Source organism: Burkholderia sp. AW49-1 (assembly GCF_053427845.1).
Map to the genome: position 1 here is coordinate 344,513 of NZ_JBSAXF010000001.1, position 57,550 is coordinate 402,062.

A 57,550-nucleotide genomic window follows, 5' to 3' on the forward strand; every position below is an offset into this window, starting at 1 on the left:
GGCGCGCTGCTCGCCCGCCGGCTCGACGGCGAACTGTACTGGCGCGTGCGACACGGTACGCACGACGCGCGCGGCGCGGCGTCGATGCCGGGCTTTGCCGCGACGCTCGGCCCGGCCGACACGTGGGCCGTGCTCGCTTACCTGAAGGCGCTGTCGGCCGGCAGCGGCGCACGGGCGGAAGGTGCGTGGCCCGTGCCCGTTCCGCTGCCCGCGCTCGACGTGCGTTGCGGCAGCGCCGCGCCGCAACCGCTCGAGCGCTGGCGCGAGGGCCAGCGCGTGCGCATCGTTGCGCTCGCGCCGGGCAGCGCGCCGCCGACGGAGGATCCGCGCTGGCAGACGCTGCTCGTCACCGTCGACGACACGCCCGCGCCACCGGCCCCCGGCCCGCGCGCGAACTGTGTCGCGTCGACGCCGGGTGCATGGCAAGCGTTCGCGACGATCGCCGGCGTGCCGCCCGAGACGTTCGGCGGCACGCAATTGCTTGCCGACCGGCGCGGCTGGCTGCGGGCGCGCGCGTTGCCGGGCAGCGCGGGCTGGTCGGCCGACGATTTGTTGTGCCGCTCGGATGCGACCGCCCGGCCGTCCGCCGCCCCCGCGAACGTCGATCCGCTGACCGCGCTGCTGCTGCGTGTGGACGCTGAACCCGTGCGCGACGTGCAGGCCGGGCTCCCGCATTGAATCCCTGAACCGTTTCCTCCGATCGACCGAACTTCACGATGAATCCGACCCGACGCCACTTTCTCGCGCAAGCGAGCGCCCTCGCCGCCGCCATCCTCGCCGTCGCGCCGACCGCATTGCACGCGCAATCGGGCACGCGAGCGCTGCTGCGTGCCGGCGACCAGAAAGGCGGGCTGCGCGCGCTGCTCGAAGCGGCCGGCGAACTGAACGGCCTCGCATACGACATCGCATGGACCGAATTCCCGGCCGCCGCGCCGCTGGCCGAAGCGCTGAACGCGGCGGCCGTCGACTGCGGACCGATCGGCGACGCACCGGTGATCTTCGCGCTCGCATCGGGCGCGCGCATCAAGGTGATCGGCGCGAACCGCTCCGACCCGTACGGCACCGCCGTGCTCGTGCGGCCCGACGCGACGCTGAAGGACGCCGCCGGCCTGAAAGGCAAGCGCATCGGCACCACGCGCGGCTCGATCGGCCATTTCGTCACGCTGAAGGCGCTCGACGCCGCAGGCCTGCCGCCCGACGCCGTATCGTTCCGCTTCCTGCCGCCGGCCGACACGATGCTTGCGCTCGCAACCGGTTCGATCGACGCGTGGGCGACGTGGGAACCCTATACCGCGCTCGCCGAAACGAGCGGCCGCGCGCGCGTGCTCGTCAACGGCCGCGGCCTGTGGTCGGGCCTCAGCTACGTCGCGGCGACCGACGCGGCGATCGCATCGAAGCGCGACGTGCTGCGCGACTTCCTCCAACGCGTCGTGCGCGCGCAGGCCTGGTCGTACCGGCACGTCGACGCGTATTCGGCGGCGCTCGCGCGCATCGTCGGCATCCCACCGGCGGCCGCGAAGCTGCAGTTCGAGCGCCGCAACACGCGCTGGCAGCCGATCGACGCGACGGTGATCGCCGGCCAGCAACGCACGGCCGACTTCTACCTGAAGGCCGGGCTGCTGCGCCAGCCGCTCGACGTGCGCACGACCTTCGACCTCGGCTTTCCGCTGGCGTGACCGGCCGTACGGCTCGGCGCGACGGCCTGCAACCGCCCAAACGGCTTTCGCATGATCTGGCACAATCGCGATTCGATCATCCCGCCTTCAGCCAGCGTCATGCCAGCCATTTCCGAACTCTTCGTCTATCCGATCAAATCCTGCGCCGGCATCGCGCTGTCGCGCGCGCAACTGCTCGAAACGGGCCTCGCGTACGACCGCCACTGGCTGATCACCACCCCGGACGGAATGATGATCACGCAGCGCACGCACCCGCGCCTCGCGCTGATCCGCACCGCGCTCGAGCACGATGCGCTCGTGCTGAACGCGCCGGGCATGCCCGAGATCCGCACGCCGCTCGACGGCGATGCGACACCCGCCACACCGAAGATGGCCGCGACCGTCTGGCGCGACACCGTCGACGCGATCGACACGGGCGCCGAGACGGCCGCGTGGCTCACCGAATTTCTCGGCGTGCCGTTGAAGCTTGCGCGCTTCGGGGCCGAGTCGCGCCGCGGCTGCAACCGCAAATGGACCGGCGACATCGACACGCACACGCAGTTCGCGGATGGCTATCCGCTGCTCGTGATCGGCCAGTCGTCGCTCGACGACCTGAACGCGAAGCTCGTCGCGAAAGGCGCGCCCGCAATCCCGATGAACCGCTTCCGCCCGAACATCGTCGTGTCGGATCTCGATGCGTACGAAGAAGATTTCGTCGAGCATCTCGACGCTGAAGGCGACACGCCCGTGCGCCTGCGCCTCGTGAAGCTGTGCACGCGCTGCCCGATGCCGACGATCGACCAGGTGACCGGCGCGCCGAACCCGGAATGGCCGCACGAGCCGACCGATACGATGCAGACCTATCGCGCGCATCCGAACTACGACGACGCGCTGACGTTCGGCATCAACGCGATCGTCGTCGAAGGCGCGGGCGCGTGGCTCGAGGTCGGGCAGTCGCTCGAAGCGGAGATCGGGTTCGGCGACTGAGCGGATCGGTCGAAACGGCGCGACGGCGTATCGCTTTCGCCGTCGCCATTCACCGCGGTTGCGTCGAGCGCGGCCCGCCTTCTACTGCGCCGCCGGAACCGTCGGCAGCGTCACCGTCACGACCAGCCCGCCGCCCGCCGCATCGGTCAGCGTCACGCTGCCCTGATGCACGCGCGCGATCTCCCGCACGATCGACAGCCCGAGCCCCGTGCCTTCGACCGTCTGCGTCTTGCTGCCGCGATGGAAGCGCTCGAACACCGCGTCGCGCTCGGCTGCCGGAATGCCCGGCCCGTTGTCGATCACGTCGAGCCGCGCATGCTCGCCGTCGCGCGACACACGCACCGTGATCACCGCACGGTCGCCCGAATAACGGATCGCGTTGTCGATCAGGTTGCCGATCATTTCGCCGAGCAGGTCCGGCTGACCATGCACGTCGACGTCGGCCTCGTGCTCGAAGCCGAGATCGATGTCGCGCGCCCGCGCCACCGGCGACCAGTCGAGCGTCACGCTGCGCGCCAGCCAATGCAACGCGACCGGCTGGTGTGCGACCGCATGGCCGCTGTCCGAATCGAGCCGCGACAGCGACAGCAGCTGCTGGACGATCTTCGCGGCCTGCCGCACCGCACCGTTCACGCGCCGCAAATGCACGTTCATGCGCGGCTGCTCGTCCGGCCGCAAGGCCAGTTCGACGCCGGCCTGCACGGCGGCGAGCGGCGTCTTCAGCTGATGCGCCGCGTCCGCGAAGAAGCGCCGCCGCGCGACCTGCATCCGTTGCGTGCGGCCGATGTACTGGTTGATCGACTCGACGAGCGGCGCGAGCTCGCTCGGCATGCCGCCGGTGTCGAGCGGCGTCGGGTCGCCGTCGGTACGCGCGGCGACCTTCGCGGACAGCCGGTTCAGCGGCCGCAGCCCGCGCCCGACGCCGAGCCACACGATCCCGAGCGCGAGCACGACGAGCAAGCCTTCCTGCAGCAGCGAGCCCATCAGGATTTCGCGCGCGAGCGCCTGGCGCCCCTCGATCGTTTCGCCGACCATCACCCATACGATGCGCGTCTGCGCGGTCGGCACGTCGTGCACCGGCACGCGCAACGCGGCCATGCGCAACTGCTCGCCGCGATAGACGACGTTGTAGTAGCGCGTGACGAACAGCGCGCCGTCGCCCGGCGGCAGCGGCAGGTCCGGATAGCCGGTGATCGTGTGGCCGTTGTCCTCGCGGATCAGGTAGTAGATCTTGCCGCCGTCGCCCGACTCGAACATCTCGAGCGCGAGATACGGCAGGTCGACCTCGATCTCACCGTCGTTGAGCCGCACGCCTTCGCGGATCGACTTCAGCGACGACGACAGCGTGCGGTCGAACGCGACGTGCGCGGCGCTCATCGCGCGCTGGTACGTGAGCCACGAGTCGAGCGCGAGCAGCCCGAGCAGCGGCAGCAGCAGCCACAGCGCGACTTGCGTGCGCAGGTTCGGGCGGCGGATCATCATGTCTGCCGCCGGGCCGCCCCAAGCGCGGCATGCGTCCTCGCGGCGGGCAGCTTACGTGTCGATCCGGAATAACGCTTCAGCGCATACTCCGGTCCCGTGCAAGGCTGGTGAGCGCGGGGTTGGTTCATCCGGCGACCTTCGCTTCGAGCAGATACCCGAGCCCGCGCAGCGTGACGATCGCGACGCCGGTGTTTTCCAGCTTCTTGCGCAGCCGGTACACGTAGATTTCTATCGCGTCCGCGTTGACCGATTCGTCTAGCCCGAAGATCTTCTCCGACAGCGTCTCCTTGTTGATCGCGCGACCGTTGCGCAGGATCAGCACCTCCAGCACCGAGCGCTCGCGCGGCGTGAGCGGCAGCGCTTCGCCGGCGAGGTGGAAGCTGCGGTCGATACTGTCATACGAAAGCGGCCCGCATTCGACCCGCGAATGCTCGTGACCGAGGCTGCGCCGGATCAGCGCGCGGGCGCGCGCCTCCAGCTCGGTCAGTTCGAACGGCTTCGCGAGATAGTCGTCGGCCCCGAGATCGAGCCCCTTCACGCGGTCCTCGACCGAGCCGTGCGCAGTCAGGATCAGCACCGGCACCGGATTGCGGCGCGCGCGCAACCGCCGCAGCACCTCGAGCCCGTCGAGCTTCGGCAGCCCGAGATCGAGGATCACCAGCGCGTAGTCCTGGGTGCGCAGCACGTGATCCGCCGCCTCCCCGTCCGCCATGTGATCGACCGCGAAACGCGCGGCGCTCAGCGCGTCGTTCAGCGACTGCGCCAGGTTCGGGTTGTCTTCGACGAGCAGCACACGCATGGGGACCTCGGGAAATCCATGACACAAAGGACGCTATTGTGAACCGAAATGAAAGCAGGCTGAAAGTGCCTCGCAATTAACATCCGCGTCACTCGAACAACACACACGCTTCACTGGAGGAAGACATGCCGTTTGCACCGAAGCAGCTCGCCACCGCGCTGGCGATCGTCCTGGGCACCGCCGCCGGCGCCGCCGTCGCGCAGGTTCCGGCCGGATATCCGGGTAACTACCAAGGCGTCGTCGACGCCGCGAAGAAGGAAGGCAAGCTGATCGTCTACTCCACGACCGACACGGGCCTCGTGCGCCCGCTGATCAAGGACTTCGAAAACCTGTACGGCGTGAAGGTCGAGTACAACGACATGAACAGCACCGAGCTGTACAACCGCTACATCAGCGAAAACGCGGCGAGCAGCACGAGCGCCGACGTGCTGTGGAGCTCGGCGATGGACCTGCAGGTCAAGCTCGTCAACGACGGCCTGATGGCGTCGTACGATTCGCCCGAAAGCGCGAACGTGCCGCAATGGGCGCAATATCAGAAGCAGGCGTACGGCACGACGTTCGAGCCGCTCGCGATCGTCTACAACAAGCGCCTGATCCCCGAAAACGAAGTGCCGAAGACCCGCGCCGACCTGATCAAGCTGCTCGCCACGCAGGCCGACAAGTTCAAGGGCAAGGTCACGACCTACGACATCGAAAAGTCGGGAGTCGGCTTCAACTACCTGACGCAGGACGCGCACGTGAACGAGAAGGTCACGTGGGAGCTCGTGAAGGCGATCGGCGCGACCGGTCCGAAGCTGCAGTCGAGCACCGGCGCGATGATGGAGCGCATCTCGTCGGGCGAGAACCTGATCGGCTACAACATCATCGGCTCGTATGCGTACGCGAAGGCGAAGAAGGACAAGTCGATCGGCTACGTATTCCCGAAGGACTACACACAAGTCGTGAGCCGCCTGGCCACGATCTCCAAGAAGGCGAAGAACCCGAACGCCGCGAAGCTGTGGGTCGACTACCTGCTGTCGCAGCGCGGCCAGACGCTGATCGCGAATCAGGCGAACCTGTACGCGATCCGTACGGACGTGACCGGCGAAACGTCGGCCGCGAGCCTCACGAAGGAACTCGGCGATTCGCTGAAGCCGATCCAGATCGGCACCGGCCTGCTCGTCTATCTCGACCAGTCGAAGCGGCTTGCGTTCCTGAAGCAATGGCAGCAGGCGATCAAGCGCTGATCCGCTGAGCAACTGACCACGGGCCGCCCGCCGCGCATCGCGCGGATGGCCCCTTCCCCTTACCGACTTCCTAGAGGCGGCCATCCGGATGGCCGCAGGGGCGAACTCATGCTTTCAACCAGCACACGCGGAACGGCGCCCGTCGTTCCGCCCACCGCCGGCCCGGGCGGCGCGATCCCCGCGCTTCCGGCCAACGGCCTGCAGCCGCTCGCCGGCATGCTGCGATGGATCGTCGTCGCGGTGCTCACCGTCGCGGTCGCGCTGCCGCTCGGCTTCATCCTGTTCCAGAGCCTGCTGTCCGCGCCGTTCTTCGATGCGAACAAGACGCTCGGCATCGAAGGCTTCCGCTTCATCTTCACCGACCCGGACTTCTGGTCGGCCGTGAAGAACTCGTTCATCATCGCCGGCGGGATGCTGTTCATCTCGATCCCGCTCGGCGGCATTCTCGCGTTCCTGATGGTGCGCACCGACCTGCCCGGCCGCCGCTGGCTCGAACCGCTGCTGCTCACGCCCGTGTTCGTATCGCCGATGGTGCTCGCGTTCGGCTACGTGGTCGCGGCCGGCCCGGTCGGCTTCTACTCGGTGTGGTTCAAGGAACTGTTCGGGGTGCAGAACGTGCCCTGGAATGTCTACTCGATCTTCGCGATCACGGTGATCGTCGGCCTCACGCACGTGCCGCACGTTTACCTGTACTCGTCGGCCGCGCTGCGCAACCTCGGTTCGGACGTCGAGGAGGCCGCGCGCGTGACCGGCGCCCGCCCGTTCCGCGTCGCGCTCGACGTGAGCCTGCCGATGACCATGCCCGCACTGCTGTTCGCCGGCGTGCTCGTGTTCTTCCTCGGCTTCGAGGTGTTCGGGCTGCCGCTCGTGCTCGGCGATCCGGAAGGCCACCTCGTGCTCGCGACCTACCTGTACAAGCTGACCAACAAGCTCGGCGTGCCGTCGTATCACCTGATGGCCGCGGTCGCCGTGTGCATCGTCGCGATCACGTTCCCGCTCGTGCTGCTGCAGCGCCGTTTGCTGAAGACCGCGAACCGCTTCGTCACCGTGAAGGGCAAGGCCGGCCGCGCGACGGTGCTACCGCTCGGCGTATGGCGCTGGATCGCGCTCGCGATCGTCGCGCTGTGGCTGATGCTGACGGTGATCGTGCCGATTTCCGGCATCGTGCTGCGCGCATTCGTGACCAACTGGGGCGAAGGCGTCGCGCTCGCCGAAGTGCTGACGCTGTCGAACTTCATCGAGCTGTTCGAGCAGGACAACCTCGTGCGCGCGATCGTCAACACGCTCGGCATCGGCGTGATCGGCGGCGCGCTCGCGATCGGCTTCTACTCGCTCGTCGCGTTCGCCGGCCACCGCCGGCACGACTGGGCGACGAAACTGCTCGACTACCTCGTGCTGCTGCCGCGCGCGGTCCCCGGCCTGCTCGCCGGCCTCGCGTTCCTTTGGATCTTCCTGTTCGTCCCGGGCCTGCGCGAGCTGAAGAACTCGATGTGGAGCATCTGGATCGCGTACACGGTCGTGTGGCTCGCATACGGGATGCGGCTCATTCAAAGCGCGCTGCTGCAGGTCGGCCCCGAACTCGAGGAAGCCGGGCGCAGCGTCGGCGCGACGCGCAGCCGCGTGTCGCTCGACGTGACGCTGCCGCTCGTGCGTTTCGGCCTGCTCGCCGCGTGGCTCCTGATCTTCATGATCTTCGAGCGCGAATACTCGACCGCCGTCTACCTGCTGTCGCCCGGCACCGAAGTGATCGGCGCGCTGCTCGTGTCGCTGTGGGCGACCGGCGCCGTCGACCAGGTGGCCGCGCTCTCTGTCATCAACATCGCGATGGTCGGCGCCGGTCTCGGCGTGGCCCTGCGCTTCGGAGTGAAACTTCATGGATAAGCTCATCGTCGACGACCTGCATCTCAGCTACGGCGCCAACCCGATCCTCAAGGGCGTGTCGTTCGAACTGAAGGCCGGTGAAGTCGTGTGCCTGCTCGGCGCATCGGGCAGCGGCAAGACCACGCTGCTGCGTGCGGTGGCCGGCCTCGAACAGCCGTCCGACGGGCGCATCCAGCTCGACGACCGCGTGTTCTTCGACGGCGCGCGGCGCGTCGACCTGCCGGTCGAACAGCGTTCGCTCGGCCTCGTGTTCCAGTCGTACGCGCTGTGGCCGCACCGCACCGTGGCCGACAACGTCGGCTACGGGCTCAAGCTGCGCCGCGTCGCGCCGGCCGAACAGAAGCGCCGCGTGCAGACCGCGCTCGATCAGCTCGGCCTCGGCCATCTCGCCGAACGCTTTCCGCATCAGCTGTCGGGCGGCCAGCAGCAGCGTGTCGCGATCGCACGCGCGCTCGTCTACAACCCGCCCGTGATCCTGCTCGACGAGCCGCTGTCGAACCTCGACGCGAAGCTGCGCGAGGAAGCGCGTGCGTGGCTGCGCGAGCTGATCGTGTCGCTCGGGCTGTCGGCGCTCTGCGTGACGCACGATCAGACCGAAGCGATGGCGATGTCCGACCGCATCCTGCTGCTGCGCAACGGCCGCATCGAACAGGAAGGCACGCCGGCCGAGCTGTACGGCGCGCCGCGCTCGCTGTATACGGCCGAGTTCATGGGCAGCAACAACCGCATCGATGCACGCGTCGCGGCCGTCGACGGCGAACGCGTGACGCTCGCCGGCGACGGCTGGGAACTGCAGGCGCTGGCCCGCGACACGTTCGCACCGGGCCAGGACGCGCAGGCAGTGATCCGTCTCGAACGCGTGCAGGTCGCCGACGGCCCGGGAGCGAACCGGCTGCAGGCCGATCTCGTCACGTCGATGTATCTCGGCGATCGCTGGGAATACCTGTTTCATTGCGGCGAGATGCGCCTGCGCGCGTTCGGCCACGTGCCGCGCGCGGCCGGCAAGCACTGGATCGAATTCCCGACCAACGACTGCTGGGCGTTCGCGAAAGCGGGCTGACCCGTGCGCGGCGTGCTCTGCGCGCCGCGCACGTCGGGCAAGGTAATGACAGGCCGGTCCGGCGAACGCTTTCCGGAGTTGGCCTCGACTGCGTCACATCCACTTCACCCAACCCACAATAAATCAGGAGACACCGTCAATGAAATTTCGCGCAGCAGTCCTCACCAGCTCGGCCGCCGCGGCCTGCATCGCCGCCCCCGTCGTGCACGCGCAGTCGTCGGTCACGATGTACGGGATCATGGATGCCGGCATCGAATACACGAACCATGCGGCGCCGGAGGGCGGCAGTTCCGTCAAGCTGAAGTCGGGCAACAAGAATACGTCGCGCTGGGGCCTGCGCGGCGTCGAGGATCTCGGCGGCGGGCTGAAGGCCGTGTTCCGCCTCGAAAGCGGAATCGATCTCGCGAGCGGTGCGTTCGACGACGGCCCTGACTCGATCTTCGCGCGTCGCGCGACGGTCGGCCTGAAAGGCAAATGGGGCGAGCTGACGCTCGGCCGCAACTACACCGTCACGTACGACTACATGCTGCCGTTCGATCCGATGGGTTACGCGCAGAACTACTCGTGGGCGACGTCGTCGATGGCGACGGGCGGCCGCAAGGACGGCATGTTCACGCGCTCGTCGAATGCGGTGCGCTACGACGGTGAATTCAGCGGCGTGAAGTTCGGCGCGATGTACGGCTTCGGCAACGTGCCGGGCAGCGTGAAGACCAGCTCGAAATACGACGTCGCGCTCGGCTACGAGACCGGCCCGTTCGCGGCGGTGCTCACGTTCGACCGGCAGAACGGCGCGGCCGACAGCGTCACGCCGGCCGATACCGTCGACTACATCCAGGGCATTCACGCGGGCTTGAGCTACGACTTCGGCGACCTGAAGACGATGGCCGGCTATCGCAACTACAAGCGCGCGTTTCGCACCGCCGTGGCGAACCAGTTGAGCGACACGTACTGGGTCGGCGGGTCGTACCAGTTCACGCCGGCGTTCTCGCTGATTGCCGCTGTCTATCACCAGAACGTCAAGGGCGGCAGCGATGCGGATCCGACGCTGGTGTCGATGCGCGCGAACTACGCGCTGTCGAAGCGCACGGTGCTGTACGCGGCCGGTGCGTTCGCGATCGCGAAGCATGACCAGAAGGTCGGCGTGTCGCGCGATTTCGCGGGGTATGGCACCACGCAGGTCGGCGTGACGGCGGGGATTCAGCAGCGGTTCTGATCCGGTGCCCGGGCAGGCGGGCGGCGGTCGGCCGCCCACCTGCCGCGCAATGCCATGAACAATGACCACGGGCAGCCGGCCGTTGCCGCGTCGTTGCCCCGCGCCGTTCCAGGCATCGATCCGATCGCCGCTCAGTCGCTGCGCATTGTGAACACCGGCCGCACCGAGCTGTCCGCATCGCCCCAGTGTTCGGCGACCGCCGAAAGCGGCACGATACGCGTCTCGATCGCGAGACCCGCCGGTCGCGTCGCGCCGAACACGCCGCGCACCGACGCCAGCAAACGCCGCAGCGACACGCTGCCAAGCCCGCTACCCATCAGTTCGATCGCGGTGGCGCGCAGTACGGCACCGGGCAACGCCACGTTCGCGCCGCCGATCGAACCGATCTGCACGAAGCGCAGCCGGTGGGCGTCGGGTGTCGCCTTCGCGGCGGCAATCAGCAGCGCCTGCGCACTGGTGCCCCACAGATAATCGAGGACGACGTCCACGCCCGCGCGGAAATGCGGTTCGAGCGTCCGCGCCAGATGCGCATCGTCCTGCTGCAGCGACACGACGGCGTCCGCGCCGGCATTCAGCAACGCGTCCAGCGCGGCCGCGTTGCGGCCCGTCGCGATCACCTTCGCCGCGCCGAGATGCTTCGCAATCCGTACGGCCAGCCGCCCGGACGTGCCCGTCGCGCCGTTGACGAGCACCGTCTCGCCCGCCACGAGCCGCGCGCGCTCGGTCAGCGCCGCCCACGAGGACATGCCCGGAATCGCGATCGCCGCGGCCGTGACATCGTCGAGGTCGTCCGGCAATGGCACGCACAACGCGTCGGCCACGATCGTGCACTCCGCCATTGCGCCGAACGGCGCCGGCGCGCCGAAGAAGTACACACGCTGACCGTCATCGCCGTACCCGACACCATCCACCCCGGCGACGAACGGATAGCCCGTGCCGGCCGAATAATGTGTGCCCGCCGCGCGTCCCTGAGCGAGTCGGCTCAGCGCGGATGCACTCACCTGGATCAGCCGATGGCCGGCCATTGCTCGCGGCGCGTCGAACGTCATGTAAGCGGGACGCACGCCGACGCCCGTCACGACTGCGGCCTTCATGTCGATTTCCTCGCATGGGCGGCTGCCGCCGCAGGCCGTGCGTCGATCCATGCGCGCAGCGCCGGGTCGCGCACCTCGAGCAGTTCGAACAAACCGATCGCGCGTAACGCGGGCAACGCGTCGACGAGATCGGCTTCGGCCGTTGCGCGCTCGGCGGGCGATGCGCCCGGGTCGGTCAGCACGCGCGCATTGACGAGGAACGCGCCCACGGTGCCCTTGCGGATCGTCGTTGCGCCGGCCTCGATCCGGTCGGCATGGTCGGGAAGAATCTGTTCGGCTCGCATGGCCTCTCACTCCGGTTGACGTCGATGCACGCAGTGTAGGCGTGCGATTTCGGCCAATCTCCGGTATAACGGCCAATCGATACCGATATCCGGCCATGTCCGATCCGCTCCTGCCCGCCCGATTCGTCACGTCCGACGACGGCCCGTTCATCGTCGCCGCCGTCCTGTCCCAACGCGATCCGCGCGTGACGCCATCGCACGCGCATGCGCGCGGCCAGCTCGTGGGCGCGTCGAGCGGCTTGGTGACGATCGGCCTCGACGACCAGGACTGGGTCGTGCCGGCGATCCATGCGATCTGGATTCCGCCGCATTACCGGCATTCGCTGCGCTCGTTCGGGCCGATTTCCGGCTGGTCGGCGTTCGTCGCCGAAGCGCGCTGCTCGGCGCTGCCGCCGACGCCCCGCGCGATTCGCGCATCGCCGCTGCTGCGCGAAGCCGTGCTACGCGCGGCAAGCTGGGGCGATACCGCGTTGACGGCCGCGCAAACGCGAATCGCCGACGTGATTCTCGATGAAATCGCGGCATCGGAAGCCGAAGCGCTGGGGCTGGTGCGGCCGCGGGATCCGCGGCTCGTGAAGATCACGGATGCGCTCGCCGCGGATCTGGCGGACAACCGGCGGCTGGAGGAATGGGCGGAATGGGCCGGTATCGGCGCACGAACGATGAGCCGCCGCTTCGTTGCGGAAACCGGGCTGACGTTCGCGCAGTGGCGTCAGCAGGCCCGGCTGCTGCGGGCGCTCGAGAAAATCGCCGACGGCGTGCCGGTGACGACGATCGCGCTCGATCTCGGATACGACAACGTCAGCGCGTTCATCGACATGTTCCGGCGTGCGCTGGGGACGACGCCGGGAAGATACATGCAGGCGGGACCGCTCGCGGCGGAATAGACGCGGCCATCCTCGCGCACGGCCGCGCACGACGGCAAGCGAGCGCTCGCCGGGCCGACATCCGCTGCGCGCCGCCGTCTGGCTCAATACGTCCCTGCGCCCTCTTTCGCCGCGTCGTTCTTCCCGTTGAACCGCGCCGCCAGCCGCTCCGCACTCCGCGCCAGCAGCGTCGTATCGACTCCCACCGCAACAAACAACGCCCCCGCTTCGAGATACCGCCGCGCCGCCGCCTCGTCTGCACTGAGAATGCCCGGCGCCTTCCCTGCTGCCTTGATCGCCCGGATCGCGCCGTCGATCGCCGTCTGCACGTCCGGATGCCCGGGATTGCCGAGATGTCCGAGGTCGGCCGCCAGATCCGCCGGCCCGATGAACACGCCATCGACGCCATCGACCCGCGCAATCGCGTCGATCGCATCGAGCCCGGCGCGCGTCTCGACCTGCACGAGCACGGCCATCTCGTCGTTCGCGCAATGCAGGTAGTCGCCCACGCGATTCCACCGCGACGCGCGCGCGAGCGCACTGCCGACCCCGCGAATCCCGTGCGGCGGATAACGCGTCGCGGCCACCGCCGCGCACGCTTCGTCGGCACTCTGCACCATCGGCACGAGCAGCGTCTGCGCGCCGAGATCGAGCACCTGCTTGACGATCACCGGATCGTTCCACGGCACGCGCACGACCGGATGCGACGGATACGGCGCGATCGCCTGCAACTGCGCGAGGATCGTCGGCACCGTGTTCGGCGCATGTTCGCCGTCGATCAGCAGCCAGTCGAAACCGGCGCCAGCGACGACTTCGGCGCAGTACGGATTCGCGAGCCCGAGCCACAGTCCGACCTGCGCGTCGCCGCGCGCGAGCGCGGCCTTGAAGACATTCGACGGAATCAGCATCGTTCGCTCACCTCACTCGAAATGACACTGGATCGTTCCGAGCGGACCGTAGTCGACGCTGAACGTGTCGCCCGAACGTGCGGCACACGGCCGCGTGAACGATCCGCCGAGCACGATCTGCCCCGGTTCCAGCGCGACGTCGAAGCGCGACAGCCGGTTGGCGAGCCACGCGACGCCATTGGCCGGATGGTTCAACACGCCGGCCGCGACGCCCGTTTCCTCGACCACGCCGTTGCGCGACATGATCGCCGCGATCCAGCGCAGGTCGACGTCCTGCGGCCGCACCGGCCGCCCGCCGATCACGACGCCCGCGTTCGCCGCGTTGTCGGCGATCGTATCGAACACCTTGCGCGGCCGCTTCGTATCGGGGTCGATCGACTGGCTTCGCGCGTCGATGATCTCGAGCGCGGGCACCACATAGTCGACCGCGTCGTACACGTCGAAGATCGTGCAGCTCGGGCCCGTGAGCCGCTTGCCGAGCACGAACGCGAGCTCGACTTCCACGCGCGGCACGATGAAGCGGCCGGTCGGAATCGTGCCGCCGTCGTCGAAGAACATGTCGTCGAGCAGCGCGCCGTAATCGGGTTCGTCGATTTGCGACGTGTTCTGCATCGCCTTCGACGTGAGGCCGATCTTGTGCCCTTTCAGCGTGCGGCCTTCCGCGAGCTTGAGGGTCACCCACGCGCGCTGGATCGCGTAGGCATCGTCGATCGTGATGTCGGGATGGTCGAGCGAGATCTGGCGGATCTGCTTGCGCTCGCGCTCGGCGTCGTGCAGACGCTGCGCGAGCTGGTCGATGATGGCGGGTTCGAGCATGGTCGGATCGGGTATGGTGTTCAGCCGGCCCGCTTGTAGCGGGCGTGGATGTTGTTGTGCTTGTACGAGCCGCTTTCGCTGAACTCGGTCAGCTCCATCGACAACGCGAGATAGCGTTTCGCGTACAGCTCGGCGAAATGCGCCTTGATCGCGTCGAACAACGCGTCGCACGCGGCCTTCTTGGTTTCGTCGCTGCGGCCCGAACCGATCTTCAGCGTCACGTGGACGAACGCGTCGTCCCCGGTGCCGTCGGCGACGCAGTAGTCCTGCAGCTCGATCGCGCGCGAGCGGATACCGCCCGTCGGAAACACGCCGCCCTGCGCGATCAGCGTCGCGTTGATCGTACGCAGCAGTGCGGGAATGTGCGCGTCGTCACGAATGTTCGCGGTGTACTCGACGACGATGTGTGGCATGGCAACGCTCCGGATAGATGATGTAGCGCTCACGCGAGCGGGAAGATCGCGTTGATCTGCCCGGTGCCCGAGCTCGCGAAATAGTCGGTGACGATCTCGACGGGCTTGTCGTAGCGATCCCAGCCGAGCAGGCCGAGCAGCATCGCCGTGTCGTGCATGCCGCCTTCGCCGTGGCAATGCGTGTTGTACTCCGGCAGCATCGCGCAGAAGGTCTTGAAGTCGCCCTGCTTCCACAGCTCGACCACGCGCAGGTCGACCTGCCGGAAGAATTCACGGCTGATCTGGTGGATCGACTCCTCGGGGCTACCGTTGTCGTTGAAGCGATGCGACAGCGAACCGCTCGCGAGGAACGCGACGTTCGAATCGCTCTTTTCAATGGCCTCCAGCAGCGCCTCGCCGAAGCGCCGGCTTTCGTCGAGCGTGTGCCACATGCACCAGCCCGCGATCGACACGACCTTGAAGTGCTGGTCGCCGTTCATGTAGCGCATCGGCACGAGCGTGCCGTATTCGAGTTCGAGGCTGTCGATTTCGTGCGCGCGTGTCGCGATGCCGCGCGCGCTGGCCGTCTCGGCGATCAGGCGGCCGAGCGCCGGGTTGCCCGGATACGCGTATGCCATGTCGCGGATGAAATGCGGCAGTTCGTTGCTGGTATACGTGCCTGCGAACCGCGCATTGCAGTTCACGTGATAGCCGGCGTTGACGAGCCAGTGCACGTCCGACACGACGATCGTGTCGACGCCGAGCGCGCGGCAGCGCTCGCCGATCAACTGATGGCCGCGGATCGCCGCTTCGCGGCAGCCATGATGCCTGCCGGGCAACTCCGACAGGTACATCGACGGCACGTGCGTGATCTTCGCGGCGAGGGACAGTTTGCCCATCGTTAAGTCTCCGTTTCGTTCTGGCGTTCTGACGGCGTTCCTGCGGCGAAACGATCCGCGCCCGTTACACGCCCCAGCGGGGAATGTGATGCGAACCCATCGAGATGCACACGTTCTTGATCTCCGCGAACACCTCGAAGCTGTATTCGCCGCCCTCGCGCCCGGTGCCCGACTCCTTCACGCCGCCGAACGGCTGGCGCAGGTCGCGCACGTTCTGGCTGTTCACGAACACCATCCCGGCCTCGATGCCGCGCGCGAGGCGATGGACCTTGCCGACGTCCTGCGTCCAGATGTACGACGCGAGCCCGTAGGACGTGTCGTTCGCGAACCGCAGACCTTCTTCCTCGTCCTCGAACGGGATCAGGCACGCGACCGGCCCGAAGATTTCCTCCTGCGCGATGCGCATCCGGTTGTCGACGTCGGCGAGCACGGTCGGGCGCACGAAGTTGCCGTTGCGCAGATGGTCGGCTAGGCCGGCCGGCTTGTCCGCGCCGCCTGCCACCACGCGCGCGCCTTCCTGCTCGCCGATCCGGATATAGCCCGTCACCTTCTCCCAGTGCTGGCGCGTGATCATCGCACCGAGCTGCGTCGCGGGATCGGTCGGGTCGCCGACCACCAGGTTGTTCGCGCGCCGCGCGAATTCCTGCACGAAGCGATCGTAGATCGTGCGCTGCACGAAGATCCGCGAGCCCGCGGTACAACGCTCGCCGTTGATCGAGAAGATCGTGAACAGCGACGCGTCGAGCGCGCGGTCGAAATCCGCATCGTCGAAAATCAGCACCGGCGACTTGCCGCCAAGCTCCATCGAATACTTCTTCAGGCCCGCGCGTTCCATGATCCGCTTGCCCGTGACCGTGCCGCCCGTGAACGACACTGCGCGCACGTCCGGATGGCGCACCAGTGCGTCGCCGGCGGTCGCGCCGTAGCCCTGCACGACGTTGAGCACACCCGGCGGAATGCCGGCCTCGAGCGCGAGCCGACCGAGTTGGTCGGCCGTCAGCGGCGACAGCTCCGACATCTTCAGCACGGCCGTGTTGCCGAGCGCGAGACACGGCGCCGTCTTCCACGTCGCGGTCATGAACGGCACGTTCCACGGCGACACCAGCGCGCACACGCCGACCGGCTGGTACAGCGTGTAGTTCAGCATCTGGTCGTCGACCGGATACGTTCGGCCATTCATCTGCACGCACACTTCCGCGAAGAAGTTGAAGTTCTCGGACGCGCGCGGAATCAGTTGCTTGCTCGTCTGAGCGATCGGCAGGCCGGTGTCCTGCGTCTCGAGCGCGGCGAGCATCGGCACGTTCTTCTCGATCAGCTCGCCGAGCTTGCGCATCAGCTTCGCGCGCTCCTTGGCGGGCGTGTTCGCCCATTTCGGAAATGCTTTCTTCGCCGCGCGCACGGCCGCGTCGACTTCGGCCTCGCCGGCGGACGCGACATCGGTAATCTCGTCGCCTGTCGCCGGGTTCAGCGTCGTGAACGTCTCTCGGCTTTCGACTTCGCGGCCGTCGATCCAGTGCTTGATGGTCATGTGCTCTCCTTGGGCGACGGGCTCAGCCGGCGCGATAGTAGTCTGCTTCGCCGATGATCGTGTTCACGAGCCGGCCGATCCCTTCGATTTCGGTCACCACCTCGTCGCCCGGCTTCGTGTCGGCCAACCCTTCCGGCGTGCCGGTCAGGATCAGGTCACCCGGCGAGAGCGTCATGAAACCGCTGATGTGCTCGATCAGCGCGGGTACGTCGAAGATCATGTCGCGCGTGCTGCCGCGCTGCGTCTCCCGGCCGTTCACCGTTGTGCGCAGCGTGAGGCCGCCCGCATCGCCGATCTCGTCGCGGCTGACGAACCACGGCCCGATCGGCGTGCAGGTGTCGCGGTTCTTCACGCGCAGGTTCGGGCGGTAGTAGTTTTCGAGGTAATCGCGGATCGCATAGTCGTTTGCGACCGTGTAGCCGGCAACGTAATCGATTGCCCGCGCCCGGCTCACGTTGCGCGCCGGGCGGCCGATCACGACGGCCAGCTCGCACTCGTAATGCATGTGCGTCGCGTCCGCCGGGCGCACGGTGTGCGACCGATGGCCGATGAACGTGTTCGGCCCCTTCAGGAAAATCAGCGGCTCGCTGGGTGCCTTGAACGCGAGCTCCTTCGCGTGGTCCGCGTAATTGAGGCCGAGCGCGAACGTCGTGCGCGGTGCGACGGGCGGCAGCCACGTCACCGCGTCCTCGGCGAGCACGCGCCCCGTGTCGAGGCGGATCGCGCCGTCGCCGGCCGGTTCGGCCGCATGCAGTGCGCCGTTGTAGATCACCCGCGCCGTCTTCATCGTGCTTCCTCCGCAATCAGCGTATGCCGCAACGTGCCGATGCCGGCAGCGTCAATCTCGACCGTGCTGCCCGCGCGGGCACGCGGTGCGCCACCCGCGACGCCGAGCAGCAGCACGTCGCCCGCGTCGAACGACATGAACGCCGTCACGTCGGCGATCAGCTCGCGCACCGGGCGGATCAGCGTGGCGGTCGATGCGGACACCACGGCTCTGCCGTCGATCCGTACCGTCAGGCCGATCGCGTCGATGTCGCCGAGCGCGGCCGCCGGCACGATCGCCGGGCCCAGCGGGCAGAAACCGTCGCGACATTTGAAGCGCACGGCCGGACGGTAGTAATCGGGATGCGGAACCGACACGTCGCTCGCGAGCGTGAAGCCATGCACGTAGTCGAGCGCCTGCGCGGCCGCCACGCGCGTCGCGCGCCGCGAGAACACGACGGCCACCGACGCGCCGATCTCCAGCGCATCGACGCCCGCCGGCACCACGACGGCCGCGCCGTCGGCTGCGTGCGTGTTGGCCGGTTTGATGTAAAGGATCGGTGCCTGCGGCGGACGGCCGTAAGGCGGCGCGTGCACGGCGTCGCCGAGCGCGTCGAGTGCGGCGCGCTCGTTGAGCAGCGCACCGTAGACGGTACCGATGGCGACCGGCAGCGCCGCGGCGGTCATGCAGGACAGCTCCATGCGTCATTCCCCTGCCGCGCGTCGCGGCGCATCATCAATAGTTAACATCTTAAGTAAACAATGGCACGCTCGCAACCTCGATTACCCTGATACACGAAATTCATCACCATCGGCTGTTAAGATTGATGCGTCCCCCGTCCTCTGCACCTCTACCGACCCCGATGAACCGTACGCTCGACCATCGCAACCTGGCCATGCTGCTGCTCGAGGCCCGCGAAACGCTGATGGGCCTGTTCCGCCCCATTCTCAAGGAATTCGCGCTGACCGAACAGCAATGGCGGATCATCCGCGTGCTCGACGGCGAGCCGGCTCACGCGCTCGAAGCGGGACAGATCGCGCGCCGCTGCTGCATCCTGAGCCCGAGTCTCACGGGCGTGCTGGAACGGATGGAGCGCGACGGCCTGATTACGCGCACGCGCGCGCAGGAAGATCAGCGCCGGCTGCTGGTGAGCCTGACGCCGCAAAGCAGGAAACTGGTCACGGAAATCGGTCCGCGCATCGACGAGCAGTATCGTCAGCTTGAAGCGCGTTTCGGCGAGGACGGCCTGGACGACATCTACCGAGCGCTCGACCGGCTGATCGAACTCGGCAGCGCGTCGTAGGGCCCGCCGCCACCAGTCCGCCGCGAGCGGCGGCGAACCAGCTGCCGTGATTCGGCAGGCCCCGAATCGCGCGCGCCGTCAGTGCAGCACGCCGCGCATCAGTTCTGTCACCGCGACGCCGCGCGACGTGCGCATGCATTCCTCGACGTAATCGATGAACGGCAGCGGCTCGAAATCGATTTCGTCGCGCACGCGGCGGTTGTCGAACACACGATCGACCATTGCGAACTCCGCGCCTCGCCGCAACGCGCGGCCGATCACGCGTTCGAGCGCCGGATCGGACCGCCCGAGCACGTCGCGCACCACGAGCGGCAGTTCGGCCGGCGCACAGGCCGCGTAGCGCGGCGCGCCCGTCATGCCCGCCGCCTCGTCCATCGCTCGCACGATCTGCGCGACCTGCGGCGCCTCGTCGCCGGCCGACACGTGGTACACGTCGTGCATCAGCGTCGGCTTCACGGCCAGCAGCATCGTCGCGCGCGCGACGTCGTCGACCGACACGATGTCGATGCGCGTCATCGGCCGCGCGGTAAAGCGCCGCGCCGCATGCGCGACGCGGAACATCCAGAACGAATTCGGTGCCGGCCGCGTGCCGAGCACCGTGTGACCGACGACGTGCGACGGGCGCACGACGACGAGCGGCAGCCCGAGCGCGCGCAGGCGCTGCTCCGTTTCCGCCTTCGCTTGCAGGTAGTCCGCCGCGAGCACCGCGCCGTGCAATCCGTCGCCGCCCAGCGCCGCGTCGCTCGCCGACGCGCCCGCCGTCGCCTCGTACACGATCCCGCCGCCACCCGCGTGCGCATAGGCGGTGCCGACGTACACGAAACGCTGCAGTTGCGGCGCGTGCGCGAACCGCTCCGCAAAGTGGAGCGAATCGGCGATGTCGGCCTGCAGGTGCGAACCGTCGGCCGGCGACGCATGGCCCGCGCAATGGATCACGTGCGTCGCGCCGGCGAGACGCGACGCGTCGGTGCCCTGCCACACGTCACCGAGCGCACCGACGACCACGTTCGCGTCGCCGAGACGCGATGCCCAGTACGGCGCGAGCCCCGCGCGCAACGCCGCTTCACGCAAACGCGCGACCGCGTGGCCGCGATTCTCCGCACGCACGACACACACGATGCGCTCGAGCAACCCGGCGTTGACGAGCGCCGTCAGCACGGTACTGCCGATGAAGCCTGTGGCGCCGGTGAGCACCAGCCGTCCGACGTTGGCCGCCGCGACCGGTGCGCTGGCCGGCGACACGAGGCTCGTGCGCCAGTTGAGCGACAACGCGGTTTTCCAGATCAGCACGATAGTCTCCTTCGAAGAATCGGCCGGACGGCGCGGCCGCCCCGGATCGCGGAGCGACGCACGGCTGTCGGCCGGGCCCGGGCCGACGCTCGCCCCGGCAATCCCGATCGGGCTGCGGCCGGCGATCGCGTCTCGAGGCGGCGGCGGCCCGCCACGGACGGACGTCCGCGGCGCAGGATCGGAAAATTCAAGTGTGGGGCCCGATCGCCCGCAAGTCTGTCCTGAAAGTTTCGTGAAAGTGTGTGGATTTGTACGCGAATGTCGGAGTGTGTCGTGCTGGCCGGGCGGTCAAGTGTCGAAATGACCGGTCGGGCACCATTCGGTGGGTTCCATCGCAGGACGGCCGACGCGCGCCGGGCCATCGCTTCGGCGCGACACTTCGACGCGGCTTCTCCCGAGGTCATCGCATGTCCGAGACACGTCACGGTCCGATCGCCGCGCGCAGAGCATGCTGCGCTTGGATTTGCACGCTCCGTCGCCATCGCGGCGGATCGTCAGACATCGTTTCATCGGGAAACGCCTATAGGCGCAATTCGGATTTATTGCGGATTATCACTTGCGTTTCACGGCAGTCTATCTAGACTGGTCAAACCAAAACGGTCGGATGTGTCATTTTCTTCAGGAGACGATCCAATGCGCCTCACTATTCGGATTAATGGCAGCGAGTCGGCAACCCGTCACTCCTTCGCGGTGCTCTGGGTCGATACCGACGAGGGGCTGTGGTCACGCGAGGCACACCAGGGGATCGATCTTCCGAGCTGGGGCAAGGTTCGGGACGTGGAAGGCGCAATGGCCCTCTGCGCGGCCGACAGCGGGAAGGCCGTGTGCCAATTGAAGGGGCTGTCGTTCAGCGCGACCCAGCGCGAACAAGGTCCCGCGGTGCTCGCCGGCGAGCACCCCGACGGGGCATGGCGTCTGCAAGCGGTCGATCGTTCCACGGCGGAGCCGGAATACCACGAATTTATTTCCGTCGCGCGATAGGTATTTCTGACGGCAATCCTCTGCGGTTTTCGGGTTTATTCCAGATTGCGCGATATTCATTTCGATATTCACCAATAAGGCGCCTCTCTTCAAGGCGCCTTTTTTATTTTCCGGCCCTGAATTAATCGGGGCCGGTTAATCGAACCGCGGCGACGGTAACGATCCACCCCTCCAATCCGGCTCCGTTGCGCCAGCATGTCAGGCCACGCCGCCATTTCGCCACGCTCCAACCTTTTTCCCGACCGTGCCCGCTCGGAAACGCAAATCTTTTACGGGGCCGAAACATACTTTCCCCACACGACGTTTACTCATTTATTACAATCGCATTATTCAGACTGACTTGCCGCCGTCCGGCGGCCCGAACCGGCCCTTGCATGAGCGTGAAGAAGAAGACCCACCCCGCCGATCCGTACGCCGCCGCGACCAAGCATCCGATGCTCGCGTCACGCCTGCCGATGTGGCGCTCGAAGCTGGTCGTGATCATGGTGTCCCTCGGTTTCGCCGCGCTGATCGGACGCGCGTTCTGGGTGCAGGTCGCGAACCAGGACTTCTACGTCGGGGAAGGCCAGAAGCGCTACCAGCGCACGATCGAGCTCGACGCGATGCGCGGGCGCATCGTCGACCGCAACGGCGCGATGCTCGCCGTCAGCTTGTCCACCTATGAAATCTGGGCGAACCCGAAACAGGTCGCCGAGATCGACTATCCGCAGATCGCGAAGCTGCTCGACATGCCGCTCGTGGAAGTGAAACGCCGCCTGCGCAATGACCGGACCTTCGTGCTGCTCAAGCGGCAGATCGACGCCGACACCGCAAGCCGGCTCGACAAGCTCGAGATCGACGGCATCACGCAGATCGCCGACTCGAAGCGCTTCTATCCGGAGGGCGAATCGGCCGCGCACGTGGTCGGCTTCACCAACGTCGAGGACAAGGGCCAGGAAGGCGTCGAACTCGCGGCGAACGGGCGGCTGTCGGGAACCTCCGGGCAGCGCGAGGTGATCCGCGACCGGCTCGGCCGCATCGTGTCCGACACGCGCCCGCTCGTGCCTGCGCAGCACGGCGCGACGATCGAACTGACGATCGACCGGCGGATCCAGCAGCTCGCGTTCAGCCAGCTCAAGGCCGCGGTGCTCGAAAACAACGCGGTAGCCGGCAGCGTCGTGGTGCTCGACGCGCAGAACGGCGAAATCCTCGCGCTCGCGAACTACCCGACCTTCGACCCGAACGACCGCGCCCGGCTGACGGGCCAGCAGTTGCGCAACCGCGCTGTGATCGACACGTTCGAGCCGGGTTCGACGATCAAGCCGCTCGTCGTCGCGCTGTCGATCGACGAGCGCAAGGTGACGCCGAACACAATCATCAACACGTCGCCCGGCACCTACAAGATCGGCCCGGCCGTGATCCACGACACGTCGAACCACGGCTCGCTGACCGTCTCGCAAGCGCTGCAGAAGTCCAGCAACGTCGCGCTCGCGAAGCTGGCGCTGAACCTGCCCGCCGAAACGATCTGGAACAAGTACCAGGAATACGGGATCGGCCGCGCGCCGGAGCTGACGTTCCCGGGCGTCGCGTCGGGCCGCCTGCGCGGCTACAAGCGCTGGCGGCCGATCGAGCAGGCGACGATGGCGTACGGCTACGGGCTGTCGATGTCGCTGCTGCAGATCGCGCAGACCTACACCGCCTACGCGGGCGACGGCACGCTGCATCCGGTGTCGCTGCTGAAGAACGGCTCCGACCCGCAGACGGTCAATGCCCATCGCGGTCACCGCGTGACGTCGCCGCAAACCGCCGCGGCGATCCGCGCGATGCTCGAGTCAGCCGTCGGCGAAGGCGGCACCGGGCGCCGCGCGCGCGTCGACGGCTACCGGATCGGCGGCAAGACGGGCACGGCGCGCAAGCAGGTCGGCGCGACCTATGCGAAGGGCAAGTACCGCGCATTGTTCGCGGGGATGGCGCCAATGAGCAACCCGCGCCTGATCGTCGCGGTGATGATCGACGAGCCGCGCGGCAAGGGCTATTACGGCGGCACGGTGGCCGGCCCGGTGTTCTCGTCCGTCACGAGCGGTTCGCTCCAGTTGCTCGGCGTGCCGCCCGACGCACCACTCGAGCCGACGCCGAATGCGCCGGTCAAGGCCGCACCGCAGAAGACCGTCGCGGTGCCGAAGGCCGCGGCGCAACCGAAGACGGCGGCCGAGCAGAAGGCATCGGCCCCCGTGAAAACGGCCGCGCAATCCAGCGCGGCCGTACAGACGAAGGCAGCGGCCGGCTGAAGCCGCCGGGGCGCACTCGCCGCCGCGGGAGGCGAACAGGTCGACTGTTCGCCGTGTCGAACTCCCGGCACGCCCGCTTCCACTGGCCGGGGCTATCCCTCTATCCGCGCGACCCCGGCCAGCAATCGTCAGTGCGCGTGCGCAGCCGCCACCGGCTTCACCATCCTGCCGAGCACGTGCTCGGTCATGCCGCGTGCGAGTTCGCTCTCGCCCATGAATACGGTGCCGACGCCCTCGCTCGACAGCAACGCGGCCTCGTCGCTGCTGTTCGTGCACAGCACGACCTCCAGCGTCGGATTCAGCGTGCGCGAGATCTCGACGATCTGCCGCACGTCGAATACGTCCGGCAGCGTGACGACCAGCATCCCGGCGCGCGCGATGTGAGCCTGGACGAGCACGATCGGCTCGATCGCATCGCCCGACACTGCGGCGAAGCCGTCCGCGCGCAGCTTCTCGACGAGCTCGCGATTCTGCTCGACGACGACATACGCGATTCCGCGCTCGTCCAGCGCATGCGCGATCCGCGTGCCGACCTTGCCATAGCCGACGATCACGACCTGCCCGGTCAGGTGCGTCTGCGGCGTCGACATCGGCAGCGCGGCGAGCGGGTCGTCGCGTGCCTCGAGCTTGCGCGCGAACGCCGAATGCTTGCGGATCCAAGCGAGCGCCGGATCGATCATCGCGAACAGCAGCGTGTTCATCGCGATCGAGATGAGCGCGACCGCGAGGATCAGGCTCTGCCCTTCGGCCGACAGCAGCCCGAGCGCACGACCGAGCCCCGCGAGGATGAACGAGAACTCGCCGATCTGCGCGAGGCCCGCGCCGACCGTCAGCGCGGTGTTCAGCGGATAGCGGAACGCGATCACGAGCGCGACCGCCGCGAGCGTCTTGCCGACCAGCACGATCGCCGCGACCTCGATCACGTGCAGCGGCTCGGTGAGCAGCACTGTCGGGTCGAACAGCATCCCGACCGAAATGAAGAACAGCACCGAGAATGCGTCGCGCAGCGGCAGCGTTTCGTCGGCCGCGCGTCGGCTGAATTCCGACTCGCGCATCATCATCCCGGCGAAGAACGCGCCGAGCGCGAACGACACGTCGAACAGCTTCGCCGCGCCGAACGCGATGCCGACCGCCGCGGCAATCATGCACAGCGTGAACAGCTCGCGCGAACCGGTGCGCGCGACGAGCCACAGGATGCGCGGAAACACGCGCTTGCCGACCACGAGCATCAGCGCGATGAACGCGGCCACTTTCAGCATCGTGACGCCGAGCGTGCCCCACACGCTGCCGCCGGCCGCGTGCGCGTCGCCGGGCGGCGTGCCGCCGAGCAGCCCCGCGACGGGCGGCAGCAGCACGAGCACGAGCACCATCACGAGATCCTCGACGACGAGCCAGCCGACCGCGATGCGCCCGTTCACCGTCTCGACGAGCCCGCGTCCCTCGAGCGCCCTCAACAACACGACCGTGCTCGCGACCGACAGCGCGAGCCCGAACACGAGCGCCGCGCCGAGGCTCCAGCCCCACGTGAGCGCGAGGCCACCGCCGAGCAGCGTCGCGACGGTAATCTGGACGACGGCCCCCGGCAGCGCGATCTTGCGCACCGCGAGCAGATCGCCGAGCGAGAAATGCAGGCCGACGCCGAACATCAGCAGCATTACGCCAACTTCCGCGAGCTGCTGCGCGAGCGACAGGTCGCCGACGAAACCGGGCGTGCCGGGGCCGATCACGATCCCGGCGAGCAGATAGCCGACGAGCGGCGGCATTTTCAGCAGTGACGCGAGGTAACCGAAGATCATCGCGAGACCGAAACCGGCCGCGAGCAACGCAATCAGGCTGACGTCATGAGGCATCCCCCCTCCCGAGTTCTTGTAACTATTTAGTAAGGTTCAAGAATGGAAGGATAAGGGATGAGATGGAAAAATGGCGGGCCACCGCGAAAAATTCACGCGATGGCCCGCCATTGCGGGGTACTACCCCGGGCGGTCGGAACGCGCCTCACGAGCCGGCCGGCGGCGGCGAGGCGGATCGATCGGGCGGCGCCCGCCGCGTGCGTCAGCGCGACGCCTGCGGGAAGCGCGCGCCCGGCGGCGGCTCCGGCCGCGTCGACGGCGTGCTCTTGCGCACCTTCGCGACCTGCGCGGCCGTGATCCCCGCGCCCGCATTGCCCCAACTCGTGCGCACGAAGTTCGACACGTCCGCGACTTCCTGGTCCGACAGGCGCCAGCCGAACGGCGGCATCGTGAAGGTCGACGGTGCGGTGTGCGTCCCCTGCAGCGCGCTGCCTTCCAGCACGACGTGGATCAGCGACGTCGGATCCTCGCCCTGCACGACCGGGTTGCCGGCGAGCGCCGGGAACACGCGCGTGTAGCCGTGGCCGTCGCTGCGGTGGCACGCCATGCAGTTGTCGCGATAGACGGCGGCGCCCGGCTTGCTCGCGTCGCCGGTCTGCAGCGCCTTCGCGGCGGCCGCGTCGTACACGTGCGGCTGCTCGCCCTGCACGCGCGGCGGCAGCGTCTTCAGGTAGCGCGCGATCGCGGTCAGGTCGTCGTCGGTCATGTGCTGCATGCTGTGGCCGACCACGTCCGTCATCCCGCCGAACGCGGCCGTGCGCAGCGTGCGGCCGGTCTTCAGGAACTGGACGATCTCGGTTTCGTTCCACGTGCCGAGCCCGGTGCGCGGCTCGCCGCGCAGGCTCGTCGGCACCCAGCCGTCGATCGCCGCGCCGCCGGCCAGGAAGTCGAGGCCGCCCGCATCGGTCAGCGCGCGCTCCTGCATCGTCACCGCGCGCGGCGTGTGGCACGCGCCGCAATGGCCGAGACCCTGCACGAGATACGCGCCGCGCGCGACCACCGGATCGGTGTACGACGCCGCATCGAACGGCTTCGGCGCCGGCGCGAACATCTTGCGCCAGAACGTCAGCGGCCAGCGCATCGACAGCGGCCACACGATGTCGACCGCGCGGTTCTCGCGTTCGACCGGCGCGACGCCGTGCATGAAGTACGAATACAGCGCCTTTACGTCGTCGTCGCTCAGCCGCGCGTAGGACGGATACGGCATCGCCGGATACATCGTGTCGCCGTTCTTGCGGACGCCCTCGCGCACCGCGCGGGTGAAGTCGTCGAGCGTCCAGCCGCCGAGGCCCGTCTTCGGGTCCGGCGTGATGTTGGTCGAATAGATCGCACCGATCGGCGTGTCGAACTTCAGCCCGCCCGCGAACGGCTTGCCACCGCTCGCGGTGTGGCACGCGATGCAGTCGCCCGCGCGTGCGAGGTATTCGCCGCGCTTGACGAGGTTCGCGTCGCCGGACTGTGCAGCCGGCGCCGCCGTCGGGCCCGAAGCCGCAGCCGGTGCCCCCGGTTGCGCGAAGGCCGCGCCGCCCGCGAGACCGAACGCGGCCCATGCCGTGCCGATCGCCAGTGCACGCCACAGCGGGGAAATTCGGCGCGCGGCGTTGTGGTGGTTCACTGTCCTCTTCATGCGGTCACCAGCGGGGCGGGATTTTTCAGGTATTGCTCGCGGATCGCACGTGCCGACCAATAGGCGAGCGCCGCGATGATCCCGGTCGGGTTGTAGCCGATGCCCTGCGGCAGCGCCGACGCACCCATCACGAACACGTTGTGCACGTCCCAGCACTGCAGGTAGCGGTTCAGCACGCTCGTCTTCGGATCGGTGCCCATGATCGCGCCGCCGACCAGGTGCGTCGTCTGGTACGCGCGCGAATCGAAGTGCTTGCCGAACTCGCGCGTCGACACGCCGATCGCCTTCGGCCCCATCGCCTCCGCGATCTTCTTCATCTGCCCGGTCACGTACTGCGCCATCTTGATGTCGTTGTCCTTCCAGTCGAAGGTCATCCGCAAGAGCGGCTGGCCGTACGAATCGCGATAGGTCGGATCGAGGTCGAGGTAGACATCGCGGTACGACATGTTCGTGCCGTGCGCGTCCATCGAGATCGTATGCGCGTAGTTGTCCTTCACGGCCTTCTTCCACGCGGCGCCCCATTGCGGCGTGCCCGGCGGCGTCGCGATGCCGCTGATCGGCTTCACGCCGGCCTGGTTCACCCACAGCGGCGAACCGCCGACGAAGCCGAGCGGGCCATGATCGAAGTTGTCCGCGTTGAAGTCGTCCACCGCGACGCCGTTGCCGCCCGCGCCGATGAACGGATTCGTGAAGGTGTCCTTGTCGAAGAACGCCTTGATCGTCGACAGGTTCTGATACGCGAAATTGCGGCCCACGACGCCTTCACCCGAGATCGGGTCGTACGGCTTGCCGATGCCCGAGAGCAACAGCAGGTGCACGTTGTGATACTGGAACGCCGCGACGATCACGAGATCGGCAGGCTGGTGCACTTCACGGCCGGCCGGGTCGACGTAGGTGACGCCCGTCGCGCGCTTCTTCGTGTCGTCGAGGTCCACGCGCAGCACGTGGCACTTCGAGCGCAACTCGAAGTTCGGCACCTGCTTCAGCGCGGGCAGGATGTTCAGGTTCGGCGACGCCTTCGAGTACATGTAGCACGCATAGCCGCTGCAGTAGCCGCAGAAGTTGCACGGCCCCATCTGCACGCCATACGGGTTCGTGTATGGGCCCGACGTGTTCGCCGACGGCAGCCGATACGGATGCAGCCCGAGCGACTTCGCCGCATCGAAAAAGCGTTGCGCCGAATACGTATTGAGCTGCGCGGGCAGCGGGAAGTTGTCGCTGCGGTTCGCCTCGAACACGTTGCCGTCGCCGACCACCTTGCCGCCGACCTTGTATGCCTGCCCCGACGTGCCGAATACCTTCTCGGCGAAGTCGAAATACGGCTCGAGCTCGTCGTAGCTGACGCCCGTGTCCTGGATCGTCATCCCTTCCGGGATGAACTTCTTGCCGTAGCGCTCTTCGTAGTGGCTGCGCAGGCGCAGCTCTTCCGGCGTGATCCGGAAATGCACGCCCGACCAGTGCAGCCCCGCGCCGCCGACGCCCTCGCCCGGCAGGAACGCGGCGAGCTGCCGGTAAGGCAGCGCGGTGTCCTGCACGCCGTGGCGGATCGACACGGTCGTTTTCGAGAGGTCGAGGAACAGCTTCTTGCGGACGTTGTAGGTCAGCTCGTCGATCGTGTTCGGATATGCGCCGTCCGGATAGGTGTCGCGATACTCGCCACGCTCCAGCGCGACGACGTTCAGGCCCGCTTCGGTGAGTTCCTTCGCGAGAATCGCGCCGGTCCAGCCGAAACCGACGATCACCGCATCGACGTGCGGCTTCTTTTCCGCGGCCATCAGCTGCGCTCCCCGTTGATCGAGACGGGGCCGTACGGGTACGGCTTGCCGTTCTGGTTGACGAAATCCATGAAGTCGGCGCGCGCGCCCGGAAAACCGATCATCTTCCACGCGGCCATGTCGTGATTGCCGCCATGCACCGGATCGCAGAAGTAGCCTTCGCGCGTGTTCTGCAGCAACTGGCCGAAGAACACGGTGGACGGCACGTCGTCGATCTGCGCGCCGCCTTTCTCGAGTGCCCCGAGCACGGTGTCGCGGGTCGGCGCGTCGAGATCGGTGAACACCTTGCCATGGGCCTTTTCGCAGTAGCGGTTGACCGCCGCGATGCCGAGCCGGTAGATATCGCGCGGCACGAGCTTGAGCTGATAGCCCAGCTCGGGCACGCCCTGCTGGAACGGCCCCTGCATGTACCACGTCGCGCCGTGTGCGTACGGGGTTTCCATCTGGCGGTCGATGAATTCGGGCACGCCGGATTCGAGCGCGCCGGGGCCTTCGGCGTCGGCCGGGATCAGGCGGTCGACGGCGGCCTGGACGAACGCCCACTCCTTCGCGTCGAAAAAGGTCGGCTTGTACGGCCCGCGTTCGACACTGGCCGATGCGGTGGACGCATTGCCGGCCGTGGTCGAGGACGACGACGAGCGCAGGTCGCAACCGGCGACCGACGCGATCGGCACGAGCGCGACCGACGTGCGCAGGAAACGGCGACGCGAATTGGGTTTGTCGGGTGGCGTGGACATGGTCGGATGGTGATCGTTGGGGAACGTGGTTCGGGGCACGCATTCCGCATGCGGCATGCCCGGCACGGCAGCCGTGCCGCGCGCGGCCGGCCGTCCTGTTCTTGCGGTGTTGCGAACAACCTCGATGCGGGCGCACGCCGCGCGTTACGCGGTGGCGCCGTCATGCAGCCGTGCAGCGCGCCGGTTGTCGGCGCGCTGCATGGAGTCGACCTCTTCGCGGGTCTGATCTTCGGACAAATACCGGCTTACCGCCCGCATCTACCCTGCATCGCCATGGCCCTATCCAACTTAGACGCCGCGCTGGCCGGCGGCAAGCGCATCGTGCACGACCCTCATTCCGGGCCCGGCGACAAACGTCGCGAATTATAGATGGAACCGGTTCCATTTCCAAAGGGTTCAATGCAATTCATTACATCGAAAATCGCAATAATGGGGAAATCGTTGTCCGGATTGCGCAAGAGCCGTGGTGCGGTCGCGTCGTCGCTTACTCCGCCGGCGCGATGCGTGCGCGGGCTTCGCCCGCTTCTCCCCGGTCTGCGCGTTCCATCTCGACGCCGCGACGAGCGTCAGGGCTCCCGTCGCTGCACACGGCCTGCCGCGCCAGGCGCGACGCTCACCACGGCCACAGCATCGACGCGATCGACAACGAGAGCGCCACGCACAGCGGCGAGTAACACACGCTGTCCATCCGCGCGAAACGCGACCCGCGAACCCGCTTGAAGAAGCCGACGTAGCGGAAATCGCCGACAGCGCGCACCGCGAAGATCAATGCGAGCGCAACGATCGCGAACGCGATCGCGCCGGGATACAGGTTCGGCCACAGCCAGCCCGCGCGCGACGCCACCGCGCATGCGCCGGCCAGCAACGCCGTCGCGACGGCAAGCGTGCCGAGCGTCGTCGGCCGCAGCAGCGGTACACCGTCCTGTTCCGGAATGGCCGCACGCTTGCCGAGCCGTCCGCCGAACGCCCAGTAGACGTGAACGAGTGCGATCGCACAAAGCGTCGGCACGCTGAAATACGCGCCGGTCATCTCGGTAAGGTTCCTTGTCTCATCGTGTCGTCGTGTCGTGATCCGGCCGGAACGGCTCCGGCAGCACGCGGCCCCGTTCCGCGCAACACGAGACGATACCCAAACCACGTGCCGCATGCATTGCGACGTCCGGTCGCAATGCGCCAGGCCGCATGCTGCGGTGCAGTGCGCGCGCACCGTCTCACCGGCCGCCGCTTGACTTCCCTCCGGGCACCACTACCCTTTTATTCCAGTACGGCACTCGAACCGTGCATGCGCAACCGTCGCACACGTGCCGTTCGCCGGCATGCACGATCGGACGATCGCGGCGCGCTCGGGCACGACGACAATGACGAATACCCATGGAGACGACTCATGCTGATCGGTGTGCCGAAGGAGATCAAGAACCACGAATACCGCGTCGGCCTCACGCCGGCCGGCGCACGCGAACTGACGCGGCATGGCCACGGCGTGCTCGTGCAGCGCGGCGCGGGCACCGCGATCGGCCTGCTCGACGACGACTACACGGCTGCCGGCGCGGCATTGTGCGACGACGCGCGCGACGTCTTCGCGCGCGCCGACATGATCATCAAGGTCAAGGAGCCGCAGGCGGCCGAGTGCGCGATGCTGCGGCGCGGACAGATTCTTTATACGTATCTGCATCTCGCGCCCGATCCCGAGCAGGCGGCCGCGCTGGTGAAGTCCGGCGCGGTGTGCATCGCGTACGAGACCGTGACGGGCCCCGGCGGCGGGCTGCCGCTGCTCGCGCCGATGAGCGAGGTCGCGGGACGCATGTCGATCCAGGTCGCGGCGACGCACCTCGAAAGCCCGCGCGGTGGCCGCGGCGTGCTGATGGCCGGCGTGCCCGGCGTGCCGGCCGCGCACGTCGTGGTACTCGGCGCGGGCGTCGTGGGCACCGGTGCGCTGCAGATGGCGGTCGGCCTCGGCGCACGCGTCACCGTGCTCGATACGAACGTAGGCCGGCTGCGCCAGCTCGACCTGGTCTTCGCGAACCGGATCACGACCGTCTGCTCGAACGCGCACACGATCGACGAAGCCGTGCGCGACGCCGACGTGGTGATCGGCGCGGTGCTCGTGCCAGGCGCGTCGGCGCCGCGACTCGTCACGCGCGACATGATCGCGACGATGCGCGCGGGTGCGGTCGTTGTCGACGTCGCGATCGACCAGGGCGGCTGCTTCGAGACATCGCATGCAACGACACATGCGCAGCCGACCTTCGTCGTCGACGGTGTCGTCCACTACTGCGTCGCGAACATGCCCGGCGCGGTCGCGCGCACGTCGACGTTCGCGTTGAACAACGCGACGCTCGGCCATGCGCTCGCGCTTGCCGACAAGGGCTGGAAACGCGCGATGGCCGACGATCCGCATCTGCGCGCGGGCTTGAACGTATGCGACGGCCGCATCACGTACGAGGCCGTCGCGCTGGCGCTCGGCCTGCCGTACGTACCGGCCGAAGACGTGCTGGCCTGACTTCGGCGCGCGCCGTCACGCCCCCTTCGGGCGGCTGGGCTTCGACGCGCTGCTCGCGCGCATCGTGCGCGCCAGCAGCGGCCGCAGTTGCGCGAGCGTGCGCGTGTTGAGCACGTCCTGCCGCGTGAGCCAACCACGCCGCGCCTGGCCGATACCGTATCCGAGGTTGTCCAGATCGTCCGCGCATAGTGCGCCCGAGCCGATCGCCACGGCCACGCCGGCTTTCGCTGCCTCGCGACACCAGACGTCCGGCAGATCGAGTCGTCGCGGATCGCCGTCGAGTTCGACGAAGCAGTGGCGCGCGGCGGCCGCGGCGAGCACGCGCGGAACGTCGAGTTCGCATGCGTCGCGTTCGCCGAGCAGCCGGCCGGTCGGATGCGCGAGGATCGTGAAATACGGATGATCCATCGCACGCAGGATCCGCCCCGTCTGCGCGTCGCCCGACAGGTCGAAGCCGTCGCGCACCGCGCCGACGACGAGGTCGAGGCGGCCAAGCACGTCGTCGGGCACGTCGAGGCTGCCGTCCTCGCGAATGCCGGCCTCGACGCCCTTCAACAGCACGAAGTCGTCGAATGACGCGTTGAGGCGGTCGATCTCGTCGATCTGCCGCACGAGCCAGTCGCCATCGGTGCGGCGCCCTTTCGTATCCGGTGCGCGATCGGCGACGGCCAGATAAGCGAGCCCGCGGGCCCGGGCCGCATCCGCCATTGCGCGCAGGCTGTCACGCCCGGCCGACGCCGCGGTATGCGCGTGCAGATCGCCATGAACGTGCCTGCGCTCGACCAGCGCCGGCAGCGTGCCCGCGCGCGATGCGTCGATCTCGCCGCGGTCCTCGCGCAACTCGGGCGGCACCCAGTGAAGACCGATCGCCTCGTACACGGATGCCTCAGTTGCACCCGCGATCCGCTCGTCACCGCGGAACACGCCGTATTCGTTGATCTTCAGGCCACCGGCCTGCGCGATCCTGCGCAGTGCGATGTTGTGCGCCTTCGATCCCGTGAAATAGACGAGCGCCGCGCCGAACGCGTCGGCATCGACGACGCGCAGGTCCACCTGCAGCCCGTTGCCGAGCATGATGCTCGAACGCGTCTTGCCGTTCGCGAGCACGCGCGCGACTTCACCGTAGCCGACGAACGCATCGGCCACCGCGGCCGGATCGCGGGCCGTCACGAGGATGTCGAGATCGCCGACCGTCTCGCGGCTGCGGCGAAAGCTGCCGGCCGGCACCGCCTCGCCGACGCCGGCCACCTTGCGCAGACGCTCGAGCAGCGGCATCAGCGATCGCGCGGCGTCCGGCAACAGGAAGCGCTGCGGCGCGCGCTTCAGGCGGTCGTCGATCGCGTCGAGCAGATGAGCTTCGGTCTTCGCGCCGAACCCCGGCAGCGCGCGCACGTGCCCGCTCTTCGCTTCGGCGCGCAGCTGCTCGAGCGAGTCGACGTGCAGTGCGTCATGCAGCGCCTTGACTCGTTTTGCGCCGAGCCCCGGCACGTCGAGCAGTTCGACGATCGCGCCCGGCAGCGCATGGCGCAGCGTTTGCTGAAGTTCGCAGGTGCCGGTCGACGCGATCTCGCGCAGCTTCGCCGCGAGATCGGCACCGATCGATGGAATCCGGCCGAGATCGCCACCGCTCGCGATGAGCGCGGGAATGTCGCGCCCATAGTCGGCAATCGTGCGGGCCGCGTTGCGATAGGCGCGCACCCTGAACGGATTGGCGCCCTGGATCTCGAGCATGTCGGCGATTTCGGCGAAGACGGCCGCACACTCGGCATTGTGGATCGGCATGGTCGGCGTGGCTCCCTTCCACGTGGATGACGCGGTGCGCTGGCGCGCCGGCCTCTGCGCGCCCGGCGCCGCATGGCGACGGCGGCGGGCGCCCGTTGGTCATCCTGCACCGATTGCCCGTGTCATGTCGCGCGGGACATGCGGCCTGCGCGGCCCCTGCGCCGATGCGTCAGAGCGATGGCCGCGGTGTCGTCGCGTAGCGGCGCTCGTACAGGGACTGGCAATGCGTGCAACGCTCGGCAGTCGGGCGTGCGAGCAGCCGCTCGTAGCCGACCGGCGCATCGCAATCGATGCACTCGCCATAACTGCCGTCGCGCATGCGCTGCTGCGCGCGCCCGATCGCACGCAATTCGGCCAGCTTCATCCCGATCAGCGCGTGATCCATGTCGACGAAGAGATCGGCGTTCGCCTCGTCGCCCTCGTCCGGCGCAGCGCCGGCGAGCTCTGCATAGGACTCCGACGCACGCTGGTCCTCGCTCGTCCGGATATCCGCCCGCAACGCCTGCTCGCTCTCGGTCAGCCGCCGCTGCAGCGTCTGCCGTTGTTCTCGATCGAGCGCCATCGCCGTCTCTCCTTTTCCGGGGTTCCGCGCAAAGAGCATGCGGCGCGCGGTTGTCGCGCCGGTGCACGGCGGGCCGAAACGCCCCGGCTCGCCGTGCCCGGATGCACGCCCGGCCGCACGAAGCGACGGACGCATTCGACGCAGCATAAACCCAATGCACACGCATGTGTTGACCGGCGTCAGCGCCCGCACCGTGCGCGCGAAAACGGGGGACCGACGCGATAATCCCGCACGCCCGCATTCGTCTGACACAGCCGGCGTTGAGGTCGATCAATCCCCTGTAAAAAGTTGCGACATAGATTGAAAGCATGCGCGGCGAATCCGCTGCTTTCAGGGAGAACGTCATGTTGTTCGGCGTCGTCATCTGGGTGGCCCTTGCGGCCCTGTTCCCGACGATGGTCGTGCCGACGATCCAGCACGCCATCCAGCCGTCGAGCACGCAAGCCGCGCCCGACGCCCGCCCCGCCGACACGCCTGCTGCGTTGCCGGCGGCCGCTCATCCACCAGCGGATGGTTGACGCGCGATCTCAGCGGGCGCGCTTTCGGGGCGCATCGTATCGATGAGGAAAACGCAGCGCACAACACTTCGCCATCCTCTTAATCAGAATGCATTGCGCCCGACGAAGCCACGCACGACCGTCATCAGGATGATCTTCATGTCGAACCAGAAGCTCCAGTTCTGCATGTAGAACAGGTCGAACTTCACGCGCGCAGCCATCGCCTCGACCTTGCGCGTCTCGCCGCGATAGCCGTTCACCTGAGCCCATCCCGTGATCCCCGGCCGTACGCGATAGCGATACATGTAGCAGTCGACCAGTTGCCGGTAGAAGTCGTCGTGTTCGATCGCATGCGGACGCGGGCCGACCACCGACATCTGGCCGAACAACACGTTGAAGAACTGCGGCAGCTCGTCCAGCGACGTGCGCCGCAGGAACGCGCCGACAGGCGTGATGCGCGCATCGTTGCGCGAGGCCTGCCTCACGACACCGGGCTGTGCGCGATGCACGCGCATCGTCCTGAACTTGAGGATGTGAAACTCGCGGCCGTCGGCCCCCTTGCGGCGCTGCCTGAACAAGACGGGCCCCGGCGACGACAGTTTCACCGCGATCGCCAGCACCGCAAGCAGCGGCAGCAGCGGGATCAGCACGGCGACCGCGAACAACCGGTCGAACGCGAACTTCGCCCACAGTTCCGGCGCGGAACGCGGCGTGGTCGCGAGGTTGATTGCCGGCATGCCGAGCACATCGGTTGCGGATCGCTCGACGACCGCCATCTGCCGCACATCCGGCAACAGGCGCAACTCGACGAACTCATCGCGCAGTTCGCGCACGATGCGCTGAATACGCGACTCGTGAGACATCGGCAGCGTAAGCCACACTTCGTCGATCTCGCCGCCGCGGATCATGCGCCGAAGTGCGACCCAATCGCCGATCACCGGCACGCCGCCTATCCCGTCGGTGGCTGCCGCGGCCGGCGCGTCGTCGTCGAACACGCAGGCCGCCGCGAACGGGCCGGCCGGCTCGAGCTGCATGCGCTCGATCGCCACCCTTCCGTAAGCGGTCGCGCCGACGATCGCGACCCGTCGCCGCCGCGCGCGCGGATCGCCGCGCTTCATCGCAAGCGCGCACAGTGCCAGCCTGCCGAGCAGCGGTGCCGCGTCGCCGGACAGCACCGTCCGCGCAATCCAGCGCGTCGTGACCGTGCCGCCGCGGTTCATGATCCACATCGTGCCGACCACCGTCAGCGTGCCCGCGCACACGACGGCCACCATCGTGCGCGTCAGCACGGTTGCACTGTCATGTGACGACGCCGCACCGCGCGAAACGCGCACGCTGCGCGGCAACAGTGCGACCGTCAGCGCGCACAGCAATGCGATCGCGCCGCGCTGGGCGTCCGACAGATCGCGCCACGCGAGCCCCATCGCGGCCTGCGCGGCGAGCGCGCCCACCAGCACGAGCGCGGCATCGGCCGCGGCGATCGCGGCGCGCCGCATCGTATTCGCTCCACTCGCCATCGCTTGCATCGTCACGCACCGTGCGCAGGGAACCCGCCGTGCACGTCGTGCATGCGCGGTCGCATCGGCGTCGATCGCACCCCCGCACGCGTGCCGAGCAGCCGGCGATAGTCCGCGCGAATCAGCTCGTAGCACTCGCATGCCTGCCGCTCGAGGCCGTCGCGATCGAGCACTGTGATGCGACCGCGACGCTGACGGATCAGCCCGGCTTCCTGCAGGTGGCCGGCTGCTTCCGTCACACCTTCGCGACGCACGCCGAGCATGTTCGCGATCGTCTGCTGCGTGACGGCCAGTTCGTCGCCGTCGATCCGGTCATGCGCGAGCAGCAGCCAGCGGCTCAACTGCTCACCGACCGAGTGATGCCGGTTGCACAACGCGCTGCGCGAGATCTGCGCCATCGTCGCCTGGCAGTAGTTCAGCAGCAGCCGATACGTCGCAGGAGAACGTTCGAACTCCGAGCGCATCACGCAGGTCGGCACACGATAGGCCATCCCGCCGATCCGGACTTCGACGCGGTTCGATACCGCCGTGCCGCCGACGAGCGTCGCCAGGCCGACCACGCCTTCTCGGCCGACCACGGCGACCTCGACCATCGCACCATCCTCCATCAGGTGCTGCACCGACATCATGGCGGTCGTCGGAAAATGCAGATGGCGCATCGGTTCCCCGACACGGTCGAGCATGCCGGCCTTGATCCTGACCAGTTCGAGGTGCGGTGCGATGGCACGGATGCTGTCCTCCGGGAGGGCATCGAGGATGGCATTCGCCGAGTAGCTCGAGTGAAGATGAAGCATGTCTGTATCCCATTTGTCGTCCGCGCCGCATGCAGCCGCGTCAGCGGAACTCGTTATCGCGATGCGCGTCCGGACGGCGACGCGGGTTGCGGCCCCCAACCCTCCATCCAATCGACCTGGGGCTTCGCGCCGCCGGATCGAATCGGCAGTCCCGTTTCGATGCGCCCGTCTCAATAAGCGATTTACGTGCCAATACTCGCCTCATCCTTAATATATAAACGACATGCGATTTAGCCCCCCTGAATTGCCGACCGAAAAGCACAAAAAGCGTCTCATTTTCGGACATCCTCTGCCACAGCGGACACAACCTGCAATTCGACTGATCAATGGCCACCAGGCGCGCGTGGGGTGCCAGCAGCGGCACGCGAAGCTTATCGTTCAAATACTTACGGCCTGTTTTCAATTGTTTCCGTGATGTTCCACACGTCACCCGAGCGGCACACGACACCTCGAATGATCGTTTGAAACTGTCTCAAATATGAATCGACACATTGATCCACGACTCTGTAGTCGGGCGCACATAACAAACGCAACTACATGATTAGATTGATAAATTCACAACATAAAACTCGATTGTCAAATAATGTTCAATGTATTCTTAATGTTTTACCTGTACGATACGCGTCGCTTCCCGATTGATTCCAGATCGTCAACGAATTCCCGACTTATCCGCCGATCCACATCAACACGATTAACTCATGAAAGCATGATCTTTAAATCCATATAACGTTTTCATTTATCCGGAATCGTCAAACTTTGTGAAGTGACGTAGTGCGCAATTTATCGAATTCAATGGCGTGCTAGCCTTTTTCCCGCGATCGACATTCGAATTCCGACGAACTCAAATCCGCACGGGCGTGCTAAATCCACGTGGATGCCGCTGCGCGACGTGCGACGCCCCCTACGAGGATGCGCCGTGCCCCATCAGGCCAATGACGCCGTCGCCCACGCGAGCGGCATGATCGAGCTCTCCCACAGCTTCGACGCCAACCGGTTCCTCGCGGCACTCGACCGCGAAGAACGCGCCACGCTGATTGCCAATCTTCAGCTCGTTCACCTGAAATCAGGCCAGGTGCTGTGCGAACCCGGCGAAATGCTCACCGCGGTCTACCTGCCCGTCACGACGGCGATTTCGCTGCAGTACGTGTCGTCAGGCGGCATGACGCTGGAAGTTGCCGAGATCGGTAGCGAGAGCGTCGTATGCGACGACGTGATCGGCGGCAGCGGCCGGATGCCCTGCCGTGCCGTCGCATGCCGCGACGGCTTCGTCTACCGGCTAGACCGGCGCATCTTCGCCGCCGCGTTCGATGCGTCGCCGGTGATTCGTCATCTGGTGTTCGTCTGCGTGCGGCTGCTGATGGCCCAGGTGTCGCAGATCACGTTCTGCAGCCGCCATCACGTGCTCAAACATCAGTTATGCAGATGGTTCCTGCTTGCCTACGACCGGTCGCGCAGCATCGAGATCCAGGTCACGCACAGCATGCTCGCGCAGATGCTCGGCGTGCGGCGCGAGACGGTCACCGACGCGGCCGGCGAGATCCAGAAACTCGGCCTGATCCGTCAGTACCGAAGCTCGATCGAGCTTGCCGATCTTGCGGGCCTCGAGAAAATGTCGTGCGGCTGCCGCGCGATCGTGCGCGATGAGATGAAGCGCATTCTGTCGGCGGACTCGAGCGTGACCGCTGCGGCACGCGCGTGATGCGCACGGCGTTTCGGCGCACGCGTGCGATCCGAGTCAGCCGATTGTAGGGTGGCGAACAGAACGCCGTGCCTGCGAATGGTCTACTGATGCCGGACTGCCGGGGGGATGTCAGCGCGCTGCGCGCGTCCGCCCGTGCGGACGACACCACACACGCCGGAGCAGCACGTGAAAGACCAAATCAGAACCATCCTCAAGCACGTCGCCCACCTCGAAGCCGCGATCGACTCGATCGGTGACGAGGACGACCTCTACGAAGCGGGCCTCTCGTCGCTCGACACGATCCAGTTGATGCTCGCGATCGAGAAGCAGTTCAACATCGAGATTCCCGACGAGATGCTGAACCGAAATCTGTTCCGCAGCATCGACGCGCTCGCGGATACGATCGTGACCCTGCAACGCTCCGAGCATTCCGCATGAGCACGCTGCTCCCCGAACTCGCGGCCGACGACGAAGCACGCCGGCTCGACGAGGCCGCGCATGCCGTCGCGCAAATCGCCGCCCAGCACGCCGATGCGGTCGATCGCGACGCGCGCTGCCCCGTCGAAGCGATCGAAGCCATGCGCGCGCGCCGCCTGCTCAGCGCAATGGTCCCGGCCCGGCTCGGCGGCGCCGGCGCGTCGCTGGCCGACGTCGCATCGGCATGCTCGATCCTCGGCCAGGCGTGCGCCTCGTCGGCGATGGTGTTCGCGATGCACCAGATCCAGATCGCCTGTATCGTCAATCACGCTGCCGACCAGGGCTGGCACAAGCTGTTCCTGCAGCAGCTCGTACGCCAGCAGTGGCTGCTCGCGTCGGCGACGTCGGAAGACGGCGTCGGCGGCAACCTGCGCGCGAGCCAGTGCGCGCTCGAGACCAACGGCGGCGCATTCCGGCTGCACAAATCCGCGCCGACGATCTCGTACGGCGACTATGCGGACGGCATCCTCGCGACTGCGCGGCGCGACGCCGACGCGCCGGCGTCCGAGCAGGTGCTCGTCACGCTGCTGCGCGACGGCTATACGCTCACGCGCCGCGGCGAATGGGACACGCTCGGCATGCGCGGGACGTGCAGCAACGGCTTCGTGCTCGACGCACAGGGCGCGACCGAACAATGCCTGCCCGTGCCGTTCGCGCAGATCGCCGAACAGACGATGGTGCCGGTTTCGCACATCCTGTGGGCGGCGGTGTGGATCGGCGTGGCCGGCGATGCGTTCCATCGCGCGCATCAGTTCTTCCGCGCGCAGGCGCGCCAGACCGACGGCGCACCGTCTCCCGCGTCGCGGCGCATCGCCGAATCGCTTGCGCTGATGCAGGCGATGCAGGCCCGCGTCGACAACGTACTGCGCCTCTACACCAGCGCGTCGCCCCGCTCGTGGTCGGCCGGCATGGCCTGGGCCGCCGAGATCAACACGCTGAAGACCTATGTATCGTCGGCCGCGCTCGAAGTCGCGCAGCAGGCGATGATGATCTGCGGGATGGCCGGCTACAAGCACGGCACGCCGTTCAGCGTCGGCCGCCACCTGCGCGACCTGCACGCGGCGCCGCTGATGATCAGCAACGACCGCATTGCCGCCAATACCGCGAGCCTGCTGCTCGCATTGCGTCCCGCGACGCTGGAGAAACATTCGTGAACGACCGCCTGTCCGTGCCCTCTGCCGCCACCCCGTCCGACGCACCGCTCGACCGCGCGGGCGTCAATCCGCTCCGCGACGAGCTGATCGATGCGGGCCTGCTCGTGTCGACCGGCATCCAGGGCCTGTTCGGTCGCAGCGAACGGTTCGAGCGCGTCGTCGAAGCGCTCGACGCCTTCGTCACGCGCCTCGGCGCCGACCAGCAGGCCGAAGTGCTGCGCTTCCCGCCGGCGATGAGCCGCACCGAGTTCGAGCGCAGCGAATACATGAAGAGCTTCCCGCAGCTCGCGGGCAGCGTGCATGCGTTCTGCGGCGACGAACAGCGTCACCAGCGCGTGCTCCAGTGCCTCGACCGCGGCGAGGACTGGACCGAAAGCCAGAAACCGACCTACGTCGTGATGACGCCGGCCGCTTGCTACCCGGTCTATCCGGTCGTCGCGCGCGCGGGTGCGCTGCCCGACGACGGCCGCATCGTCGACGTGTTCTCGTATTGCTTCCGCCACGAGCCATCGCTCGACCCGACCCGCATGCAGCTGTTCCGGATGCGTGAATACGTGCGGATCGGCACGCCCGAGCAGATCGTTGCGTTCCGCGCGACGTGGATGGAGCGCGGCACGCGGATGATCGAGGCGCTGCGCCTGCCGAACGCGATCGATCTCGCGAACGATCCGTTCTTCGGGCGCGGCGGCAAGATCGTCGCGAACAGCCAGCGCGAGCAGAACCTGAAGTTCGAGCTTCTGATCCCCATCGAGCACGACGATCGCCAGACCGCGTGCCTGAGCTTCAACTACCACATGGATCACTTCGGATTGCTGTGGGACATCCGCACCGCGACGGGCGACGTCGCGCACACGGGCTGTGTCGGCTTCGGCCTCGAGCGGCTGACGCTCGCGCTGTTTCGTCATCACGGTTTCGACATCGACGCATGGCCGGCCGACGTTCGCGACGTGCTGTGGGGTACGCGATGAAATTCGTGTCCCGCGACGGCGAGGATGCGTCGTTCGAGGACGTGCGCCATCGCGCGCGCCACTACCGGCCGCACCCGCTGCACAGTCAGGAGATGGTCTGGAAGCAGACCAACTGCTACGTCGACATGTGGCTCGAGGTGCTCCGCTGGTGGGGCCTCAATCCGTACGCGGCACTGCCGTTCACGATTGCGCTCGATTTCGAGGGCGACCAGTTCACGTTCTTCAAGTTTCCGCACGACGAACTGGAGCGGCTTTACGGAATCGTCGTGCAGGAGCATTCGATCTACGAGCCGCTCGACCGGCACATCGAGACGCAGGTCGCGCGCGGTCACCTGATGATCGTCGAGGTCGACGCGTGGTTCCTGCCGGACACGCGCGGCAGCAGCTACCGCGCGCAGCATACGAAGACGACGATCGGCATCGACGCGATCGATCGCACGCACCGCCAGATCGGCTACTTCCACAACAGCGGCTATTACGTGGCCGAGGATCTGGACTACGACGGCCTCGTCGGCGGCAGTTCGCCGATGCCGCTACCGCCGTACGTCGAGTGCGCGAAGCGGCGTTTCCCACCGCTCGACGAGCGCGCGCTGTGCGAAGCCTCGCTCGCGGCGCTGCAGCGCCATCTGCGCCGCCTGCCGGTCGTCAATCCGGTCGCGGCGTTCCGGCGCCAGTTGCAGATCGATGCGAAATCGCTCGCCGATTCGCCGCTCGAACGGTTCCATGCGTACTCGTTCAATTCGGTGCGGCAACTCGGTGCGAACTTCGAACTGTTCGGCCATTACGCGCGCTGGCTGCAGGCAAGCGGCTGCGTCGGACCGTTCGCCGAGATTCGCACCGCCTGCGACCGCATCGCGTCCGAGGCGATGGTGCTGGAGTTCCGGCTGGCGCGGGCCTGCGCGCGCGGCAAGGAGGAGCGCGGCGACGCGACGCTCGAAGCGATCGAAGCGGCCTACGCCGACCTGATCGACTGCGCGCGGCAGATCACCCCGCCGCTTCAGCGCGCGGTGCCCGTTCGCGTCGACGCGGCCTCCGTGCCGTCGATGCGGTGAGACGCGCACCCGCCGCGCTCTCGTGGTCGATGCTCGCCACGGCAGCAGGCGCCACGCGCGGGCCGCACGATCTTCCCGCCGACGGCTGGATCGCCGCCCCCGTCCCCGGCACGGTCGCGCAAGCGCTCGTGCAGGCCGGACGCCCCGACGATACGGCGTCGCTCGACGAGCGCGACCACTGGTATCGCGTCGAACTGCACGGGCACGGGCCGCGCGTGCTGCGCTTTCACGGCCTCGCGACACTCACCGAAGCGTGGCTCGACGACACGCCGATCCTGCGCTCCGACAGCATGTTCGTCGCGCACGACGTGCCCGTGTCGCTCGATGGCACACACCACCTGACCATCTGCTTCCGCGCCCTCGCGCCGCACCTGCGCGACGTGCGCGCACCGCGTCGTGCACGATGGCGCACGCGACTGGCCGAACCGGCGACGCTGCGCACCGTTCGCACGGCGCTGCTCGGGCACATGCCCGGGTGGTTTCCGCGCTGCGTGCCGACCGGACCGTGGCGGCCCGTCGACGTGCTCGATCCGGCCGCCGGGCCCGCTCTCGTTCATTGCGACCTGCATGCGCGCATCGATGGCGACGCCGGCTGGCTCGACGCGGAACTCGCGTTCGCCGGGCCGCTGCCCGATGCGTTCACGGCCCGGCTGTCGTGCGGCGAGCACCACGCGACGCTCGAGCGCAGCGGCGCCGACCGGCTGCACGCGACCGTCGCGGTGCCGAACGTGCGCCGCTGGTGGCCGCACACGCACGGCGAACCGGTGATCTATGAAGTCGCATTGCACATCGGTGCCGATCGACGGCCGCTCGGCGCGACGGGTTTTCGCACGATCGAGCAGGACGCGGGCGACGACGGCAAGGGCTTCGGCGTGCGCGTGAACGGCGTGCGCGTGTTCGCGCGCGGCGCCTGCTGGAGCAGCGCCGCGCCGCTCGCACTTCACGCGGACGACGCAACCTATGGCCGGCTGCTCGGACTCGCGCGCGACGCCGGCTTCAACATGATTCGCGTCGGCGGCACGATGGCATACGAGGCCGACGCGTTCCACGCGTGGTGCGACCGGCTCGGACTGCTGGTCTGGCAGGACTTCATGTTCGCGAATTTCGATTACGCGCTCGACGATCGCGCGTTCGCGGACGCCGTCGATCGCGAAGCCGAACAGTTCCTCACGCGCCACCGCGCGTCGCCATCGCTCGCGGTTCTGTGCGGCGGCAGCGAGATCGCGCAGCAGGCCGCGATGTCGGGGCTCGGGCCGAAGCAGCGCTTCCTCGAATTGACCGCCGAGCGCCTCGCCGGCCTTGCGGCGGCGCGACGACCCGACACGCTTTACGTCCCCGACTCGCCCGACGGCGGCTTGCTGCCGTTCATGCCGCGCGAACGCGTGTCGCACTACTACGGCGTCGGCGCGTACCTTCGCCCGCTCGACGACGCGCGTCGCGCCGACGTGCGCTTCGCAAGCGAATGCCTCGCGTTCGCGAACGTGCCGTGCGATGCGATGCTCGCAAGCCTCGGCTGGCCGGGCGTTCATGAGCCGCGCTGGAAAGCGGCCGTGCCGCGCGATCCCGGCACGTCGTGGGATTTCGACGATATTCGCGATCACTATCTGCAGACGTTGTACGACGTGGCGCCCGACCGCCTGCGGCGCGAGGACCCGTCGCGCTACTTCGAGCTGTCGCGCGCGGTGATCGCGGACCTGATGCGGGACACGTTCTCGGAATGGCGGCGCACCGGCTCACGTTGCGCGGGTGCGCTCGTCTGGCAGTTCCAGGACGTGATGGCGGGCGCCGGATGGGGCTTGCTCGATGCGACGCATCGGCCGAAATCCGCATGGTATGCGCTGCGCCAGGTACTTCAACCGGTGCAGGTCCTGCTCGTCGACGAAGGGTTGAACGGGCTCGACGTGCATGTGATCAACGAGCGGCCGGCGCCGCTGTCGGCAGCGGTCGAGCTGGTCGCGCTGCGCGACGGCCGCACGCCGGTCGCGCGGGCCGGCGGGCCGCTCCGGATCGCCGCGCACGACTCGGCGCGGCTCGAGTCGGCCGAATTGCTCGGCCGCTTCTTCGACTGGACCTACGCGTATCGCTTCGGCCCGTGCGAGCACGATACCGTTGTCGCGACGCTGCGTGCCGAGGACGGCACGCTGTTGTCGCAGGCCTTCTACTTCCCGTCCCGCACGCACCCGGCCGTGTTCGCCCGTCGCGAACCCGGCATCGAGGCATGCGTGTCGCGCACCGGCGACACGTGGCACGTCGACATCGATACGCGCCACGTCGCGCGGCACGTGCAGATCGACGCGCCCGGCTTCGTCCCGCGCGACGACTGGTTCGATCTCGCGCCCGGCACGCCGGCGCGCGTCGCGCTCGTGCCGCTGGATAACGCCGGCGCGCCACCGACCGTCGAGATCCGCGCGGTCAACGCCGCACGAACCGTGCGCGCCGCGTTGGCCCGCTGACACGGCCGGGACCGCACACACGATCGCACGGCCGCGGGCACACGTCAGTCCGACGATCCGGCGCCGCGCGGCCGCTCGATTCCGTACGCTTCCATCCAGCGATAGAGCGTGGCACGCGACACGCCGAGCTCGCGCGCGGAAGCGGCGACGCGTCCGCGCGTGCGCAGCAGCGCGGTTTCGATCGCTTCACGTTCGATCGACTTGCGGATATCGGCAACGGACGGCGACGCCGCGTCGAGACAGTATTCGAGCTCGAGGTCCTGCGCGGTGATCAGGCGCCCTTCCGTCATCACGACGGCACGCCGAACGCGGTTGATCAGTTCGCGGACGTTGCCCGGCCAGTCGTGCTTGTAGAGCGCCGTGATCGCATCCGTCGAGAAGCCGCGCACGCGATGGCGCGCGTCGCCGCGAAAGCGTTCCAGCATGTGATTCGCGAGCAGTTCGATGTCCTTGCCGCGCGCGCGCAGCGGCGGCTGATCGATGCGCATCACGCAAAGACGGTGGAACAAGTCCGCGCGAAAACGCCCTTCTTCCATCGCTTCGCGCAGGTCGACGTGCGTCGCGGAGACGATCCGCACGTCGACCGGCACCGGATCGCTGCCGCCGAGGCGATGAATCGCACGCTCCTGCAGGAAGCGCAGCAGGCTCGCCTGGCTCTCGTGCGGCAGGTCGCCGATTTCGTCGAGTAGCAGCGTGCCGCCATTCGCGGCCTCGACGTAGCCGATCTTGCGTGCGTTCGCGCCGGTAAACGCGCCGCGCTCGTAGCCGAACAGTTCCGATTGCAGCAGGTGGGGCGGGATCGCCCCGCAGTTGACCGCGACGAACGGCCCGTTGCGCCGTTCCGAATGACGATGAATCGCGACGGCCGTCAGTTCCTTGCCGGTTCCCGTTTCGCCGAACACGAACACCGGTGCGTCGGTGCGCGCGAAGCGCCGCACCGTATCGAAGAGTCGCAACATTGCGCTGCAGGTGCCGACGATGCCGTGCTCCCGCGATTCGAGCGCTTCGCGATCGCGCGCGAACAGGCATTCCATTCCGTACGCATGGCCGACCGTATCGGCGACTCGTTGGTGCGACGCGGGCAACGTGATGTAGTCGAAGCAATAGTCGCGCAACAGTGCCCGCACGTTCGGCGACGCGGTCTGACCGGTTTCGACGAGCGCGACCCATACGACATCGCGCATCGACGCGCAGGTCGACGCGATGCTGCCGATCGCGTCGGCATGGCCGCCGCTCAGGTCGAGGATGCCGCAGGTGATTTCGCCGGAGGTATCGCGCAATTCGTTTGCGTGTGCAACGACCGTCACTTTCCAGTCGCGCCGGGCAAGTTCCTTGCGCAACATGACGGACGGCGACTGGGTCCAGTAGATCAGAGGACGCTGCCCGGTAGTCCTCCCCCCGCCTGCGCTCTTATCGCGCGCTATTGGCATATTCATAACGAACCATCACTTTCTCCACTCCGCGAACCGTTCGCGTGCACTGCAGACGGCGGCGCATGGTCGCCTGTCCGCGCCGCGTTTCCGCAGCTTTGGCGAAGATCGAAACTGCACACGGCGAGAGCCCCCGGAGGTCGAGCCGGATGTCATCCGGCCTCGTTGTCATCGAACTCGAAGGGAACGCGCGGCCACGGAGCCGCGGCGTTCCGGCTTTCATGCGACGCGCCGTCAGGCGGAGCACGTCGGCAAACGGGAATTCCGTCCGCATTTGCGTCGCGTCGTACACGACAGTCGCGCCCGATGCTGAACCGGATGGCCGCCAACCCGCCTTCGGAATGGTGACCTCATTTCATCCGCTCCTGAATTTACACCCCGTATCGAGACGGCCTTGTTACCAAAAGATAAACATCGATTCAGCCGATTACGCTGCCGCTCCGCCGGCGCGGCGCACGTTTAGCGACTCGGATTTGATTATCTACGACCATTCCCGTCAATCGGTGGCAAATCCCACTTTTCTGCAAGATCGGCGCCTCCCATTGCCCGCGATTCTCGCCTGAATCGCACAAAAAGTCCCGGCAGCATGTTTCGGGCGTCGGTAATCGCGCGTCCGGCGCGACCTCCGCATCACACATCGGATGCGGGTGAGCCGGGCGTGTTCGTTACAACATCGTAACGAAACGGCCGGACGGATCATCCGTTTTCTGTCGCGATGCAGCATGAGCGTCACGCCGGTCGCTGCCGACATGCCGATGCGACAGGCACCGCCCTGGTGCAAGACCACACCCAATTCCAAAAAAGTCCGGCAGCACGAAATGGCAAGTATGCGCGTGTCGGCCGGCGCGGCGAAATGAACGCAGTCGGATGAACGACAAGCGCACTGCGACGAAATCCGCGATGCGATAGACGTTTTCCTCCGAGCGACATCCGGTCGCGATGCGCGACCTGCCCGCCGTGAACCATCGCAAGCTCCAAGTACCGCCCCGGGTCTTCAATCGCGTTCGATGCGGACGATCTCGCTGCAGGCTTCACGGCGATCCGTCGCGACGAGCCAATTATGGGAAAGCCGCCACACGGCCACCGTGTGCTACCGCACATTGCCCCGTTCGCGGCATGCGGCTCGTCTCGCGCAGCCGGCATCGCCCCCCCGAAGCAAGGGTAACGGGAGCGTGAGTACGCTTTCGAACAGACCGCCGCGCGTCGCATCCGCATCATGGCTATCGTCGGGCCGCACGGAACGAACGCGTTCATGCGGCACGGCGTGCTGAAGGCTTCACACGAGGACCGCATCATGGAATGGCATTGTTGTGAATTCGAACATCTGAGCCCCGTCGATCTCTACGCAATCCTGCGCTCGCGAAACGCGGTGCTGGTGGTCGAGGACGCGCACACGCATCTCGACATCGACGGCAAGGATGCGCATGCACTGCACGTGTTCGCGTGCATGCACAGGGGCGACACGACGGAAGTCGTCGCCTATGCGCGCATGCTCCCCGGCGACGACGCCGATCCGGACGTCGTGATCGACAAGGTACTGACAAGCGAGGCATGTCGCGACGACCACACCCTCGAGCAACTGATGCAGCGCGCGCTCACGGCCGCCCAAGCCGCATGGCCCGACGTGGCTGTGCGCACGCACGTGCCCGCCCAGCGCCAGTCGTTCTACAAACGTTTCGGATTCCGCAAGGCCTACGGCCCTTATCTCGAACAGGGCGCGCCATTCGTCGGTCTCGTCCGGCCGGCAGACCGCGCCGCCGGCGCGCTGCGTCAACTCCTGTCGCGGACCTTCTCCACGCCGCGCGCGCAAAACGAGGACGCGCGTGTCGACGGCCGCGCACGCAACCGGCTGTCCGCCGATACCGGAGCCAATCGATGAGCGCCACCCTTCGTCCGGTTCCCGAACCGGAGTTGCCCTGCATCCTGCCCGTCATTCTCGCCGGCGGTTCGGGTACGCGCCTCTGGCCGTTGTCGCGAGAGCAGTATCCGAAGCAGTTGATCGAGCTGACCTCGAACGAGTCGCCGCTGTCGTCGACCGCGCGCCGCCTGAACGGCATCGCGAACGCGGCACTCGGCGACACGCTGCTGCTGGTATGCGGCGAACAGCATCGCATCATGAGCGCGGCTCAGGTGGTCGGGCGCGCGGCACCTCCCCGTATCCTGCTCGAACCGGCCGCGCGCAATACGGCACCAGCGCTGACGCTCGCAGCGCTCGACGCCAGTGCACTTGCGGAGGACCCCATCCTCGTGGTCATGCCGGCCGATCACGTGATCGGCGACGTCGCCGCATTCCAGGAAGCGATTGGACGCGCGGCGCGCTACGCACAGGAAGGCGCGATCGTCACGCTTGGCGTGCTGCCGCGCCGCGCGGAAACCGGCTACGGGTACATCCAGGTCGGCGAACCGCGCGCCGGCCGCCTCGGCGGACAAGGCGGCTATGCAATCGGGCGGTTCGTCGAGAAACCGAACGCCGCACTCGCCGAACGCTACCTGCATTCGGGCGATTATTGGTGGAACAGCGGGATTTTCGTCACGCGCGCATCGATCTGGCTGAAGGCCATCGACGCGCTCTCACCGGACATCCATGCGGCCTGCGATGCGGCATGGCGCGCGGGTACCGCCGAAGATCCGTTCTTCCGCATCGACGCGACGGCTTTCGACGCGTGTCCGTCCGATTCGATCGACTATGCGGTCATGGAACGCCTCGCCGAGAGCCCCGAGCTCGACATCGAAGGCATCGTGGTCCCGCTTTCCGCGGGCTGGTCGGACGTCGGCACCTGGGATGCGATCTGGGAAATCATGCCGAAGGACGATCAGGGCAACGTCGCGCGCGGCCCGATCGTGTTCGAGGACACGCAGGACAGTCTCGTGCGCTCGGAAGGCCGGCTGATCGCGTGCGTCGGGATGAAGGACGTCGTCGTGATCGAAACGCCCGATGCGGTGCTCGTCGCGAACAAGCACGACGTGCAGCGCGTGAAGAACATCGTCGCACGCCTGAAGACCGAGCAGCGCCCGCAGGCAAGCGAACACCGCAAGGTGCAGCGGCCGTGGGGACACTACGATTCGATCGATCTCGGCGAGCGATTCCAGGTGAAGCGGATCGTCGTCGAGCCCGGCAAGCGACTGTCGCTGCAGATGCACTATCACCGTGCCGAGCACTGGATCGTCGTGCGCGGCACCGCGAAGGTCACGCGCGGCGACGAAACCTTTCTGCTCAGCGAGAACGAATCGACCTACATCGCCGTCGGCGAGGTTCACCGTCTCGAGAATCCCGGCCGGATTCCGCTCGAGATCATCGAGGTGCAGTCGGGCGACTATCTCGGCGAAGACGATATCGTGCGGTTCGACGATCAGTATGGGCGGCCGGTCGTCGAGACCGCGCGACAGCGACCGTCGCTCGCCTCGCGCGAACCGGAGGAGGAAGCCGCGGAACGCGACGTCATCCGGTAGGCGCACGCGAATCGCGGCGGCGCGCGCGACGATGACGGGCACCGCCGCGCGAACATGGGGCGGCGGTCCGTTCACCGTATGTCGCCTCGGACCGGCGGCCCACGCGACGCACCATCAGTCGATTCCGCCTTGCGACCAGCGCGCCCGCCTGACGGACTCGCGCACGCGCGGTAACAACGACGTATCCGCGCCGACCGCGTCACCCACCGCCGACGGCGATTGATGCTCGGCCGCACACGGCGTGCCCGTCGCTCGCCCTCCCGATGCCTTCGCCGGCCGGCTGGCCGCGCAATCGTGGGCAGTATCGATCCGGACCGGCATTCCGCCGATCTCCGATAGTTTGTTGTCCGCAAGACGCACGCCCGACACGTTGCCCCACACGCGAATGCCGTCGAATCGCGCATGCGATACGCGGTTACCGATCACGGTCACGCGCGACACCGAACCCGACCACGTGCTGACCTCGATCGCCGCCTGCTGTGTGATCGGGCGAGGATCGGGACGGCCCGTCGCGGTCTGGACATCCGCGATCGAGTTGCTCTCGATGCGGATGTCGGACGAGCCGGCGGTGCGGTTGCTGTCTTCCTGCGCGACGAGAATCCCCGAGCTCACCTGCACGTTGCGCACGATGTTGTTCGAGATGGTGACGTTCGCGCCGCCGACCACCGTGATGCCCCGGCCCCACGGATTGCCCTCCAGCGAGTTGCCGGTAATCAGCACGTTGCGCGTCAGCACGCCTTCCGCCTGGTAACTCACCACGGCGATCATGTCGTCGCCGGTGCCGCGCACGACGTTGCCTTGCACGAGCACGTTGTGCGAGCCGTGCGTCATGTGAATGCCGTCCGCCAGCGTCGACAGCACCTCGTTGCCCACTATCGCGACGTCCGCGCCGCCGAACACGAAGATGCCGGCGCCGGCGCCGCCGTCGATCACGTTGTCGAGCACCTGCACGCCGCGCCCCGTGACCTCGACCTTCGTCGATGCGGGCGTCGTGAGCCGCGTCGTGCCGGTTCCCGCGAGCCGGAAGCCGACGAGTGTCGTACCGTCGCCGCGCATCTCGATCGTCTGGTCGTCGGGGGTTATCGCGATCAGCGTCGCGCCGTAGCCCGACAACACCACATTCGGCTGCCGCACGATCAACGAACGGCCGATCACGTACCGCCCCGGCGCGAATATCAGTCGCTGGCCCGGCTGTAACGCGTCCAGCGCACGTTGCAGCGTGTCGGCCTGATCCGCCGCGTCCGCGGCGGGACGAACGTACGCATCCGGCACGTACGCATGAAGCGCACCCGGTGCGGGTGTGCCGGATGCCGCAACGGCACTACCGGGCCACGCCGGCCCGCCTGCCATGCACATACCGGCGATCGCCGCGCATGCAAGGAACGGGCTTTGTGATCTACGCATATCGAATCGACTCCCTCGAATGACTTCATGCGCGCCGGCCGGCGCACCTGAACGCGGCATGCCGGCCGGGTTGCCGGCCCGTGATACCGCTGAAGCGGGCGACGCGTTACGTTGGATTAAATCATTCGAACCAGACCGTTTCGGTGCGTCAACTGACCAATGCATCCCGCCTGCGCGGCACACGCTCCCGTGCCGTTGATCATCCATCGCGCTTTCCGAGGAGCGAATCGTCGAACGGTAGGCTCGCGAACCGAGCGCCGATCGGCGGCGCGTATCATGACCATCATGCGGCGCGACCGTGCTACGGCATCGCCCAACGGCACCGGCCGCAGCCGATCCGACGTCGTGGTCTCGACGGGCCCCACGCGCACCGCACCCGAATTGCCCCTTTTCGCTCGTCCAGCACCCGTTCATGACCGACCTGACCATCGCAATCTGCAACTACAACCATGGCGCGTACTTGCGCGATGCGATCGATTCGGCGCTCGCACAGACCGCGCACGGTGTACGGGTGCTGGTCGTCGACGACGGTTCCACCGACGATTCGCGCGACATCATTCGCTCGTACGGCGAGCGCGTGACGGCAGTGTTTCAGGAAAATCGCGGCCAGGTCGCCGCATACAACCGCGCGCTCGAGCACGTCACGACGCGCTACGTCATCCTGCTCGACGCAGACGACCTGCTCTATGACGACGCCGCGATCCGCGTGCTGGCCGCGTTCGCGTCCGGCGACTTCGTGAAGGTGCATTTCCGGCTCGACGTGATCGCGCGGGACGGTGCGGTGACCGGGGCGAGCGTGCCGCAGTCGGCCGTCGACACCGATTGCGGCCGACTGTTGCGCTCGGGCTGGCTGTACCCGTCACCGCCGGCATCGGGAAACGCGTATCGGGTCGATGCGCTCAAGCGCATCTTTCCGGTACCCGTCACCCCGGACAACCTGCATGGCGCTGATTTCTACGCGATCTACGGTATCGCGTTGCTCGGCGCCGTGCACATGATCGATGCAACCCTCGGCGGCTATCGCGTGCATCAGCAGTCGGATACGCGGCAGGCCGAGGACACGCCGGCACTTGCCCTCACCAATTCGGAAGACGCCGCGACCGGCGCGCTGAAGGCCGAACGCCGGTGGTCGACGCTGCGCATGATCGCCGGCACGCGGCTGCACGAGACATTGCCGATCGCGCCGCTCGATTTCGCGATCGAGAAGGCCCGCTTCGCAAGCACGCTGTATCACGCGCCGCTCCTGCGGCGCTGGCGCTGGTTCCTGTGCGAATCCGGACGCTACTGGCAAACCGTGCTGCGCAATCCGTTCTGGGGTCCTGCCAAGAAGGTGGCCGTCGCCGGGCTTTCACTCGCATGCCTGCTACCGTCAGCAACGCTCAGCAACCGCGCGATCCGCTACATCTCCAATCCTCTCGCACGCGTGCGCAAGTCATCCGGGCATCGCGCCGGCGCTCGATAGCAGTGTCGGGCCAGCGCATCCAGCGCCAAATCGCTCCTTCGGTAAGCCATCGCACCCAGTGGGTCGCGCATGCGCTGCACAATGATCCGGACCAGTGGATTCACGCGCGCTGACGGATCTCGCCGTGCTCTCTCTCCAGTCGTCGTAGTCGAATGCCGGCATTCGATGTTTGGAGGAATCTGGCCGACGCGTAGAGCTCGGCACGGATTCTCCGTGCCGCATCGTGTTCGGTGCTCTCCGGCAACGTCTACCCGATATTGCATCGGCTGAAATCACCCGGCCGCCTCGCCAGCTTGCACATGCGACCGCGACTGCAGGATCCAATGGTCAATACCACCATGCATTTATCAATCAGGAATGCATAGTTTAACGAACCGGATACCGATACCGAACGATTTGCAGGCAACTCATCGTCACGATGGGCGATGAGTGTGCGATCGGATCGCCAGACCCAAAGATGACCAACGAAAAGATCGTTCATATTGCCGAGGCATTTGGCGGCGGCGTGCTTTCGATGCTGACCCATCTCGCGAACCATGCGGCGGCAACCGGTGTCGACGTGACGGTGCTGCATTCGATCCGATCGGAAACCCCGACCGATTTTTCAACACTGTTCCTGCCCGATGTGAAGCTCGTATACGTCGAGATGGCGCGCGAGGTGAGCATCAAACAGGATCTGCGGAGCTTGCATGCGCTGGTCCGGAACCTGCGTGACTGCAAGCCGACCGCGATTCATCTGCACTCGTCGAAGGCCGGCGTGCTGGGGCGAGTCGCCGCCCGGATCGCCGCCCCGGACGCAAGGGTTCTCTACTCGCCGCACGGACTCTCGTTCCTGCGCCGCGACGTGTCGCGCATGAAGCAGTACGCTTATCTGAGCTTCGAACGCATCGCGGCGCATATCGGCGGAACCATCGTCGCGTGCTCGGGCAGCGAACTCGCCGAGATCAGGGGAAAGGTCCGGGCGAAGTCGGCGGTCCTGGTCGAAAACGGCGTGAATGCAGCGGAGATTCCGCTGCGTCGAACGCGTGACGATCGCAAGGTCGTCATCGGGATGAGCGGTCGGGCGTCGTTCCAGAAGAATCACGAAGCATTCGTGCGTCTGGCCGACACGCTGCACGGCGCGGACGTCGAGTTTCTCTGGATCGGCGGCGACGCCGCCGAAATTCCGGACCCCGGCCAACGCCGCGCCGTAGTCTGCAGCGGCTGGATAACCCGCGTGCGCGCGCTCGCGCTGACGTCGGAACTGGACATCTACGTCCAGACTTCCCGCTGGGAAGGCATGCCGGTCGCACTGATCGAAGCTCAGGTCGCCGGCATACCGGCCGTGGTGACGGACGTCGTGGGCAATCGCGACGTGGTGATTCACGGCTTGACCGGCTACGTTGCGTCGAACGCCGACGAGATGACCGCTTATGTTAGCCGGCTCCGCGACGACCGGCAGCTTCGCGAGGAAATGGGTGCGGCTGCCCGGCAACGGGCGATTCAGCGGTTTTCGATGAACGCGATCTTTCGTCAGTGGCACGCCCTTTACGGACTTCACACCAACGAGCCGCGCGTCGACACGCGCGACTTCAAGCCGGTTGTTCCGGATCACGTCAAGGCCTGATTCCGAATTCGACATTTCCTTATCGACATGACCGCTTTCAAGAAATCGAAGCAACTCGTCTACAACGGCCGATTCACGACGCAGAAAACAACCGGCGTGCAACGCGTCGCGCGCGAACTGATCGCCGCACTGATCAAGTTTCAGCCGCAGGATCCGGTGACCGTGCTGGTGCCTCCGCAGCCGGGCGTCGAGGTAAGCGGCGCGAAAACGGTCAAGGTGGGGTTCTACAAGGGCGTAGTCTGGGAGCAGCTGGTTCTCCCGTTATTCGCGCGCCGCGGCCGCATCGTCAATCTCAGCAATTCGGCATCCATCTTCATCGGCAACCAGATCATCTACATGCACGACGCGGCGGTGTTCGACACGCCCGCGCATTTCTCCCGGCCGTTTCGCGCGTGGTACCGGATCATGTTCTGGATCCTCGCGCGAACCTCCGTTTGCGTGCTGACCAACTCCTGTTTCTCGCGGGACCGCCTCGCGCATCACTGCGGCGTTTCCGCGGAGAAGATCAGCGTCGTGCCGCTCGGTGCGGATCACCTCGATGCCCTGGAACCGGACACGAGCGTGCTCGACAAGCATGCGCTGACACCGGACCGGTTCGTGCTCGCGGTCAGCAGCATGAATCCCACCAAGAACTTCGGCCGGCTGATCGCGGCGTTCCGGCAGATCAACGATCCGTCGGTCGATCTCGTCATTGTCGGCATGCAGAACGCCACCGTGTTCGGCAAGCAGGATCATCTCTCGGCAGCCGAGCCGAACATCAAGTACGTGGGCTACATCAGCGACGAGCAACTGAAGGCGCTGTACCAGAACGCGGCGTGCTTCCTTTACCCGTCGATCTACGAAGGCTTCGGCATACCGCCGCTCGAGGCGATGCGATACGGCTGTCCGGTGGTTGTCGGTAAATCGGCCGCACTGCCGGAAGTCTGCGCCGATGCGGCGTTGTACTGCGATCCGTATTCGCAGGACGACATTGCACAAAAGTTGCGGAGCCTGCTCGATTCCGCCGAACTCAGGGCCGAGCTCAAACGCAAGGGAAGCCTGCACGCGGAGAAATATCGCTGGAGCCGAAGTGCCGAGATGATGAAGGAGATCTTCGAGTCGCTGTAGGTCGATCGCGGCGTGTCGTCATCGGGAAACGAGCAGATCGACGCGCCCCCGCTCGATGCCCAACATCCCGGTCGAGGCTCGCGGTTTCACGCATGCGCGCCGCCACTCGGCATGCCAGGAAAATCGGCGCAGTTACGCGACATTGACAGTGCTACCGGCCGCGGCCCGTCGCTTTCCGAACACGCGCCTGCCGAGATAAGACCTGATCGGCTCCTCGACGAATTTCGCGAGGACGGCAGCGGAGACGATCGAAACGCACGCCGCGAGCATCGCCGTTCTGACGACGTGGATCTCGCCATGCGGTACATACGCGAACACCAGCCTTCCGATCGGGTAATGCACGCAATAGAGCGGGTACGAATTCCAGCCGAGGAATGCACTGATACGTGCAATCACCTTGCTGCTCGGAGCCAGCATGGCGCCCCGATAAACCAGCGCGGGCGCGACGAACCACAGCACGGCCAGCGCGTAAATTCCCTTGATCGACGTCGGAAACACGACCACCAGCAGGAAAGCGACGAACAGCATGTAATCGTTCTTGATGAGCCCTGCGACAAACCAGTGCGGCCTGGCCGAGAGACTGGCGTCGTGCATCTTCCCGATCGCCACCCCGAGCAGGAACCCGTAGCCGACTCTGAAAAACCCGCCGATGAAGTTATCGGCCGACCAACCCTGATTCAGGATGACGGTCAGTTTGTCGTTGTCGAGGCCCACGAGCCATCCATACACGACGAAAGCGCCGAGACACGCATACGCCAATCGCAGCAGATTCCGTGCATTCACCCTGATCGCCGCGATCAGGACGACACTCGCGAACAGCTCGAAGAACAGCGACCATGCAGGCGGATTCAGAGGAAACACCCCTGGGTCATCGACTGCAGGCAAGCCATGATTCGCCGCGCCGACGAAGCCCGACACCGAGAAACGACCGAGATATGGAACGAAAAAATAGTTCTGGCCGGCGGCTGCCGCCAAGTTACCCAACGAAAACGCCGCCGACGAATGGATGCGCATGACGACGAGGCTCACGACCCCGATCGTGAGCCCGATGCATATCATCGGATACAGGCGTATCACGCGTCGCTTCAAATACTCGCCCCACCATGGCTCCTGACGCAATCTTTCGCCATAAGAGTGCGTGAGGATGAATCCGCTCAGCATGAAAAAAACGTCCACCGAAAGATACGCGCTCTGCAGTATCGGAATCGGCAGATCCTGAAGGAAATGCATGAACATCACGCTGATTGCCGCAACGCCGCGCAATCCGTCCAGAATTTCAAACTTCTGCTTGTGAGTGGCCATGAAAAGCAGTGGCTCCGGGAAATATTGGTTTTGGGACCCGGCAATCTACAAAGCGGTCGCATGCCCCGTTTCGCGCGATCCTTGCTGTTATCGCAACAACACGGGATCGATATCCGCGGCGCGATTCCCGCGCACGATGGCGCGCCTGCTTCCATCGCCATCGGGTCCCGGCGCAGCGCACTCCCGAGCCATGGCGAACCAGTGAAATACGGCGATGAGCAGTACGACCGGAACGAAATTCCGTCCGCTGAACAGGTTCGGGGTCCGCATGACTTCCATGACCGACACGAACAGCACCGCGTGTACGCAGCACCAGAAGCCGTTCCCGCTCCGCCAGCCCGCATAACTGCGGCCGACGGCCCAGCCGAGCACGAGCGCATCGAACAAGCCGAACCAGCCCCACTCGTAGAAGTGGACGAAAATCCCAGACGGATTGTTGAACTCCGGATCGGCGTAGCCGTTCAGGAACAAATTGATGCTGTCTCCCGAGTCGAGCCACGGTTGCAGCGTCGCGCCGACGATCGGGAAACGCAGCAGCCAGTCGAACGTGAACATCGGGTGGCCCTGGTCCCAGCCCAGCACACTCAGTATTCCCGCGCCATTGTTCAACGACGTCGAGTAGTACAGACCGAGACGTTCGAGCGCGAAATCGAACAGGTTGTCGTA

The 57,550-nt window shown here is 66.8% G+C and carries 50 protein-coding genes (2 of these 50 cut by a window edge); 25 read left to right on the forward strand and 25 right to left on the reverse strand.

Translation table 11 applies throughout. From position 1 onward, the window contains the following. The 3 genes from ACV22W_RS01440 to ACV22W_RS01450 all read left to right on the forward strand — a co-directional run. Positions 1-678: the 3' portion of a c-type cytochrome gene (locus tag ACV22W_RS01440; protein ID WP_448017404.1), read on the forward strand. It extends 504 nt beyond the left edge of the window; only the last 678 of its 1,182 coding nucleotides appear in the window; the start codon falls outside the window, past its left edge; it ends in the stop codon at positions 676-678. Positions 679-716: 38 nt separating this feature from the next. Beyond that, the gene (locus tag ACV22W_RS01445; protein WP_448017405.1) at positions 717-1,676 is read left to right on the forward strand and encodes an ABC transporter substrate-binding protein; all 960 of its coding nucleotides are present in this window, start codon (positions 717-719) and stop codon (positions 1,674-1,676) included. A 99-nt stretch (positions 1,677-1,775) separates the two neighbouring features. Beyond that, positions 1,776-2,642, forward strand: coding sequence for an MOSC domain-containing protein (locus tag ACV22W_RS01450; RefSeq protein ID WP_059525223.1), 867 nt, complete (start codon positions 1,776-1,778; stop codon positions 2,640-2,642). 81 nt (positions 2,643-2,723) lie between these two features. On the opposite strand, the gene ACV22W_RS01455 is transcribed toward ACV22W_RS01450, so the two are convergent. After that, a complete protein-coding gene (locus ACV22W_RS01455; protein ID WP_448018101.1) occupies positions 2,724-4,121 on the reverse strand; it encodes a sensor histidine kinase N-terminal domain-containing protein in 1,398 nt (465 codons plus the stop codon). 127 nt (positions 4,122-4,248) lie between these two features. Beyond that, positions 4,249-4,923: a response regulator gene (locus ACV22W_RS01460; RefSeq protein ID WP_448017406.1), complete on the reverse strand. Its 675-nt coding sequence runs from the start codon at positions 4,921-4,923 to the stop codon at positions 4,249-4,251. 125 nt (positions 4,924-5,048) lie between these two features. On the opposite strand from ACV22W_RS01460, the gene ACV22W_RS01465 reads away from it, so the two are divergent. From ACV22W_RS01465 to ACV22W_RS01480, 4 genes are all read left to right on the forward strand, one after another. After that, entirely contained in the window at positions 5,049-6,149 is a 1,101-nt protein-coding gene (locus ACV22W_RS01465; RefSeq protein WP_448017407.1) for an ABC transporter substrate-binding protein, read from the forward strand. A gap of 108 nt (positions 6,150-6,257) precedes the next feature. Next, complete coding sequence (locus tag ACV22W_RS01470; RefSeq protein ID WP_448017408.1) at positions 6,258-8,030, forward strand: ABC transporter permease; 1,773 nt, start codon at positions 6,258-6,260, stop codon at positions 8,028-8,030. After that, positions 8,023-9,090 (forward strand): ABC transporter ATP-binding protein, encoded by a 1,068-nt coding sequence (locus ACV22W_RS01475; RefSeq protein ID WP_448017409.1) that lies wholly within the window; start codon positions 8,023-8,025, stop codon positions 9,088-9,090. The genes ACV22W_RS01470 and ACV22W_RS01475 overlap by 8 nt, the downstream gene beginning before the upstream one ends. Before the next feature lie 139 nt (positions 9,091-9,229). After that, positions 9,230-10,303, forward strand: a complete 1,074-nt coding sequence (locus ACV22W_RS01480; RefSeq protein WP_448017410.1) for a porin — start codon at positions 9,230-9,232, stop codon at positions 10,301-10,303. Between the two features lie 131 nt (positions 10,304-10,434). On the opposite strand, the gene ACV22W_RS01485 is transcribed toward ACV22W_RS01480, so the two are convergent. Both ACV22W_RS01485 and ACV22W_RS01490 read right to left on the reverse strand, forming a co-directional pair. Beyond that, entirely contained in the window at positions 10,435-11,397 is a 963-nt protein-coding gene (locus ACV22W_RS01485) for a zinc-binding dehydrogenase (RefSeq protein ID WP_448017411.1), read from the reverse strand. Continuing rightward, positions 11,394-11,681, reverse strand: coding sequence for a hypothetical protein (locus ACV22W_RS01490; RefSeq protein WP_060346468.1), 288 nt, complete (start codon positions 11,679-11,681; stop codon positions 11,394-11,396). Before ACV22W_RS01490 ends, ACV22W_RS01485 begins: the two co-directional genes overlap by 4 nt. A 95-nt stretch (positions 11,682-11,776) precedes the next feature. Between ACV22W_RS01490 and ACV22W_RS01495 the strand changes: the two genes are divergently transcribed. After that, the gene (locus ACV22W_RS01495; RefSeq protein WP_448017412.1) at positions 11,777-12,568 is read left to right on the forward strand and encodes an AraC family transcriptional regulator; all 792 of its coding nucleotides are present in this window, start codon (positions 11,777-11,779) and stop codon (positions 12,566-12,568) included. A gap of 83 nt (positions 12,569-12,651) precedes the next feature. Here ACV22W_RS01495 and hpaI read toward each other — a convergent pair whose 3' ends face one another. The 7 genes from hpaI to ACV22W_RS01530 all read right to left on the reverse strand — a co-directional run bounded on the left by hpaI (position 12,652) and on the right by ACV22W_RS01530 (position 18,557). After that, complete coding sequence (hpaI, locus tag ACV22W_RS01500) at positions 12,652-13,455, reverse strand: 4-hydroxy-2-oxoheptanedioate aldolase (RefSeq protein WP_448017413.1); 804 nt, start codon at positions 13,453-13,455, stop codon at positions 12,652-12,654. Positions 13,456-13,467: 12 nt separating this feature from the next. Then, on the reverse strand, positions 13,468-14,271 hold the full coding sequence (gene hpaH, locus ACV22W_RS01505) for a 2-oxo-hept-4-ene-1,7-dioate hydratase (RefSeq protein WP_448017414.1): 804 nt from the start codon (positions 14,269-14,271) through the stop codon (positions 13,468-13,470). 20 nt (positions 14,272-14,291) lie between these two features. Then, the gene (locus ACV22W_RS01510) at positions 14,292-14,684 is read right to left on the reverse strand and encodes a 5-carboxymethyl-2-hydroxymuconate Delta-isomerase (RefSeq protein WP_448017415.1); all 393 of its coding nucleotides are present in this window, start codon (positions 14,682-14,684) and stop codon (positions 14,292-14,294) included. A 29-nt stretch (positions 14,685-14,713) separates the two neighbouring features. Then, positions 14,714-15,562, reverse strand: a complete 849-nt coding sequence (hpaD, locus tag ACV22W_RS01515; RefSeq protein ID WP_175914890.1) for a 3,4-dihydroxyphenylacetate 2,3-dioxygenase — start codon at positions 15,560-15,562, stop codon at positions 14,714-14,716. 64 nt (positions 15,563-15,626) lie between these two features. Further along, entirely contained in the window at positions 15,627-17,090 is a 1,464-nt protein-coding gene (gene hpaE, locus ACV22W_RS01520) for a 5-carboxymethyl-2-hydroxymuconate semialdehyde dehydrogenase (protein WP_448017416.1), read from the reverse strand. A gap of 22 nt (positions 17,091-17,112) precedes the next feature. Beyond that, positions 17,113-17,877: a fumarylacetoacetate hydrolase family protein gene (locus tag ACV22W_RS01525; protein ID WP_448017417.1), complete on the reverse strand. Its 765-nt coding sequence runs from the start codon at positions 17,875-17,877 to the stop codon at positions 17,113-17,115. Further along, positions 17,874-18,557 (reverse strand): fumarylacetoacetate hydrolase family protein, encoded by a 684-nt coding sequence (locus ACV22W_RS01530; RefSeq protein ID WP_448017418.1) that lies wholly within the window; start codon positions 18,555-18,557, stop codon positions 17,874-17,876. Before ACV22W_RS01530 ends, ACV22W_RS01525 begins: the two co-directional genes overlap by 4 nt. A gap of 161 nt (positions 18,558-18,718) precedes the next feature. Here ACV22W_RS01530 and hpaR point away from each other — a divergent pair, with 161 nt between their 5' ends. Continuing rightward, entirely contained in the window at positions 18,719-19,159 is a 441-nt protein-coding gene (gene hpaR / locus ACV22W_RS01535) for a homoprotocatechuate degradation operon regulator HpaR (protein WP_059466204.1), read from the forward strand. 78 nt (positions 19,160-19,237) lie between these two features. Here hpaR and ACV22W_RS01540 read toward each other — a convergent pair whose 3' ends face one another. Beyond that, the gene (locus tag ACV22W_RS01540; protein ID WP_448017419.1) at positions 19,238-20,449 is read right to left on the reverse strand and encodes an SDR family oxidoreductase; all 1,212 of its coding nucleotides are present in this window, start codon (positions 20,447-20,449) and stop codon (positions 19,238-19,240) included. 633 nt (positions 20,450-21,082) lie between these two features. On the opposite strand from ACV22W_RS01540, the gene ACV22W_RS01545 reads away from it, so the two are divergent. Together ACV22W_RS01545 and ACV22W_RS01550 are read left to right on the forward strand one after the other, a co-directional pair. Further along, positions 21,083-21,430 carry a DUF3564 family protein gene (locus ACV22W_RS01545; RefSeq protein WP_059525188.1) on the forward strand — a complete coding sequence of 116 codons (348 nt, stop codon included), beginning with the start codon at positions 21,083-21,085 and terminating at the stop codon, positions 21,428-21,430. A gap of 374 nt (positions 21,431-21,804) precedes the next feature. After that, on the forward strand, positions 21,805-23,697 hold the full coding sequence (locus tag ACV22W_RS01550) for a penicillin-binding transpeptidase domain-containing protein (RefSeq protein WP_448017420.1): 1,893 nt from the start codon (positions 21,805-21,807) through the stop codon (positions 23,695-23,697). A gap of 128 nt (positions 23,698-23,825) precedes the next feature. On the opposite strand, the gene ACV22W_RS01555 is transcribed toward ACV22W_RS01550, so the two are convergent. The 5 genes from ACV22W_RS01555 to ACV22W_RS01575 all read right to left on the reverse strand — a co-directional run bounded on the left by ACV22W_RS01555 (position 23,826) and on the right by ACV22W_RS01575 (position 30,716). After that, on the reverse strand, positions 23,826-25,547 hold the full coding sequence (locus ACV22W_RS01555) for a cation:proton antiporter domain-containing protein (protein WP_448017421.1): 1,722 nt from the start codon (positions 25,545-25,547) through the stop codon (positions 23,826-23,828). Between the two features lie 202 nt (positions 25,548-25,749). Then, positions 25,750-27,174 carry a c-type cytochrome gene (locus tag ACV22W_RS01560; RefSeq protein ID WP_448017422.1) on the reverse strand — a complete coding sequence of 475 codons (1,425 nt, stop codon included), beginning with the start codon at positions 27,172-27,174 and terminating at the stop codon, positions 25,750-25,752. Further along, positions 27,171-28,949, reverse strand: a complete 1,779-nt coding sequence (locus ACV22W_RS01565) for a GMC family oxidoreductase (RefSeq protein ID WP_059525180.1) — start codon at positions 28,947-28,949, stop codon at positions 27,171-27,173. Before ACV22W_RS01565 ends, ACV22W_RS01560 begins: the two co-directional genes overlap by 4 nt. After that, entirely contained in the window at positions 28,949-29,686 is a 738-nt protein-coding gene (locus tag ACV22W_RS01570; protein ID WP_448017423.1) for a gluconate 2-dehydrogenase subunit 3 family protein, read from the reverse strand. Before ACV22W_RS01570 ends, ACV22W_RS01565 begins: the two co-directional genes overlap by 1 nt. 613 nt (positions 29,687-30,299) lie before the next feature. Continuing rightward, on the reverse strand, positions 30,300-30,716 hold the full coding sequence (locus ACV22W_RS01575; protein ID WP_448017424.1) for a DUF3995 domain-containing protein: 417 nt from the start codon (positions 30,714-30,716) through the stop codon (positions 30,300-30,302). Positions 30,717-31,070: 354 nt separating this feature from the next. Here ACV22W_RS01575 and ald point away from each other — a divergent pair, with 354 nt between their 5' ends. Beyond that, positions 31,071-32,186 carry an alanine dehydrogenase gene (ald, locus tag ACV22W_RS01580; RefSeq protein WP_448017425.1) on the forward strand — a complete coding sequence of 372 codons (1,116 nt, stop codon included), beginning with the start codon at positions 31,071-31,073 and terminating at the stop codon, positions 32,184-32,186. A gap of 15 nt (positions 32,187-32,201) precedes the next feature. On the opposite strand, the gene polX is transcribed toward ald, so the two are convergent. Beyond that, complete coding sequence (polX, locus tag ACV22W_RS01585; RefSeq protein WP_448017426.1) at positions 32,202-33,968, reverse strand: DNA polymerase/3'-5' exonuclease PolX; 1,767 nt, start codon at positions 33,966-33,968, stop codon at positions 32,202-32,204. A 169-nt stretch (positions 33,969-34,137) separates the two neighbouring features. Further along, positions 34,138-34,530 (reverse strand): TraR/DksA family transcriptional regulator, encoded by a 393-nt coding sequence (locus tag ACV22W_RS01590; RefSeq protein ID WP_448017427.1) that lies wholly within the window; start codon positions 34,528-34,530, stop codon positions 34,138-34,140. 344 nt (positions 34,531-34,874) lie between these two features. Between ACV22W_RS01590 and ACV22W_RS01595 the strand changes: the two genes are divergently transcribed. Continuing rightward, positions 34,875-35,048: a hypothetical protein gene (locus ACV22W_RS01595; protein ID WP_448017428.1), complete on the forward strand. Its 174-nt coding sequence runs from the start codon at positions 34,875-34,877 to the stop codon at positions 35,046-35,048. Positions 35,049-35,131: 83 nt separating this feature from the next. Here ACV22W_RS01595 and ACV22W_RS01600 read toward each other — a convergent pair whose 3' ends face one another. Then, entirely contained in the window at positions 35,132-36,523 is a 1,392-nt protein-coding gene (locus ACV22W_RS01600) for an undecaprenyl-phosphate glucose phosphotransferase (protein ID WP_448017429.1), read from the reverse strand. A gap of 32 nt (positions 36,524-36,555) precedes the next feature. Next, positions 36,556-37,338, reverse strand: coding sequence for a Crp/Fnr family transcriptional regulator (locus ACV22W_RS01605; RefSeq protein WP_448017430.1), 783 nt, complete (start codon positions 37,336-37,338; stop codon positions 36,556-36,558). A gap of 916 nt (positions 37,339-38,254) precedes the next feature. Between ACV22W_RS01605 and ACV22W_RS01610 the strand changes: the two genes are divergently transcribed. From ACV22W_RS01610 to ACV22W_RS01635, 6 genes are all read left to right on the forward strand, one after another. Further along, positions 38,255-39,037, forward strand: a complete 783-nt coding sequence (locus ACV22W_RS01610; RefSeq protein WP_448017431.1) for a Crp/Fnr family transcriptional regulator — start codon at positions 38,255-38,257, stop codon at positions 39,035-39,037. Between the two features lie 168 nt (positions 39,038-39,205). After that, a complete protein-coding gene (locus ACV22W_RS01615) occupies positions 39,206-39,457 on the forward strand; it encodes an acyl carrier protein (RefSeq protein WP_448017432.1) in 252 nt (83 codons plus the stop codon). Beyond that, a complete protein-coding gene (locus ACV22W_RS01620) occupies positions 39,454-40,650 on the forward strand; it encodes an acyl-CoA dehydrogenase family protein (protein WP_448017433.1) in 1,197 nt (398 codons plus the stop codon). Before ACV22W_RS01615 ends, ACV22W_RS01620 begins: the two co-directional genes overlap by 4 nt. After that, positions 40,647-41,618: an amino acid--[acyl-carrier-protein] ligase gene (locus ACV22W_RS01625; protein WP_448017434.1), complete on the forward strand. Its 972-nt coding sequence runs from the start codon at positions 40,647-40,649 to the stop codon at positions 41,616-41,618. The genes ACV22W_RS01620 and ACV22W_RS01625 overlap by 4 nt, the downstream gene beginning before the upstream one ends. Further along, positions 41,615-42,670, forward strand: a complete 1,056-nt coding sequence (locus ACV22W_RS01630) for a DUF1839 family protein (RefSeq protein ID WP_448017435.1) — start codon at positions 41,615-41,617, stop codon at positions 42,668-42,670. Before ACV22W_RS01625 ends, ACV22W_RS01630 begins: the two co-directional genes overlap by 4 nt. Continuing rightward, complete coding sequence (locus tag ACV22W_RS01635) at positions 42,667-45,123, forward strand: glycoside hydrolase family 2 protein (protein WP_448017436.1); 2,457 nt, start codon at positions 42,667-42,669, stop codon at positions 45,121-45,123. Before ACV22W_RS01630 ends, ACV22W_RS01635 begins: the two co-directional genes overlap by 4 nt. Before the next feature lie 44 nt (positions 45,124-45,167). Here ACV22W_RS01635 and ACV22W_RS01640 read toward each other — a convergent pair whose 3' ends face one another. Next, positions 45,168-46,559, reverse strand: a complete 1,392-nt coding sequence (locus tag ACV22W_RS01640; RefSeq protein ID WP_448017437.1) for a sigma 54-interacting transcriptional regulator — start codon at positions 46,557-46,559, stop codon at positions 45,168-45,170. Between the two features lie 716 nt (positions 46,560-47,275). On the opposite strand from ACV22W_RS01640, the gene ACV22W_RS01645 reads away from it, so the two are divergent. The 3 genes from ACV22W_RS01645 (at position 47,276) to ACV22W_RS01655 (ending at position 50,003) form a co-directional block, all read left to right on the forward strand. Then, the gene (locus tag ACV22W_RS01645; RefSeq protein ID WP_448017438.1) at positions 47,276-47,410 is read left to right on the forward strand and encodes a hypothetical protein; all 135 of its coding nucleotides are present in this window, start codon (positions 47,276-47,278) and stop codon (positions 47,408-47,410) included. Between the two features lie 437 nt (positions 47,411-47,847). Next, complete coding sequence (locus ACV22W_RS01650) at positions 47,848-48,432, forward strand: drug:proton antiporter (RefSeq protein WP_448018102.1); 585 nt, start codon at positions 47,848-47,850, stop codon at positions 48,430-48,432. Beyond that, the gene (locus ACV22W_RS01655; protein ID WP_448017439.1) at positions 48,429-50,003 is read left to right on the forward strand and encodes a mannose-1-phosphate guanylyltransferase/mannose-6-phosphate isomerase; all 1,575 of its coding nucleotides are present in this window, start codon (positions 48,429-48,431) and stop codon (positions 50,001-50,003) included. Before ACV22W_RS01650 ends, ACV22W_RS01655 begins: the two co-directional genes overlap by 4 nt. 114 nt (positions 50,004-50,117) lie before the next feature. On the opposite strand, the gene ACV22W_RS01660 is transcribed toward ACV22W_RS01655, so the two are convergent. After that, positions 50,118-51,407, reverse strand: a complete 1,290-nt coding sequence (locus tag ACV22W_RS01660; protein ID WP_448017440.1) for a right-handed parallel beta-helix repeat-containing protein — start codon at positions 51,405-51,407, stop codon at positions 50,118-50,120. 412 nt (positions 51,408-51,819) lie between these two features. On the opposite strand from ACV22W_RS01660, the gene ACV22W_RS01665 reads away from it, so the two are divergent. The 3 genes from ACV22W_RS01665 to ACV22W_RS01675 all read left to right on the forward strand — a co-directional run bounded on the left by ACV22W_RS01665 (position 51,820) and on the right by ACV22W_RS01675 (position 55,582). Next, positions 51,820-52,869 (forward strand): glycosyltransferase family 2 protein, encoded by a 1,050-nt coding sequence (locus ACV22W_RS01665; protein WP_448017441.1) that lies wholly within the window; start codon positions 51,820-51,822, stop codon positions 52,867-52,869. Positions 52,870-53,326: 457 nt separating this feature from the next. Beyond that, positions 53,327-54,475 carry a glycosyltransferase gene (locus ACV22W_RS01670; RefSeq protein WP_448017442.1) on the forward strand — a complete coding sequence of 383 codons (1,149 nt, stop codon included), beginning with the start codon at positions 53,327-53,329 and terminating at the stop codon, positions 54,473-54,475. Between the two features lie 27 nt (positions 54,476-54,502). Further along, a complete protein-coding gene (locus ACV22W_RS01675) occupies positions 54,503-55,582 on the forward strand; it encodes a glycosyltransferase family 4 protein (protein WP_448017443.1) in 1,080 nt (359 codons plus the stop codon). Between the two features lie 132 nt (positions 55,583-55,714). Here ACV22W_RS01675 and ACV22W_RS01680 read toward each other — a convergent pair whose 3' ends face one another. Both ACV22W_RS01680 and ACV22W_RS01685 read right to left on the reverse strand, forming a co-directional pair. Continuing rightward, positions 55,715-56,884: an acyltransferase family protein gene (locus tag ACV22W_RS01680; RefSeq protein WP_448017444.1), complete on the reverse strand. Its 1,170-nt coding sequence runs from the start codon at positions 56,882-56,884 to the stop codon at positions 55,715-55,717. A gap of 87 nt (positions 56,885-56,971) precedes the next feature. Then, a protein-coding gene (locus ACV22W_RS01685; protein ID WP_448017445.1) for an oligosaccharide repeat unit polymerase crosses the window boundary here: on the reverse strand, positions 56,972-57,550 show its final stretch. It continues 798 nt past the right edge of the window; only the last 579 of its 1,377 coding nucleotides appear in the window; its start codon lies beyond the right edge, outside the window; its stop codon occupies positions 56,972-56,974.

Excerpts from the sequence above, each read along its gene's own strand:
- ACV22W_RS01445 (WP_448017405.1), top strand. The coding sequence starts at position 717 with ATGAATCCGACCCGACGCCACTTTCTCGCGCAAGCGAGCGCCCTCGCC.
- ACV22W_RS01450 (WP_059525223.1), top strand. The coding sequence starts at position 1,776 with ATGCCAGCCATTTCCGAACTCTTCGTCTATCCGATCAAATCCTGCGCC.
- ACV22W_RS01455 (WP_448018101.1), bottom strand. The coding sequence starts at position 4,121 with ATGATCCGCCGCCCGAACCTGCGCACGCAAGTCGCGCTGTGGCTGCTG.
- ACV22W_RS01460 (WP_448017406.1), bottom strand. The coding sequence starts at position 4,923 with ATGCGTGTGCTGCTCGTCGAAGACAACCCGAACCTGGCGCAGTCGCTG.
- ACV22W_RS01465 (WP_448017407.1), top strand. The coding sequence starts at position 5,049 with ATGCCGTTTGCACCGAAGCAGCTCGCCACCGCGCTGGCGATCGTCCTG.
- ACV22W_RS01470 (WP_448017408.1), top strand. The coding sequence starts at position 6,258 with ATGCTTTCAACCAGCACACGCGGAACGGCGCCCGTCGTTCCGCCCACC.
- ACV22W_RS01475 (WP_448017409.1), top strand. The coding sequence starts at position 8,023 with ATGGATAAGCTCATCGTCGACGACCTGCATCTCAGCTACGGCGCCAAC.
- ACV22W_RS01480 (WP_448017410.1), top strand. The coding sequence starts at position 9,230 with ATGAAATTTCGCGCAGCAGTCCTCACCAGCTCGGCCGCCGCGGCCTGC.
- ACV22W_RS01485 (WP_448017411.1), bottom strand. The coding sequence starts at position 11,397 with ATGAAGGCCGCAGTCGTGACGGGCGTCGGCGTGCGTCCCGCTTACATG.
- ACV22W_RS01490 (WP_060346468.1), bottom strand. The coding sequence starts at position 11,681 with ATGCGAGCCGAACAGATTCTTCCCGACCATGCCGACCGGATCGAGGCC.
- ACV22W_RS01495 (WP_448017412.1), top strand. The coding sequence starts at position 11,777 with ATGTCCGATCCGCTCCTGCCCGCCCGATTCGTCACGTCCGACGACGGC.
- hpaI (WP_448017413.1), bottom strand. The coding sequence starts at position 13,455 with ATGCTGATTCCGTCGAATGTCTTCAAGGCCGCGCTCGCGCGCGGCGAC.
- hpaH (WP_448017414.1), bottom strand. The coding sequence starts at position 14,271 with ATGCTCGAACCCGCCATCATCGACCAGCTCGCGCAGCGTCTGCACGAC.
- ACV22W_RS01510 (WP_448017415.1), bottom strand. The coding sequence starts at position 14,684 with ATGCCACACATCGTCGTCGAGTACACCGCGAACATTCGTGACGACGCG.
- hpaD (WP_175914890.1), bottom strand. The coding sequence starts at position 15,562 with ATGGGCAAACTGTCCCTCGCCGCGAAGATCACGCACGTGCCGTCGATG.
- hpaE (WP_448017416.1), bottom strand. The coding sequence starts at position 17,090 with ATGACCATCAAGCACTGGATCGACGGCCGCGAAGTCGAAAGCCGAGAG.
- ACV22W_RS01525 (WP_448017417.1), bottom strand. The coding sequence starts at position 17,877 with ATGAAGACGGCGCGGGTGATCTACAACGGCGCACTGCATGCGGCCGAA.
- ACV22W_RS01530 (WP_448017418.1), bottom strand. The coding sequence starts at position 18,557 with ATGGAGCTGTCCTGCATGACCGCCGCGGCGCTGCCGGTCGCCATCGGT.
- hpaR (WP_059466204.1), top strand. The coding sequence starts at position 18,719 with ATGAACCGTACGCTCGACCATCGCAACCTGGCCATGCTGCTGCTCGAG.
- ACV22W_RS01545 (WP_059525188.1), top strand. The coding sequence starts at position 21,083 with ATGCGCCTCACTATTCGGATTAATGGCAGCGAGTCGGCAACCCGTCAC.
- ACV22W_RS01550 (WP_448017420.1), top strand. The coding sequence starts at position 21,805 with ATGAGCGTGAAGAAGAAGACCCACCCCGCCGATCCGTACGCCGCCGCG.
- ACV22W_RS01555 (WP_448017421.1), bottom strand. The coding sequence starts at position 25,547 with ATGCCTCATGACGTCAGCCTGATTGCGTTGCTCGCGGCCGGTTTCGGT.
- ACV22W_RS01560 (WP_448017422.1), bottom strand. The coding sequence starts at position 27,174 with ATGAAGAGGACAGTGAACCACCACAACGCCGCGCGCCGAATTTCCCCG.
- ACV22W_RS01565 (WP_059525180.1), bottom strand. The coding sequence starts at position 28,949 with ATGGCCGCGGAAAAGAAGCCGCACGTCGATGCGGTGATCGTCGGTTTC.
- ACV22W_RS01570 (WP_448017423.1), bottom strand. The coding sequence starts at position 29,686 with ATGTCCACGCCACCCGACAAACCCAATTCGCGTCGCCGTTTCCTGCGC.
- ACV22W_RS01575 (WP_448017424.1), bottom strand. The coding sequence starts at position 30,716 with ATGACCGGCGCGTATTTCAGCGTGCCGACGCTTTGTGCGATCGCACTC.
- ald (WP_448017425.1), top strand. The coding sequence starts at position 31,071 with ATGCTGATCGGTGTGCCGAAGGAGATCAAGAACCACGAATACCGCGTC.
- polX (WP_448017426.1), bottom strand. The coding sequence starts at position 33,968 with ATGCCGATCCACAATGCCGAGTGTGCGGCCGTCTTCGCCGAAATCGCC.
- ACV22W_RS01590 (WP_448017427.1), bottom strand. The coding sequence starts at position 34,530 with ATGGCGCTCGATCGAGAACAACGGCAGACGCTGCAGCGGCGGCTGACC.
- ACV22W_RS01595 (WP_448017428.1), top strand. The coding sequence starts at position 34,875 with ATGTTGTTCGGCGTCGTCATCTGGGTGGCCCTTGCGGCCCTGTTCCCG.
- ACV22W_RS01600 (WP_448017429.1), bottom strand. The coding sequence starts at position 36,523 with ATGCGGCGCGCCGCGATCGCCGCGGCCGATGCCGCGCTCGTGCTGGTG.
- ACV22W_RS01605 (WP_448017430.1), bottom strand. The coding sequence starts at position 37,338 with ATGCTTCATCTTCACTCGAGCTACTCGGCGAATGCCATCCTCGATGCC.
- ACV22W_RS01620 (WP_448017433.1), top strand. The coding sequence starts at position 39,454 with ATGAGCACGCTGCTCCCCGAACTCGCGGCCGACGACGAAGCACGCCGG.
- ACV22W_RS01630 (WP_448017435.1), top strand. The coding sequence starts at position 41,615 with ATGAAATTCGTGTCCCGCGACGGCGAGGATGCGTCGTTCGAGGACGTG.
- ACV22W_RS01640 (WP_448017437.1), bottom strand. The coding sequence starts at position 46,559 with ATGAATATGCCAATAGCGCGCGATAAGAGCGCAGGCGGGGGGAGGACT.
- ACV22W_RS01645 (WP_448017438.1), top strand. The coding sequence starts at position 47,276 with ATGAGCGTCACGCCGGTCGCTGCCGACATGCCGATGCGACAGGCACCG.
- ACV22W_RS01650 (WP_448018102.1), top strand. The coding sequence starts at position 47,848 with ATGGAATGGCATTGTTGTGAATTCGAACATCTGAGCCCCGTCGATCTC.
- ACV22W_RS01655 (WP_448017439.1), top strand. The coding sequence starts at position 48,429 with ATGAGCGCCACCCTTCGTCCGGTTCCCGAACCGGAGTTGCCCTGCATC.
- ACV22W_RS01660 (WP_448017440.1), bottom strand. The coding sequence starts at position 51,407 with ATGCGTAGATCACAAAGCCCGTTCCTTGCATGCGCGGCGATCGCCGGT.
- ACV22W_RS01665 (WP_448017441.1), top strand. The coding sequence starts at position 51,820 with ATGACCGACCTGACCATCGCAATCTGCAACTACAACCATGGCGCGTAC.
- ACV22W_RS01670 (WP_448017442.1), top strand. The coding sequence starts at position 53,327 with ATGACCAACGAAAAGATCGTTCATATTGCCGAGGCATTTGGCGGCGGC.
- ACV22W_RS01675 (WP_448017443.1), top strand. The coding sequence starts at position 54,503 with ATGACCGCTTTCAAGAAATCGAAGCAACTCGTCTACAACGGCCGATTC.
- ACV22W_RS01680 (WP_448017444.1), bottom strand. The coding sequence starts at position 56,884 with ATGGCCACTCACAAGCAGAAGTTTGAAATTCTGGACGGATTGCGCGGC.